Raw genomic sequence first — 53607 nt, forward strand, 5'->3', positions numbered from 1 at the left:
GCCCCCACTCCGCTTCGCTACGGGGCTATAGTACGCGGGCGAATTTCGCGTCCACGTAGGCAATTGTCCCGAATGCAATGAGGGATGGACGCCCGGCGGAACGCCCACCAAAGGCGATTTCAATCGCCCCTGTCGGTCGCCATGCTACACTATCCTAAACCGCGTTCACGTGTTTTCTGCTAGCATCAACACGACGCCATTCTGCGATGGATCGCGTACGAGTGAACCCGCGTGCGTTGCTTCTATCGCAATGCCAGCATGTTCCACGCGCCCCAGCACCGTGTCCAGTTCCGCGCGATTCGGCAGACGCACGATAAAATCGCGCAAGCCGATTGTGTCCGGCGGTGGCGGCGGCGCGCCCGCGCTCTCCCAGGTATTCATGCCGATGTGGTGATGATACCCGCCCGCGGAGACGAACGCGGCGGACGGTCCATAGTCCGCCACGAAATCGAAACCGAGCACGTCGCAGTAAAATTTTTTCGATTCCGCGATTTGGGCAACCTTGAGGTGCATGTGTCCCAGTTGCGTGCCGCGTTCCATGCCTTGCCAGCCCGCGCCATTGCCCTGCACTTCGCCGAGCAAGCCGCGCACGTCGAGCGGATCGGTCGCCATGGTGAGTTTGCCGTGCGCGTCGTACCACTCGTTGCGCGGACGGTCGCGATAGACCTCGATGCCGTTGCCGTCCGGGTCGGCGAGGTAAATCGCCTCGCTGACCAGGTGATCGGCAAAGCCGCCGAGCGGCGTTTTCGTCTCGATAAAATTCTTGAGCGATTGCGCGAGCGCGTGACGCGACGGCACGCGAATCGCGAAATGATACAAGCCGGTCGCGGGCGCGGGGAGTTGCGCGTTCGTCGCTTGCTCGAGCACGACGATGTCGTCCGCGCCCGCGCCAAGGTACGCGGTATTGCCCGCGCGTTCGCGCAATTGCAAGCCGAGCGCGTTCTGATAAAAGATGAGCGACTCGTCAACGTTGCTCACCGCCACACGCACGTATCCGAGTGTGGTATCGGGATGGATCGAACTCATGGTCTTTCTCCTAAAAAAGTAGGGCAAGCGGCAAGTTGGAAACTTGCCCTACAAAAACGAAACACCCTGCTCACGTATTTACGAAGCGAGCAGGGCGCTAGTTTCATTCATCAACGAATTTCTTATGCGGCGACCGGTTGTCTCTCCACCGGCGCAGTTTCGGGAACCTTGGTGAATTCAACTTCGATGTCAATCTTGACCTCGTCGCCGACGAGCCAGCCGCCGGTTTCGAGCGCCGCGTTCCAGTTTAGTCCCCAATCCTTGCGATTGAGTTTGGCGCTCGCCGTAAAGCCCGCGTTGATCGTGCCCCACGGACTCTTGGATTGCCCGGCGTACTCGACGTTCAACACGACCGGCTTGGTGATGCCCTTGATCGTCAGATCGCCGTATAGTTTGCCGTTGGCGTCATCTGATTTTTGAGTGCGCGTGCTCTTGAAAGTGATCGTCGGGAAATTCTCGACGTCCAAAAAGTCTGGCGATTTCAGATGACCATCGCGTTGTTCGTTCTTGGTGTTGACGCTTGCCGCATCAATGGCGACCTCTATTTGCGAACGTTCGGGATGATTGTCGTCAATTTGCGCGTTCACGGTAAACTTTTCAAAACGCCCGCGCACGTTCGAAATCATCATGTGGCGAACGGTCGCCTCGATTTGCGAATGTGCGTAATCTACTTGCCAACCCATTGTAATCCTCCTGTTTTCTCTTCACTGTCATTTCGAGCGGAGCGAGAAATCCCCTGGTTGCACGGGGATTTCTCGTCGCTTCGCTCCTCGAAATGACAAATGGTGGGTAAGGTGAATTCTTAATTCTGAAGAGATGATACAATGGGGTTGTCCCGTTCACCGTCCTTTGCCGCGTCCTTTTGCAAACGAGTTTGTTAAGCGTTTGTAAATAGAAAAATCCAGGTTTCCCCGAAGGGGAGAAACCTGGATTCTGGTTGTGGCTTACAACGATTTCGCCATGTACAATTCGCCGAGTTCAAACCCGTGCTTGCGATAGTACTCGCGCGTGCCGATGGCGGAAATCACCGCGAGCCGTTTGAATCCGGCATCACGCGCAATTTGTTCGGCGTGTTCGATCAGGCGCGCGCCCAGCCCGGTGTGTTGCGCCGCGCCCGCGCGTTCCACGCCGATTTCGAGCGCGGGTCCGTACACGTGTGCCTCGCGAATAATCGCGCAGTCGCGTAGTTCGTCGAGAATCTCATCGCGCGCGGCGTGGGGTGACGGTAGCGAGAGCCGCAAGAAACCGGCGAGCTTGTCGCGCGCAGAGACGTAACTCGAAAAATATTCGCGCGTCGTGTCTGTGTCGTACGTGAGTGTGTCGAGCCGCAATTCGTCCGGCGAAATTTTCTCGTGGCGCACTTCACGGCAACGAATGCACTCGCAATGCAAGCCGCGTTCTTTCAGTGCGCGTTGCGCGGCGAGACGCAGATCGGAACGTTTGCTTCCCGCCGCGATGTAACTCGCCGGAATATCGCGAATTACGCGATTCAAGCGACAATAGCGCGGGACGATGCGTTTGCAATCCACGAGCAATTCCGTCAATTCGTCGTCGGTGTACGGACGATACTCACCGCGTTCCCAAATCGGATACAGTTCCGTCCCCTCGATCAAACTACACGGATAAATTTTCAACTCGTCGGGGCGATATGCCGGATCGTTCCACAATCGCGCAAAATCGGCGCGGTCGGATTCGGGCGTCGCGCCGAGCAGGTTCGGCATCCAATGCAAATGGAGTTTGAACCCGGCGAGACGCAGTAAACGGATCGCGCGTTTTTGTTCGGTCGTCGTTTCGCCGCGTTGGTTTAGCGCGAGGATGTTGTCATCGAGCGATTGAATGCCGAGTTGCACCTTGGTCGCGCCGAGCCAGCGCAATCGCCGCACCTCGTCAAGTGTGATATAATCGGGTCGCGTTTCGAGCACGAGTCCCACGGCGCGATGCTCTGCGTTTTCGTTGCGCCGCTGTGCCTCTTCGAGAGTTGCGGATTCGACGCCATTCAACGCGTCGAACAATCGGCGCACGAATTTTTCTTGGTAGTGAGGCGGGTACGCCGACCACGTGCCGCCGAGCACGAGCAGTTCGATCTTGTCGGTCGCGTGTCCGTTCGTCTCGAACGATTCAAGACGCGATGTAACTTGGGTGAACGGATCGAATTTGTTTTGCGCCGCGCGTTGCACGCCCGGTTCGAGCGGCAAATAACTTTTTGGGAACCCTTTCACGTCGGGGCAAAAAATACATTTACCCGGACAAGGATACGCGGCGGTCAACACGGTGAGCGGCGCGACGCCCGACGATGTGCGAATCGGTTTGAGGCGCAGACGATTCAGGACGTGTTGATCGAACTCGATGATGCCGCGCGTGGTCATTTCGCGGTACGCGGTGATGATCTTGTCCTGGGTCACAGTCGTCGCGCCGTCGTGGATGAGGCGAATGATGAGCGCGTTCAACTGCGCGGGCGACAAGGCGCGCGCGCGTTGCACCGTGTCGAACAGTGTGGCAAGTGCGTGCTGGTGCTTGTCTATATCGAGCGGCGTGAGATGTTTCGCGCGCCACTTGGCAAGGCGAGTTCTATTTTCGTCCAACATTTTTTCAAAAGACCGCAAACGGCTGACGGCAGACTGCCGTCGGTGATCGGCGGTCGGCGGTCATTGTGGATTCACGACTGGTAAATCAACTACTCGACATCAATCGCAAATTCTATTCCGAATTCGCGCACGCGTTTTCCGAAACGCGTTCGAGCGGACAATCGCGATTGGAGCGAATTGTAGCGTACATCGGCGATGGTGTAAAGGCGCTGGATGTTGGCTGTGGCAACGGTCGGCTCGCGGAACGCTTGGAGCGCGAATCACGCCGCGTGCAGTACGTCGGCGTAGACGCGTCGCCGGAGTTGATCGCGATTGCGTCCGCGCATCAAGCGCGCTGGCATCACGTCGCCGCCGAGTTTCGCGTCGCCGACATTGCCGCGCCGGGCTGGGGCGCGCCGTTCGCGCGCGCGTCATTCGATCTTGCGATTGCGCTCGCCGTGTTGCATCACGTTCCCAGTTTCGAGTTGCGCGTCGCGGTTCTGCGCGAGATTCACGCGTTGCTCAAATCCGGCGCGCGTGTGATTCTGACGAATTGGCATTTCGAGCGCAACGAACGATTGCGAAAAAAAATCGTCGCATGGCAGATGATCGGCGTAGATGAACACGAACTCGAAGAAGGCGACGCATTGATGACATGGGAGCGCGGCGGCAAAGGATTTCGCTATTGTCATCTCGTGACGCAAAGCGAAATGAAAAAACTTGCGGCGCAAAGCGATTTTCAAATCGTCGAACAATTTTATGCGGACGCGGACTTGAATTTATACAGTATTCTTGTGAAAACCTAACGTCAAAAATTTTATTTGTTGTTTACATTGTTCTCATCTGTGGCTAATCTGCCGGAGCGATACTGTTCGCAGAGATGGGGATGCTGAAGCGGAGCAAGCGGTGAATTTCCTAGCCAGTGCCGTGAACCAACGCCGGGGCGTTCCCTGCTGGGAGGGTGCAAGCCCTGTCTCCATCTCAATCTAAATTGTGTTCTCCTCCTAATACAAGCCGTTTGCGAAAGGGCATCGCAAACGGTTTGTGTTTTTTTCGCGTTGACGTTGCGTGTGTTGCGCGTTATAATCGCATTCACCTTTTGCACAAGGAGAATTTAATGCCGAACCAATTGCCGATCATTGTGGATGCGCATCAAGATATTGCGTGGAACAAGCTCGCGCTCAATCGCGATTTTCTCGATAGCGTGGCGACCAAGCGCGCGAACGAAGGCGCGAATCCAGCGCATGGCGAAGGCAGCGCGATGCTGGGTTTGCCGGAATTACTCGCCGGCAATGTGCGCGTCGCGTTCGCGACGTTGTACGTGTCCAAGGCGCGTCCGAATCAGACCGGTCTGGGGAAACGATACCACACCGAGCAAGAGGCGCACGATCAAGCGCTGGAACAACTCGCGTACTATGCGATGCTCGCGATGGACTCGCGTATTTCGATCATCACGACGCGTGTAGATTTGGAACGTGTCATCAATTCACCTGAGCCGCGCGTCGGTTTGGTGATTTTGATGGAAGGCGCAGACCCGATTATCGCGCCCGATCAAGTGGGCGAGTGGTTCGACGCGGGCGTGCGGATTGTCGGTCCGGCGTGGAGTCAAACGCGGTACTCGGGTGGCACACGCGCACCCGGTCCGCTCACCGACCTGGGTCGCGCGTTGATGCCGAATCTCGAACGCGCGGGCATGTTGCTCGATGCCTCGCACATGGCGGAACAGAGTTTCTGGGACGCACTCGAACTGTATCACGGCACCGTCATCGCAAGCCATTCGAATTGCCGTGTGTTTGTGGACACGGATGTGGATCGCCAATTGAGTGACGACATGATCCGCGCGATCATCGCGCGCGATGGTGTGATCGGCGCGGTGTTCTACGGCGCATTCATCAAAGCGGGCTGGGACAAGTCGGCAAAGAAGGAAATGCTGACGCTCGCCGACGTGGTACGGCACACGCAACGCATTTGCGATTTTGCCGGCGACGCGATGCACGTCGGCATCGGCACCGATTTCGATGGCGGCTTTGGCATGGAATCTACTCCGCTCGGAATTGACACGGTGGCGGATTTGCAAAAAATGGGCGATGCGCTCTCCGCTGTGTCGTTCAGTGACACGGACATCGCGAACATCCTCGGCGGCAACTGGATTCGCGTGTTACGGCGCGTGTTGCCGGCGTGAATGGCGAATGGCGGATAGCGAATAGCGAATAGCGAATAGCAATCTGCTATTTGCCATCCGCCAATTGCCATCCGCTACAGGAGACATCATGGCATTCATCGAAATCAACGGCGCGCAGATTTACTACGCGACATTCGGCGAAGATCGTTCTGACCGCGCGCCCATCGTGCTGATTCACGGCTCGACCGGCACTGGGCAATCGAATTGGCAATTCGTCGCGCCACTCCTCGCGCGCGAGTATCGCGTGATCGTCCCCGATTGTCGCGGGCACGGACAGAGCGCCAATCCCCATCACTCGTACTCGTTCAAAGAAATGGCGGACGACACCGCTGCGCTCGTCCGCGCGCTCGGTTACGAACGCGCGCACATCATCGGGCACAGCAACGGCGGCAATGTCGCGCTCGTCACGCTTATTGAACATCCCGAAATCGTCCAGACCGCGATTCCGCAAGCCGCGAACGCGTACGTCAGTCCTGACCTCATTGAAAAAGAACCGGCGATTTTTGATCCCGACCGTGTCGCGCGCGAACGTCCCGAGTGGATGAACGAAATGATCGCGTTGCACGGCGCGGCACATGGCACAGAGTACTGGCGCGATTTGTTGCGGTTGACGCTGCACGCGATTATCACCGAGCCGAATTATACACCGGACGATTTGGCTCGCGTGCGGCGACCGACGCTCGTGATTCAAGGCGCGCAGGATCGCGTCAATGCGCCGATGCGCCACGCGCAATTCATCGCGCGACACATCCCTGATGCCGAGTACTGGATTCCAGCCGGAATCGGTCACAACGTCCACGACGAATTGCTGTTCGATTGGATCACGCGCGTGCTCGATTTTCTCGCGCGGCGCGGCGACGCGGGGAACGACGCGCTCTATCGTTTGCGACGCGCGCAGTACGACCCGCGTGTGGCTGTGTTCGATGTCAACGCGACGCGCCGCGATGAGAGCATCGTTCTTACCGGCGAGGTGTTGACGCGCGAACAACTGCAGGTCGCGCGGTCTGTCATTTCGACGAACGTTTTTCGCGAGGAGAAATCTCCGTCCGATGATGGCACGATTTCTCGCTGCGCTCCAAATGACAGTCAGGTTGATTCCTCCAATCTCAAAATCTTGCTCATTGAAGCAACTCCGTGCGCGATCGTTATTCGCGCCGTTGCCGATGTGCGGCGCGAGCCGCGTTCGTTGGCGGAGCGAATGACGCAAGCGCGCTTTGGCGAAATCGTCCGCATCCTGGAAGAGCGCGACGACTGGGTGCGCGTTCAACTCGAACGCGATGGGTACATCGGTTGGACGCAAGTAGTCACACTTCATCGCGCCGATGCAAAAATCTTGCGCGAGTACGCCGCGTCATGCAACGCGCTTGTGCAAGGCGAAATTGTTTCGGCGTACACGGATGCCGCGCGAACGATCCAGGTCGGTAAATTGCCGTTTGCGATTTCATTGCCGATGATCGAACAGCGCGATGATAACGCGGCAATCTGTTTACCCGATGGGCGCGTTTGGTGGGTCACACAAGATTCGCTTTTACCCGGCGCAGAACGACCGCGCGCGAACGCGGCGGGTATTGCGTTCACCCTGGGTCTTATTCGCCGATTCGTCGGCGTGCCGTACTTGTGGGGCGGGCGCACGCCGTTTGGTTTCGATTGTTCGGGGCTCGCGCAAACGTTTTACGAATTTATCGGCGTCGCGATTCCGCGCGATGCGGATCAACAATTTCGCGCGGGTACGCCGGTCGAAGGGACGCCCACGCCCGGCGATTTGCTTTTCTTTGGCGAAGCGAGCGAATTGAGTGAACGCTATGAACGAATCACGCACGTCGCGATTTCGCTCGGCGGCGATGAATTCGTTCATGCGAACGGAACAGCGCGCGGAACTTCGTACAACAGTTTCGATCCCGCCGCGCCGAATTATCGCGCGTGGTTGCGCGAGCATTTTGTTGGGGCGCGGAGATATTGACCGTCATTGCGAGGAGCGAAGCGACGAAGCAATCTCCTACAAACGACTTTGATTGCTTCGGGCAAAGTCCGCCCTCGCAATGACATTAGACTACGGAGATTTCGATGAAACTAACCTGGGAAGCATTGACGTTGGAATTACGCACGACGTTTCGCATCGCGCACGGTGCGGACGACCGGCGCTACAACGTGCTCGCGCATCTTGATGAAGGGCTGGGCGAAGCGGCGGCAGTCACGTATCACGGCGAAACGCAACAAGGAATCATGGAATACCTGGCGCGCGTCGCAGATGACCTCGGCAAGAGCGCCGATCCGTTTTTGATCGAAGACATTCTCAATCGTTTGCCGCCTGGGTCGCAAGCCGCGCGCGCGGCGATTGACCTCGCGTTGCACGATGTGTGGGGCAAGCGATTGGGTCAGCCGCTCTATCGTTTGTTCGGACTCGACCCGACGCGCGTGCCGTTGACTTCGTTTACGATTGCGATGGACGACCCCGAATTGATGGCGCAACGTGCGAAAGAATCCGGCTTGCCGATCATCAAGGTCAAGGTCGGCGGCGCGAACGACGAAGCGATGGTCGCGGCGATTCGCCGCGCGACGAACGCGAAATTGCGCGTGGATGCAAATGCCGGTTGGACGCGCGACCAAGCCGCCGCGATGATTCCGCGTCTCGCACAGTACGATTTGGAATTTATCGAACAGCCGTTGCCGGTCGGCGACATCGAAGGATTGAAGTGGTTACGCACACAGAAATTCGGTCTACCGATTTTTGCAGACGAGCCAGTCAAGACCGCGCGCGATGTCGCGGCGCACGCGGGCGCGGTGGATGGCGTCGTCGTCAAGTTGATGAAGACCGGCGGCATTCGCGAAGCGTTGCGCGCGATTCACACCGCGCGCGCGCTCGATATGCAAGTGATGCTCAGTTGCATGGTCGAGAGTTCGGTCGGCGTGACCGCCGCCGCGCATCTCGCGCCGCTGTGCGACTATGCCGATCTTGACGGTCCGTTGCTCATTCGCAATGATCGCTTCACAGGTGTGCGCTACGATGGCGCGCGGATGATTTTGCCGGACAAACCTGGGTTGGGTGTGATAGAGGTGGGGTAGATAGACAAACCCGAAGGGCTTCAAGCCCCTTCGGGTTTTTGATTCAGGTCGCCTGCCGATTGCGATGCTCGCCGTACTCGGGTAACAAGCGGTCGTATGTCTCATCCATCAGCGGGGATGAGATCATGAAATCGGCGGTCGCGCGATTGCAGGCAATCGGAATGTTCCACACGACTGCCATTCTCAACAACGCTTTGACATCGGGATCGTGTGGCATCGGTTCGAGCGGGTCCCAGAAAAAGATGAGAAAGTCAATCTCACCGTCAACGATTTTTGCGCCGATCTGTTGATCGCCGCCGAGCGGACCGCTTTCGAGTTTGTGAATTTCGAATCCCAGTTCTTTCTCCAACAGCGTCCCCGTTGTCCCCGTCGCGTAGATGATGTGGTGCGCCAAGAGATCGCGATTGAATTTTGCCCACTCGATCAAATCGCGCTTTTTGTTGTCGTGCGCCACGAGCGCGATTTTCTTGTCCGGTTCGATGGTGATTCTCTTTTGCGTCATTCAACCTCCTTTTCTCAACTTGCTTGCGTGTGCGCCGCGATGAAATTCAACGCGCGCGTCCACGCGTCTGCCGATGCATCTGCGAATTCCGTGTAACGCCGATCAAAGAAACTATGCGGCGCGTCGGGATACGTGACGATCTCGTGCGGTACGCCCGCGCGGTCGAGTTGCGCGTCGAGTTGTTGCACATCGCTCGCGGGAATGCCCTGGTCTGCGCCGCCGAACAATCCGAGCACCGGGTAGCGAATCTGGCTTGCCTGGTCAAGCGTCGCGCCGCGCGCGCCGGGAATCGGGCGGCTCATGCCGGCGTAGAACGCGATGATGCCGGACAAATCCAACGCTTCAGTCGCGGTGAGCAACGACAACGCGCCGCCGCGACAAAAGCCGACGACAAAGGTCGCGCGCACGGCGGGATTGTTCGCGCGCAAATACGCAAGCGCCGCCGTGACATCGGTGAGGAACGTCGGCATCGTCATCGCTTCGACATGCGAACGAAATTCGAACGTGTCGTCGCGGGGACCGATGCCGGCGGTGCGTCCGAAATAATCGAGCGCGAGCGCGGGGTAACCTTGTTCGGCAAAACGCAGAGCCAGTTCTTTGTAGAACTGATGCAAGCCGCGAACGTCCGGAAAAACGATCACCTGGGCGTTTTTCTTTTGCGTCGGATGCGCGAGGTATGCGGCAAAGCGAGTGCCATCCTGGGCGGTCAACACGATATCTTCCCCATTCGCCGAGCCGCCCGAAATCGGCGGGACGGGTGGTCGTGCATCGAGGTCGTAACACATTATCGGATTCTCCTTCTTTGCGATTCAAGCGAAGGCATCATAGTTGCATCGTCCAACACTGTCAAGCCCTGTGCGAAATTCTCGTTTGTCGTCGCACGCGTGTTGTGATAAAATCTTGTCTTGCGTATTCTCACCTTGAGGGATTCACTTGACACCAACTGCTTCGGTCGAAACACGCGATCTGGGTCGTCTCTACAAAATTCGTGACGGTAAAAAGAAAGAACCCAAGACGCTGACCGCGCTCGACAACGTATCGTTGCAGATCGCGCGCGGCGAATTGTTCGGCTTGCTCGGTCCGAACGGCGCGGGCAAGACGACACTTATCAAAATCCTGACGACACTTCTTGCGCCGACGAGCGGCGCGGCGTCCGTCGCCGGTTACGATGTCGTGCGCGAACCGCACTTGGTGCGCCCGCTCATCAACATGGTCTCCGGCGGCGAGTCGTCCGGTTATGGCTTGCTCACCGTGCGCGAAAATTTGTGGATGTTCGCGCAGTTCTACGGCATCCCCACGAATCAAGCGAACAAACGCATCCAGGAATTGCTCGCCATCGTCGGCATGACGGATCGGCTCAACACCAAATCATCCGACCTCTCGACCGGCTTGCGGCAAAAGATGAACATCGTGCGCGGATTTCTGACCGATCCGCAAGTGTTGTTTCTCGACGAACCGACCCTGGGTCTCGACGTTGGCGCGTCGCGCGATGTGCGTGCGTTCATCCGCCAATGGGTTACACAAGACAAATCGCGCACGTTGTTGTTGACGACGCATTACATGGTCGAAGCGGACGAGTTGTGCGACCGCGTCGCGATCATCAACCAGGGGCGTGTGCTCGCGTGCGATACGCCCGCGAACTTGAAACATCGTTTGCAACGCGAGGCGATCTTTCAAATCGAAACGACGCCGCTGGATGGAGTGGATGTGAAAATGATCGAGTCGCTCGCCGGCGTCCGCCAGGTTACGCATCGCGCAGGCGATGGACGCGCGACGCTCGAGTTGATGCTCGACGCGGACGACGCGGTGGGCGGTGTCATCAACACACTGACGATGAATCACGCGCGTCTGCTCAATCTCCGCAAGCGCGAGCCGACGCTCGAAGATGTATTCGTGGATTTGGTCGGGCGGAGCATGGCAGACGTGGAGAGCGTTCAGTAGCGGCATGGAGCAACTCAAGAAAAACAACGGCTGGCGATTATTTCTGCAAACCGTGATCGGGCGTGCGTACCCGCGCGTCATCGGCACGCAACGCGAACGGTCGTGGTTGTTCTTCGACGTGTGTTTGCCGATTCTCGCGATCTCGGCGTACGTGTTCGTTTATCGCGCGATGCGCGCGCCAGACGAGTACGTCGGTTTCGTCGTGTTCGGCGGCGCGATGACCGCGTTCTGGCTCAACGTGTTGTGGGCGATGTCGTCGCAGTTGTACTGGGAAAAAGAGCAGGGCAATCTCGCGCTTTACATCATGTCGCCGGCTTCGATGATGGCGGTCCTGTTAGGGATGGCGCTCGGCGGGTTGATCGCGACCGCGTTGCGCGCGACCGCGATTGTCGTTGTAGGCAGTTTTATTTTTGGTGTGCAGTACGCGGTCGTCAGTTTTCCGCATTTGCTCGCGGTATTTCTGCTCGCGATGATCGCGCTGTACGGGATGGGGATGATGATGGCGTCGCTGTTTTTGTTGTTGAGCCGCGAGGCGTGGCATCTTTCGAATCTCGCACAGGAACCGATCTACCTGTTGTCGGGTTTTTATTTTCCGATCAAACATCTCAACTTTTGGCTCGCCGCCGGTGCGTCGCTCGTGCCGCTAACCCTGGGTCTCGACGCGATGCGGCAACTCGCGTTTCCCTCCGGCGCGGCAATTGGTTTTCTCAGCGTCGAGATCGAAATTCTCGCGCTCATCGCGTTGAGCGCGATCTTTCTCGTCGCGGCGCGCGTGTTGCTCGCGCACATGGAACGCTTGGCGATTCGTGAAGGACGGTTGACGGAGAGTCGTAGATGAATGGGAATGACATGACACCGGCGGAACAGATTGCCTTGTGGGCGGATCGGATCCGCGACATGGCGGCGATGGGGTTGCTGTTCTCGCAGAACGTGTACGACCGAACCAACTACGAAAATTTGCGAACGATGGCGATGGCGATGAACGCGCTGGCGACCGGCGAATCGCTTGAACAGATGGAACCTTTGCGCGCGACGATCTTTGCGCGCCCCACCCCGTTCGCGGTTGGCGATGCGGCGGTGATTGACGATGCGGGACGCATCTTGTTGATTCGCCGCGCGGACAATCGTTTGTGGGCGATGCCGGGCGGCGCGCTTGAAGTGGGCGAAACTCCGGCAGAAGGCGTCGTGCGCGAAGCATTTGAAGAAGCCGGCGTGCGTTCGCGCGTGATCGCGCTCGTCGGCGTGTTCGATTCGCGTTTGTGTGGCACGGTCGCGCGGTTTCATTTATACCAGTTTATTTTTCTGTGTCGTCCGCTCGATACACAACTTGCGAAACCGTCGCACGCGCTCGAAGTGCTGGACGCGCAATGGTTCGCGGAAAACGCGTTGCCGCGCGATCTCGACCCAGGACACGCGACGCGCATCCCAGAGGCGTTTCGCGTGTGGCGCGGCGATCACCGCGCGTTCTTTGATCGCGAGGGAAGCGAATGAGGTCCGCACTGCGTTCATTCAGAATGGCGACCTGGCTCGGTTGGCAGATCGAATCGAACTGGACCGACCCGTTTCTGTTTGCGGTCTATTCCATCGTCAAGCCGGTCGCGAGCGCGATGATACTCGTCGTGATGTACAGCGTCGTCACCGGCAGCGATTTCGCCTCGCCGCTCTTTCCGTACATTTATCTTGGCAATGCGTTTTACATTTTCGTCGGCGCGGTGATGATTGGCGTGTCGTGGGCGGTGATTGACGACCGCGAACATTATCGCACGCTCAAGTACATTTACACCGCGCCGGTGCAGATTCCGTTTTACTTGATCGGGCGAGGCGTCGCGCGTTTTATCACAGGATCGGTCGCCGTGTTTATCACGATTGCGGTGGGCGTGTTGTTTTTGAACGTGCCGATCAATTTTGCCGCGATCAATGCGCCGCTGTTTCTTGTTTCGCTCGCGATTGGTGTGGTCATGCTCGCGATGCTGGGGCTAATTCTTGCGGGCGTCACGCTTTTGCTCGCGCATCACGCCGGGTATCTCGGCGAGGCAGTCGCGGGCGCGTTGTATTTGTTTAGCGGCGCGGTCTTTCCGCTCGATGTGTTGCCGGAATACTTGCGTCCCATCGGATACGCGATGCCGATCACGTACTGGCTCGAACTGTTGCGCCGTTCGCTCGTCGGCTCGGTCGCGCAGGCATTTCCCACGCTTGCGAATTTCAGCGACGCGCAACTGCTCGCGATTCTCGTCGCGCTCACGGTTGCGTTTGCATTCCTCGCGATGGTTGTGTTCCGTCGCTGTGATCGCCGCGCGCGCGAACGCGGGTTGATTGATCGGACGACGAATTATTGATCGAAAAAAAGACGCGACGGGTCAACTCACGGCTTTTCAAAAGTCGCTTGACTCACTTGCTGACCTAACCCCCAACCCCCTTCCCTCATAGGAAAGGGGGCAGGGGGTTAGGTCAGCAAATGACTTTTGAAAAGCCCTGGCGGTCAACTTGACCGGACTAGTGAGATGTGCTATAACCCAACCACCGCAGTGACAGAGTAGAGTAGATCGCGCCCTGGAATGTAGAGAGTCGTCTCGCGGCTGAAAAGACGACCCGCGCGCGGATTCGAACGACAGCTCTCGAGCGGTAAGGTTCGCTCCCTTTAGCGAGCGTCAAGGCGACAGCGATGTTGCAAAGAAAGGTGGCACCACGAGTTCCCCTCGTCCTTTCACAGGATGGGGGGATTTTTTATTTTCCGAAAGGGGTACGTGATGCAACGAATTCGGACGACTCAATTGCGCGAACATATCGGCGAGCGCGTGATGCTCGCGGGTTGGCTGCACCAACTGCGCGCGCTCGGCAAAATCAATTTCATCCTCGTGCGCGATGGCTTTGGCATCGCGCAGGCGACGACCCAGGATGCGAGCGCGTTGTCCGCGCTCCACGCGTTGCAGAACGAGACCGTGCTTCAAATCGCCGGCGTGGTCGCCGAAGAACCGCAAGCGCCGGGCGGCGTCGAACTGCGCGAATTAACGATCCAGGTGCTCACGCCGGTGACCGATGCGCCGCCGGTGCCGCTCAACAAACCCGTCCTGCACGCGTCGCTCGACGTGTTTCTCGATCACGCGACTGTCGCGTTGCGGCATCCCACACGCCGCGCGCGCTTTCGTCTCGCCGCCGGCGTGATGGCGGCGTTCCGTGAATTTTTGGATGGCGAAGGATTCACCGAGATTCAATCACCCAAACTCGTCGCGTCCGCGACTGAGAGCGGCGCGAACGTCTTTGCGGTGGATTACTTTGGACAAAAAGCGTACCTTGCGCAATCGCCCCAGTTTTACAAACAGATCATGGTCGGTGTCTTTGAACGCGTCTTTGAAGTCGCGCCGGTCTTTCGCGCCGAGCCGCACGACACGACGCGTCACGTCAACGAGTACGTCAGTCTTGACGTCGAGTTTGGATTTATCGAAAACCATTTTACGGTGATGCGTTTGCTCAACGCGTTGATTCGCCATATTCTCGCGCGGCTTGGCGAACGCGACGCGGCGGAGTTGCAGCTCCTCGAAGTGAAGATGCCGGACGCGCCGGAAGCTTTTCCGCACATTCATTTTCGCGACGCGCAACAATGGATTTTCGAACAACACGGTGAAGATTGTCGCGGCGAACCCGACCTCGCGCCGCAACACGAACGTTGGCTCGGCGAATGGGCGCGCGAAAAATTCAACTCGGATTTTCTGTTCGTCGTCGGTTATCCGATGGTCAAGCGACCGTTCTACACGCATCCCGATGCGAGCGATAACAAGTACTCGAACTCGTTCGATTTGTTGTTTCGCGGGACCGAACTCGTGACCGGCGGGCAACGCTTGCATCGTTACGACGATTATCTCGCCGCGCTCGCGCGCGCGAAATATCCGGTCGAGCCGTTCGCGTACTATCTCGAAACGATGAAACATGGCATGCCGCCGCACGGCGGATTCGCAATTGGTTTGGAACGCTTCATCATGCAGTTGTGCGGTTTGAGCAATCTGCGCGAAGCGACCTTGTTCCCGCGCGATTTGAAACGCTTGACGCCGTGATGACTTCGCCAATCGAAATTCGCGCGATCACTGCCGCGCAAGCGCGCGAACTGCGCCACGCGGTTTTGCGTCCGCATCAAAAACCGGACGAGTTGGTCTATCCCGGCGATGACGCGGCGGAAACGTTGCATGCGGGCGCGTTTCGCGCGGATGAACTGGTTGGCATCGCGACGGTGACGCGCGAAGCCGCGCCGGGCGAACACAATGCGCGCGCGTGGCGTTTGCGCGGTATGGCGACCACATCCACAGTCCGCCGGCAAGGTGTCGGGCGCGCGTTGATTGACCTGTGCGTCGCGCACATTCGCGCGTACAAAGGGGACGAGCTGTGGTGCAATGGGCGCACGTCGGCGCGCGAGTTTTACGAGGCATTGGGTTTTCGCTCAGTCGGTACCGAGTTCGATGTTCCAGTCACCGGTCCGCATTACGTGTTTCGTCGTCGGATCGAATGAGGCAAAAATAAAGCGTTCACTGGCAATATGCAAGTGAACGCTCATTGATTCGACCAGGTTTAGCGCGCGCGGTCTAGTAACTGCGACGTCTGCCGCCGCCGCCACCGCCGCGTTCCTCGCGCGGTCGCGCGATGGAGACGGTGATGCGCCGATTGTCGAGTTCGTGATCGTTGAACATCTCGATCGCTTTTTGCGCGTCGGCTTGCGTGGTCATTTCGACGAACCCAAAACCTTTGGAACGACGCGTGTCGCGGTCGAGAATAAGCGTGACTTGTTTGATTTCACCGGCTTGGCTGAACAGTTGGCGCAGATCATCTTCGGTTGTGTTGTAAGACAAATTGCCCACATACAATTTTGATTCCATTCTGGAATCTCCTTTGATTTGGATAGAATGCTGGGCACTCCATCCCAGAATTGATAGACGCGGCTGGGCGCGTTATCCAAACGACACGTTCTTTGTGTACGCTTACGTCATAAAATGTTGTTTCCCCTCCAGCAACAGCGCGTCAATTTCCGCGCTGGTCTCTATGGACGAGATGCCTGCCGCCGCCGCCCATTCCTGTTCGAGTTTCTCGCGGGCTTTGAGCAAGGTCGTCGTATCTACCTGGGTCAGTCGTTTATGCCATCCGCGCGCCGTCAAGTCGCGCACGAGTTGGCACACGATTTGCAGCGAACCTTCTTTCAACTGATTCGTCATCGCCACGCGCCGTTTGGTGTGATCATCGTCGAGCGTTGTCGGGCGGCTTTTCAGCACGCTCCGATAGCGCGCCAGATCGCGTTTGGAAGTAAGGTGGCGCAAGCCAATTGTTAGATGCGCTTCGACCGGCACCCACACCGTGCTGTGTTCCATTGTGATCTGATAATACATTCGCGCTTGGTGACCGATGAGTTCATTTTCTGCAATTGCCACAATATGCCCAACGCCGTGGACCGGATGAAAGACGGTGTCTCCTACTTGGAATTCCATACGCTACTCCTCGCGGATAAACAACAACACCGCCAGCCCATAAGAGGTCTGGCGGCATTAAACTCACCGCAATCCTATTACGTTACTGCGCTGATTATACCATAAATCGCGCTAATAAGCACATTCCTTATTTGCCATTCTGTCGCAAATTAGTAGAATAGACGCATTATGCTTTTCAACCGATCAAGAATTTTCGTTATCGCGTTCGCCGCGCTGTTCATCCTCGTCGCGTGCAACGCGCCCCAGCCCTCTGCCGACCCAGCCGATCCTCCTCCGCCGGCGATCACGCGCGTTGCGGTCGTGACCACAGCCACTCCCGCGGTGACGCCTACGCCATTTTCGACGACGATCATTGAACGATACGTCGTTCGGAATGGCGATACCTTGGGTGGCATCTCGTTACGTTACAATATCGCGGTTGAAGATTTGATGCGGCTCAACAATCTCACCGATCCGAATTCGCTCAAGATCGGTCAAGTGCTCAAGATCAAACTCGACGTGCCGCGCCTCGCGCCGAGTGAAAAATTACTACCCGATAGCGAAGTGGTCTACAGTCCGGCGTACGCGGGCTTTGATGTCGCCGCAACGGCAAATCAGTACGGGGGTTACCTCGCGGCGTACCGCGAAAAAGTCGAAGGCGATGTGCTGACCGGCGCGCAGATTATTCAACTCGTCGCAGAACGCTACAGTGTGGGACCGCGCGTGTTGCTCGCATTGCTCGAATTTCAAAGCGGCTGGGTCACCGGCTCGTCGCCCACGCAACAACAAATCACGTATCCGATGGGTCACGTGGACGCGATTCGGCAAGGTCTGTTCTTCCAAGCGAGTTGGGCGGCGAATCATCTGAACGAAGGGTACTACGGAGTCATTTCCGGACGACTGGCGGCGTACCGTTTCAAAGATCGCTCGCGTGCGCGCCTCGTGCCAACGCTCAACCCAGGAACCATCGCCGTGCAAAATCTTTTTGCGCTCGATTCGTCCTGGGAACAGTTTCAACCGCAAATCGGTCCCGATGGATTTATCGCGACGTATCGCAAACTGTTCGGCGATCCGTTCGCGCGCGCGATTGAACCGCTCGTTCCACCCGACTTGAAACAGCCGACCTGGCGTTTGCCGTGGAGCGATGGCGAACTGTGGTACTTTACCGGTGGATCGCACGGCGGCTGGGGCGATCAGTCCGCGTGGGCGGCGATTGATTTCGCGCCGCGCGACACCGCGAACAGTTGCATCGCTTCGCGGATGTGGGCGGTATCTGCCGCGCCGGGCAAGGTAGTTCGCGTCGAGAAAGGGCGCGTGATGATTTCGTTGAGCAACAATGATTTCCAAGGTGTCGGGTGGACGCTGCTGTATTTGCACATTGCGACGAATGGACGCGTGACGGCGGGCGCCACCGTCAACGCCGGCGACCGCATCGGGCATCCATCGTGTGAAGGCGGCGACTCGGAAGCGAGCCACGTTCATATGGCGCGACTCTACAACGGTCAGTGGATCGGCGTTGACGCGATGCCATTCGTGTTATCCGGTTGGAAAGCGATTGCGGGAGCACAAGAGTACGAAGGCACGATGACGCGCGGCAATGAAACGCGCGAGGCGTGCAATTGTCGCGATGATCCGAAGAATGGAATTATCGCGGACGGAAACAAATAAAGGATGAAAGATGAAGGATGAAGGATGATTGTTTCTTTTTCATTCTTCATCCTTCTGCCTTCATCCTTCGGGAGGAACGATGGAAACGACACTGGTCACAACGGCATTCGGTTTTGAAGGTTATCGTATCGCCAAACATCTCGGCGTCGTGCGCGGCATTACCGTGCGCTCGCGTAGCGTGCTTGGCAACATGGTCGGCGGAATTCAAGCGGTGTTTGGCGGCAACATTACGATCTACACCGAGTTGTGCGAACACGCGCGCGCCGAAGCGTTCGATCTGATGGTCAAGCATGCGCGCGAGATCGGCGCGAACGCGATCATCGGCATGCACTATGACGCGAACGAAGTGATGGAAGGCATCACCGAAGTGCTCGCGTACGGTACCGCCGTCGTCGTCGAGAAAAACTAGACGTGTTGCCGTTGCCACCCCTATTGCTCACATCCGAGCCGAACTCGTTCGCGCAACGCACGATGCAGCAACGCATCCCGCGCATCGTGGATGAAATCATCGCGTCGAACGACTATCCGGCGGAGATCGTCGCGCGTTTGCGCGCGTTGCGCGATGAAATCACGGATGGCGCGATTCAACTTTTGCGCGAGGACGCACCCGATATCGAATTCTGGAACGCCTCCGCGCGCGAGCACGCGGGCAAGACCTGGCTCGACGTGCCGTGGTTTTGGGCGGAAACGTTTTTCTATCGGCGCGTGCTTCAAGCCGTGAACTATTTCCAGCCCGGCGCGTTCGATCAGCGCGACCCGTTCGCCAATCAAAAGCAACGCGAACTCGATGCCGCGCTCGAACCCGTGCGCGTCGCGCTGAACCAACTGCCATCCCAGGATGCCGAGCGATTTCGTGCGTTGATGCACGCGGATTTGTGGGGCAATCGCGTAGACCTGAGTTTGTGGGGGTCGGCGGGTGTCGGCGCGGTGCGCGGGGTGCGCCAGGATGAGCGCGATAATTTGCTCGTGGACGACACGGCGCGCGTGCTCGAACATCTAACCCGCCCCCCGCTCCCTTTCAGGGAGAGGGACGGGGTGAGGGTAGATTTCATCTGCGACAATGCCGGCGCGGAATTGTTATTCGATCTCGTCTTCGCCGATTTTCTATTGACGGCGCGATTCGCGACGACGATCACGCTGCATCTCAAAGCGCAACCATTTTACGTATCGGACGCGATGATCAAGGATGTCGAGCACACGCGCGCGACGTTGGCGCAATCACCCGCGCCGGAACTGCGCGCTCTCGCGGCGCGACTCGAACAGGCGCGGGTTGAGACGCGGCTAAATTTGGCGGAGCATCCGTTCTGGACGACGTATCATTTCTTTCGCGATTTTCCCGCCGATGTACGCGCGATGCTGGGACATGCGCACCTGGTGATTTCAAAAGGCGACGCGAATTATCGGCGGCTCGTCGGCGACTATCACTGGGATCCGACAATGCCCTTTGCCGAGGCGGTAGAATACTTTCCCGCGCCGGTCGTCGCATTGCGAACACTCAAAGCCGCGTTGATCGTCGGCTTGCCACCGGGACGCGCGGAGGAATTGCGCGCGCAGGATGCCGAGTGGCTCGTCAATGGCAAACGCGGCGTGATTCAGTTCGCACCGCGCTGATCGTATCAAATAAACGAATCCAGGATTCTCCAAGGAACCTGGATTCTGGCGAAGGTTGTCAATGCAAGTGTCTCGATAAAATAACATTCTCGGAGGAGTCGTATGGCAAAAGCAAAAAGTCGCAAAGTACGCGTGGCAATCATCGGCGTGGGTAACTGCGCCAGTTCATTCGTGCAGGGCGTTCATTATTATCAAGACGCGCCGGTGGATACGCCAGTGCCCGGCTTGATGCACGTCAACCTGGCTGGGTATCACGTCGGCGATATTGAAATCGTCGCCGCGTTCGACATTGACAAGAACAAGGTCGGCAAAGACCTGGCGGACGCGATTTACACCAAGCCGAACAATACCCTCAAGTTCGCCGACGTGCCCAAGACGGGAGTCAGGGTGCATCGTGGAATGACGCACGATGGGCTGGGCAAATATCTGTCCCAGGTCATCGAAAAAGCGCCGGGTCCAACGGACGATGTGGTCGGTATTTTGAAAGCGACGAAAGCGGACGTCGTGATCAACTATTTGCCGGTCGGTTCGGAAGAAGCGACCAAGTGGTACGTCGAGCAGGTGCTCGAAGCGGGGTGCGCGTTCGTCAACTGCATTCCGGTTTTTATCGCGCGCGAAAAATATTGGCAGAAACGGTTTGAGGATCGCGGCTTGCCGGTAATCGGCGACGACATCAAATCCCAGGTCGGCGCGACGATCACGCACCGCGTGCTCACGCGCCTGTTCGCCGAGCGTGGCGTGCGCGTGGATCGCACGTTCCAACTCAATTTTGGCGGCAACACCGATTTCATGAACATGCTCGAACGCGAACGGCTCGAATCGAAAAAAATTTCCAAGACGAACGCGGTCACTTCGATGCTCGATTACCCACTCGATCCGGACAATGTGCACGTCGGTCCGAGCGATTACGTGCCCTGGCTCACCGATCGCAAGTGGGCGTACATTCGCATCGAAGGCACGACCTTTGGCGATGTGCCGCTGAACATCGAACTGAAACTTGAAGTCTGGGATTCGCCGAACAGCGCGGGCGTGGTGATTGACGCGGTGCGCTGCGCGAAAATCGCGCTCGAGCGCGGCATGAAAGGCGCGGTCGTCGCGCCGAGCGCGTACTTTATGAAGTCGCCGCCCAAGCAAATTCCCGACGACGAAGCGCACGCGTTGGTCGAGGAGTTCATTCGCAAATAGAGCGAGTAGACCTTCCAGGCGCTTGCGCGAAACCTGGAAGGTCTACGTTGAATGAGAACAAATGGTCTAGCAACACAGAGCAACGCATAGCAGGATGGGTTATCCCACAGTATCCCACACATATCCCACACGCGCTTGAGCATCGTAGAGCCACGCCGACCAACGCGTGGTTTTTTATTGCTTGAGCGTGTCCCAGCCCGGCGCGAGCGACACGAGCAACGTCAATCCCAGGATCGCGAGCGAAACAGGCAGAGTGAATTCGCTAAAAACCCAGGTTTCCCGAAGAAACCCGGATTTTTTCTTGACTTAACTTTTCTTGCGCCGCACAAGCCACGCGAAGAACGCGAACGCGCCGACGAGCGCCGGAATCCACGCCCAGCCACCTGGGTCGAACGCGCCTGAACCAACGCCGCTTGATCGAATGCGAATGACCGGTACATTCGCGGTTGAGGTTTGAATCTGCTCGTCGGTCGCGGTACGTGGATCGTAGCCGTACGCAAAGCCGGCGAATCCGCCGTTGATCAACACCTGTCGAATTACGCGTAGGCGTTGGCTATCGTCGTCCACCTGGGTCGCAACACCGCGAATCGTACCGCCCGGCATCAGTACTTCGATGTCTGGGTGCGCGAGGATGTTGCGATACCAATCGCTCACTTTTCCAAAGCCCGCGATGCAAAACACGTCGCCGTTTTCAATCGCGTAATTGACCGGCGCGTAACGTACCATGCCGGATTTTCTGCCGACCACTTTGAGCACCATGATGTATCCGCCGAACGGTGTGCCCATCCACGCGCCAAAACCCAGGCGGAACATCGGGACCATGAAGAATTTGTTGAGATACCAAAAAACTTTGCGAAGTTGATCTTCCATCGTCGCTTCCTTTTGAAAAGAGCAGGGGAGCAGGGGCGCGGTGGAGCAGTGGGGCTTGTTCTCCTCTGCACCCGCGCTCCTCTGCTCCCCTGACTTTATTCAGAGTATGCGTGTGTAAGCTAGCCCTTGTAGCACAACACCGGGTCGCGCGCGGCTTTCACATCATCCAAGCGCGTGACCGGCGCGGTGTGCGGCGCTTGCTTGACTAATTCTGGATTCGTGCGCGCTTCTTCCGCAATCTTGAGCAACGCATCCGCGAATTCGTCGAGACTCTCTTTCGATTGTGTTTCGGTTGGCTCGATCATAATGCACTCGGGCACAATCAGCGGAAAGTAGATTGTCGGCGGATAGTAGCCATAGTCTTCGATGCGCTTGGCGATGTCGAGTGTGTGGACACCGTACTGTTCGACGAATGGTGTGCCGGTGAGTACGAACTCGTGCTTGCATGGGCGATTGCCGAACGGCGCGCTGTACGTGTCCTTGAGTTTTGCCAGCAAGTAATTCGCGTTGAGCACCGCATTCTCCGCGATCTCGGCGATGTGCTCTTTGCCGAACGCGCGAATGTAGACATACGCGCGCACGAGCGCGAGGAAATTGCCGTAGAACGATTTCACGCGCCCAATAGATTTCTTCGGCATCGCGAATTCGTAGCGTTTGCCTTTCTTCACGACGATGGGACCGGGCAAGAATTGCGCGAGGTCTTGGCGAACCATCACCGCACCCGCCCCAGGTCCGCCGCCGCCGTGCGGTACGCTGAACGTCTTGTGCAAGTTACTGTGCATCACGTCAATACCCAGGTCGCCGGGACGCGCGACGCCGACAATCGCGTTCAGGTTCGCGCCATCGCCGTAGACCAAGCCGCCGGCGTCGTGCACGATCTGGCACGCCTCTTGAATGTTCTCCTCGAACAAGCCGAGCGTGTTCGGATTCGTAATCATCAAGCCGACGGTCTCGGCATCGGCAAGTTTGCGTAACTCGTCGAGATCAATATTGCCGCGCGAATCCGATTTGACGTGAACGATTTCAAACCCGGTCATTGAGCCGGTTGCCGGGTTCGTGCCGTGCGATGAATCGGGCACAAGCACCTTGCGGCGTTTCGTGTCTTTGCGCGCGAGGTGATACGCGCGGATGACGAGCACGCCGGTCAATTCTCCTTGCGCGCCGGCTGCCGGTTGCAGGGTCGCGCCGGGCAAACCGGAAATTTCGCCGAGCATTTGTTGCAGTTCATAAAGCAACTCGAGTGCGCCTTGCACATCGTCAACATTTTGATACGGATGCACCTGTGCGAACCCGCGCAGTTTGACCGCTTCCTCGTTGATCTTGGGATTGTACTTCATCGTGCACGAACCGAGCGGATAGATGCCCAGGTCAACGCAATAATTTTTCTGCGAGAGACGCGTAAAGTGGCGGACGACATCCACTTCGGACACTTCCGGCAATTTCAATTCGTCGCGAAGTAAGTGGCTGGGTAGTTCTGTGGTTGGAACATCGCATTCCGGTAGCGCAGTTCCTGTTCGACCGATCGCACCCAGTTCGTAAATGATGGGTTCGGGTTTATTGGCGACGATGCTCATTTCCGCGCTCCTTTTCGCTTGCCCTTGGCTTCGTTCAATGCCGCGACGAATTCGTCAATCTGTTCCTTCGTATTCATCTCGTTGACCGCGACGAGCATCGCGTTCCCCAGATGCGGATAATCCTTCGAGAGTTCGTATCCTCCGATAATTTTTCGCGCGCGGAGGTATTCGTTGATTTCCTTGACCGGGCGCGGGCACTCGACGACGAACTCGTTGAAGAATTCTTGCTTGAGATTGACGCGATAACCGACGAGGCGATTGATCTTGCGTGCGGCATAGTGGGCTTTGTGATAGCACAACTCGGCGACCTGGCGCAAGCCGGCTTTACCGAGCGTCGAGAGATACACGCACGCGGCGAGCGCGTTCAATGCCTGGTTCGAGCAAATATTCGACGTGGCTTTTTCGCGCCGAATGTGTTGCTCGCGCGCCTGCAGCGTCAGCACGAATCCGCGCCGACCTTTTGTGTCGGTGGTCTGTCCGACGAGACGCCCTGCCATCTTGCGTTGCAACTTTTCTTTCGTTGCGAACACGCCGAGGTAGGGTCCGCCGAACGCAATGGGATTGCCGAGCGATTGCCCTTCGGCGACGACGACATCCGCACCATACGCGGCGGGCGGTTGATACATGCCCAGCGAGATTGGATACGCGCTGACGATGAACAAGGCGCCAGCCGCGTGGACGCGCTCCGCCGCTGATTTCAGATCGCGCATCTGACCCAGGAAATCCGGATTCGCGACAATTACGCACGCGGTCTTGTCGTCGAGGTGTTGATCGAGCATTTGCTCGAACGACATGCTTGTGTCTTCATCGCCGACGATCTCGACGCCTTGCCCGGACAGGTAGGTACGAATCGTCGCGCGATATTCGGGATGCAAGGTTGGGCATACGAGGACTTTATCGCGATGCGTTTGATTGATCGCGAGAATCGCGCCTTCGGCGGCGGCGGTCGCGCCGTCATAGTGCGACGCGTTTGCCGCGTCCATGCCGGTCAACGCGCAAATCATGGACTGGTATTCGAAAATCGTTTGCAGTGTGCCTTGACTGATCTCGGCTTGGTACGGCGTGTACGCAGTGTAGAACTCGGTGCGGAAAATCAGATGCGGCACGGTCGCCGGAATAAAGTGGTTGTACGCACCCGCGCCGAGAAAGCACGCATTCTCGACGAGGTTCGCGTTCTTCAATGTGAGCCGCGCAATCTCGCGCGAGAGTTCAAGTTCCGAGAGTGCGCGCGGTAAATTCATTTTGGGATATTTGACCGATGCGGGGACGTCGCTGAACAACGCGTCAATCGAATCCACGCCAATCGTTTTGAGCATTGCCGCGCGGTCGGCATCGGTGTTCGGAATGTACTGATGAGCCATATATCCTCCATGTTTCTGAGATTAAACTGATAATTTTAGGTTCTCTGTTCTTATTGAATTTCCTCCTTGATTAGGTAAACTCGATTTCCCTTCATTGCAAGGTAGTGAAGAACGTTTGGCGTGTCGAAGTTGAGACCTCTTCCAGCGATTGGCCTGTCACATTCGCACTCTACGAATGCAATGCCGTCATAGATTGGACCTACTGTCCCATCTACCACTACGAATACCCTCTCGCCTTTTTGTGCTATGTATGCAATATGTTTGCTATCGGGACTAAAGATTAGTTCAACTACAAAATCGTATTTTCCTTCTTCAATTCTATCGATGATTGCTATCTGTTTTTTGTTATCTTCTGCCACGAATGCAATCCTTTGACTGTCGGGGCTAAAAACAAAAGAACCTACATGGTCGTACGGTCCCACTTCATCTCCATCGATGATAGCGAGTGACGAATGATTCAAACGGTTGACTGCGTACGCGAGATGATGGCTATCTGGGCTGAAAGTGATTTGACTGACACCGCGGTAATGTTTTTGTTCAATTGAATCAAGCACAACGAAATCCTGATAATTTGCTTCTGCCACATACGCAATGTGTTGACTATCGGCGCTAAAAACAATCGTGTCAACCCTATCGTAGATTTTAGTTTCCCGTCCATCTAGCACTACTGTCGACTTGAAGTTATCATCAATGTCAGCAACGTATGCTACATGTTGGCTATCAGAACTAAACCGAATACTCCCAAATTTAATAGAACGGTAAACTTTTCCTTGTTGACCATCAACGATTACGTACTCTCGACGATTTGGTGAACCGATGTCTCCTCCGATACTTTGGCGTATTGCTTTCCGTCTTCCATCTGCACTGATGACAATATCGGGATTGCTACTAATATTATCATTGGTCTCATAGGATTGTTTACCGATTACATGAGTAATGGTTCCGCTTTTGTTGTCTGACACATAGCTATAGATCACTTGCTGGCTATCAGCACTAAAACGATATATATCGTTAACAAAATCGTGAGATGGATCCTCTACCTCGTTTACAACCATCATCCATTTTTTGCCTCTGCTTGCTATGTAGGCAATGTGTTGACTGTCGGGACTAAATTTTATACTTTTGGGGAAGATGGAATCGTACGACCCGCCTTGTTTGCCTTTCCAGACTACTGCAACTTTACTGTCTACACTCACTTGGTACGCAATACTCAGATGGTCTGGAGCAACGGCGATTGCTGGACGAGAAGAACCAAAGTCAGCAAGCAACGTTTCTGTTACAAGTGATTGTCGTTGAGGAGCAGATAATTGTTCCTCACGAACAATAGGCGTGGGCGAAGCGGATATGGACGGATTGCATGCACAGAGAGAGAAGATGGCAAGAATTAGCGAGACAAAATTTCTATGGGGTAGGTACGCCATCATTTCCTCACGATATTTCGACCCAGCATGGCTCGTGCTATTGATTGTTCGCCCGATATGGGATCGCGTAACCCCTCAATCATCTAGCACGAGCCTTAGGTTTTCTCTCCGTTAGTGAATTTCTCCCGCCTCAATCTTCTTCTGATACGTCGCCGCGTCGAGCAATTTGTCCATCTCCGCGGCATTGCTGGGACGAATCTTGACGAACCAGCCCGCGCCGAGCGCGTCCTTGTTCACCGTCTCTGGCGAATCTTTGAGTGCGTCGTTGATCGCTTCCACTTTGCCACTGATGGGCGCGAATACATCGCTCGCGGCTTTGACGGACTCGACGACACCCAGGTTTTTGCCGGCAGTGAGCATCGCGCCGACCGAGGGCAATTCGACGAAGACGACATCGCCGAGTTGATCTTGCGCGTAATCCGAAATGCCGATCACGGCGAGGTCGCCTTCCAGTTTGACCCACTCGTGCGATTCAGCGTACTTGCGATCCGCCGCGTAGTTGATTTGTTTGTCGCTCATTTCGATCTCCTTGTCTAATTTCAGATTTCAGATTTCAGATTGCAGATTGGAGAATTTGCAATCTGCAATCTGAAATTCGCTATTTTGTTTTCGCCCGATTGGCATAGAACGGCGTCTTGACGACCTTGGCATGAAGCGGATTGCCGCGCACGACCACCTGCAATTCGGTGCCGATGGCGGCGAGTTCCGGCGTCACATAACCGAGCGCGAGATTTTTCTCGAATGTGGGCGAGAACATCCCGCTCGTGATATTACCAACCGTTTCGCCGTCTTTGACGATCTCGTACCCTTGCCGCGCGATGCCGCGCGCCATCATCTCGATGCCGACGAGTTTGCGGTACACGCCTTCGAGTTTGCGCTTGAGGATGCAATCGCGCCCGATGAAATCTTTGTTGAGATCGCACGCCCACGCCAACCCCGCCTCAATCGGATTCGTGTGCGAGCTGATCTCGTGCCCGTACAAAACCATCTTAGCTTCAAAGCGGAGCGAATCGCGCGCGCCCAAGCCGATCGGTTTCACGCCTTCGTCCTTGCCCGCTTCGAGAATCGCATCCCAAACATGTTTGCCGTGACTCGTCGGGACGAACAACTCGAAACCATCTTCGCCGGTGTAACCCGTGCGCGCGACGATGCCGCGCTCTTTGCCGATTCCGAATTGCCGCGCGTGATGGTACTTGATCTTCGACAGATCGAACGATTCGAGTTTTTGCAAAACCTGTTCGGCTTTCGGTCCCTGGAATGCAAGCATGTAGAATAAATCGGAAACATCGCGCAGTTGGACTTTGAATCTGGTGCGTTGAGCGGTCATCCACGCAAAATCCTTTTCCTTGTTCGACGCGTTGACGACAACCATGTACTTGGATGGCTGACTGCGTTTGTTGCTGGGCAGGTGGTAGACAAACGTGTCATCCACAATCGTGCCATCGGCGTAACACATGACGGCGTACTTGGCTTGATTCAAATCCAGTTGTGAAATGTCCGAGCTAAGTAGGTGTTGCGCGAACGCGAGCGCATCGCGCCCGGTCACTTCGATCTGTCCCATGTGATCAATGTCGAACAAACCGGCGGCGGTACGCACCGCGCGATGTTCGTCGAGAATACCGGTGTACTGCACCGGCATTTCCCAGCCGCCGAACTCGACCATGCGCGCGCCGAGCGCAACGTGCGTGTCGAATAAAGGCGTACGTTTTAGGGTCATGGATTTCTCCTTTCGTGGTACTTTAGCCACGCCCTTAAGGGCGTGGCTAAGTGGCTAAAGGTCATTCGATTGTATCCTCTGCATCAATTTTCAACGTCCCAGCTTCGCGCGTATTGATTTGCAACGTCAACCGATGCGCCTCGCGCGAGAGCGGTTGGTCTTGTACGCGAATCGTGACGGTGCTGTGGAGTGGAAAGGCGACTGGCGCGTCGAGCGAGACCTGGTCGGCGCGCCGTTGCGGCGCATCGTTTATGCTGAAGAACACGCGATCGAGCGGGACTGGGTGTCCATCAATTTCGAGTGGGCTGAACCCGAGTAACGTCCCAGGGGCAAGTGCATTTTGAAGCTTGAGTTCAAAACCGGTGGGGGTATTTTTGAAACTGCCCTTGACGTACAATTTCTTGAGCAAGAATGTAGGAATCATCGTTGGCATCAGCGCCTCCTTGAGTTCGCAAATTGGAAATTTGCGTTACGGAAAATAAAAAAGGACACGCGAAAAACTTTCGCATGTCCTCTGTTGGATTGCCTGAGAGATTCGTCACCCTAGACTTGCCCCTTCGGCGTTGAGAAACGATCCTCAACTTTCCAGAGATTTGATTGGTTTGGGGTTCTTTGACCTGAGAGATTCGTCAACCGATTTGCGGTCGGTAGATTTGCCCCTTCGGTGTTCGCGTCGCGATAATGTGCGCGCCGCGAAACTCTCCCCCGCGTACCGTGCGATTCAGTTGTCTGACAACTGCATTATAACGAAGCCGGAAAGATTGTCAATGTTGAGGCGAGGCATTCGCAAGGAGGCAATTGGTGGCGAATGATTCCAAACTGCAGTCGCGGTGCTCTGATCTGCAACTTGGGCGAATGCCTCGCTCTTACCCCGCGCAACATTTGCGCGCTGATGCTTGTCACGCGTTGAATCTTGAGTACAATGAGCGTCACTTGAGGAAAACGAATGGCATATCAACCACCCGCACATGGTTTTCGCACGTTCTTGATCGTATGGATCACCCAATCCGTTTCCGTGTTTGGCAGCGCGCTGACGTTTTTCGCCGTCACGATTTGGCTGACGCAAACGATGTATCCGCGCGCGGAACAAAAAGCGGAACTCGCGTTCGCGTTGTCGGCGGTGAGTCTGGCGTTCGCGTTGCCGACGGTGTTCGGCGCGCCGATTGCCGGCGCGTGGGCGGATCGTCACGACCGCAAACGAACGATGATGCTCGCGGATTTTATCAGCGGGTTGATTAGTTTGGCGTTGGCGCTGTTGATGCTGACGCAATCGTTGAACCTACCGTTGCTCATCGCGATTGTGGTCGTGCACGCGGCGGTCAGCGCGTTTCATCAATCCGCGTTCGACACGTCGTACGCGATGCTCGTGCCAGAAAAACAACTGCCGCGCGCGAACGGAATGATGCAAACGATCTGGTCGCTCTCCGGGATTCTCTCGCCGATGCTTGCCGCAACGTTGATCGCGTTGCCGTCGCTCGCGCGTCAAGGCGCGCTCCCCGGTGCGATTGGCGCGTTCCTCGCGTCGTTCGCCGATGGCGCGCCGCTCGCGATCGCGCTTGATGCGATCACGTTCTTCTTTGCGGCGAGTGTGTTGATCTTTTTGTTCATCCCCTCGCCGCAACGCACCGATTTGCACGACGCGACCGGCGCGAAGAAATCCATCTGGGCGGACGTGAAAATCGGCGCGGTCTACATTTGGCGACGGCGTCCGTTGTTGTGGTTGCTCGGTACGTTCACGGTCGCGAATTTTGTCGGCTCGCCGCTGGGTGTGTTCATGCCGCTCATCGTCAAGTTCAATCTCGCCGACGATTGGAGCGCGCGCGGTTTTACGTTCGAGACCGCGCTCGCGTTCCTCAGTTCGGTCGCCAGCGTCGGCGGTATTGCCGGCGGCTTGCTGATGAGCGCGTGGGGCGGTTTGAAAGCGCGTCGCGTGTACGGTGTTGTGCTTGGACTCATCGGGCAGGGCATCGCGATGATCGCGCTGGGTCTCTCGCCGGTGTTGTATCTCACGAGCGCGATGGCGATGCTCGCGCACGCGATGCTCCCGATAACCAACGCGCACTCACAGGCGATTTGGCAAACACAAACCCCGCGCGAGTTGCAAGGACGTGTGTTCGCAGTGCGGCGACTCATCGCGCAGTTCACCTGGCCCCTCAGCACCGCGCTCGCCGGTCTGCTCGGCGGCTGGTTCAATCCCGGCGCGGTGATCGCCGTGCTCGGCGCAATCCTCGTCGTGTTCTGCATCGCGCAAATGTTCAATCCGTACCTGGTGCGCGTCGAGGACAAGGCGTGGCTCGATCGGCTCGCCGCGCAAGCCGAGGCAGCGGAATAATTGCGCGTTCGTCCAAGTTGAATTATAATTGCGTTTGAAAGGAAGTTCTCTTGGAATCCTCAAACGAAACACAGTCCAGTTTTGTCAATTTCGATTCACTGCCTCCGCCGGAGCAACTCCCGCCGCCCGAACAACTGCTCCCGCCGGCGAAACCCTCCGCGTGGGCAGGCATCCGCTCGGCGGTGCGCGAGTTGGTCGAAACGTTGGTTTTGACGCTCGTTATTTTTTTGCTGATTCGATTCGCGGTGCAGAACTTTCGCATCGAAGGATTCAGCATGGAGCCGAATTTTCACGATGGGCAATTCATCCTCGTGAACAAAGTCGAGTACATGATCAAGTTGCCCGAGCGCGGCGACGTGGTCGTGCTGATCCCGCCGACGAGCGCGAATCGCGATTTCATCAAACGCGTCATTGGCTTGCCGGGCGATCAAGTGCAAATCACCGACGGTAAAGTGTACATCAACGGCAAGCAATTGGATGAACCGTATCCGCTCAATCCTGGGTCGTACACGACCGGCGCGCAGACGATTGCGCCCGAAGAATATTTCGTGCTCGGCGACAACCGCAACAATTCGAGCGACTCGCACGCGTGGGGCACCGTGTCTGCCAAGAAAATTGTGGGCAAGGTCTGGGCGACGTACTGGCCCCCCCAGATGATGGGTTTTGTGCCGGATTATTCTTACGCCTCAAAATAAATCCCCGTGAAACCAAACGATGACGAAATCCGCCTGATGGTGCAACAAGTGGTCGAGCGCGTGCTGGCTGAAAAACGCGCGACCACACCGAGCGCGTCCGCTTTATCAAAAACGGTCGCGCTCGGCGCAGACCATGGCGGATTCGCGATGAAGCAAGACCTGAGCAAGTACCTCGTCGAACTCGGGTACGCGGTCAACGACTGCGGTGCGTTTTCGACCGACCCCGTGGATTATCCTGACATTGCGTACGCGGTCGCAAAACTCGTGAGCGATGGCGCGGCGGCGCGCGGCATCATTATTGACGGCGCGGGCATTGGCTCCGCAATGGTCGCGAACAAGGTGCCGGGCGTGCGCGCCGCGTTATGCTACGATCTTTCGACGGCGCGCAACGCGCGCGAGCACAATGACGCGAATGTATTGACGCTCGGCGCGCGCTTGATCGGGGCAGGACTCGCGCGCGATATTGTAAAAGCGTTTCTCGAAACCGAGTGTACGGAAGAGCGGCACAAGAAACGCGTCGCGAAGATTATGGATGTGGAGCGACGGTACTTGAAGAAATGACGGAGGACGGAAGACGAATGACGGATGAGATTCCGTCCTCCGTCTTCCGTCTTCCATCAAAGGGTTTGCTATGCCAACCAACGAATCCCAAGTTCAAGAAATCACGCGCGCGATTGTCGACGCGCTGACCAAGTATGCGGTGCCGCTGTCGGGCATTGCCGAGGGACACGCGTGCTCTGATTGCCAGACGTGCGCGCAGAAATGCCCGGAGCGCGTGCGCGAAATGATGAACGCGGGCGCGACGCGTATTACCGCGCGGATGGGAGTGACGGCTGTGCCGAAGGACATTACGAAATTCATTGATCACACATTGTTGAAACCCGAAGCGACGCCGAGCGAGATTGACAAGCTGTGCAAGGAAGCGGCGGAGTATCACTTTGCCGCCGTGTGCGTCAATCCGCCGTTCGTCAAACAGTGCGCGCAAATTCTGCGCGGCGCCGATGTCGCGGTCGCGGCGGTCGTCGGCTTTCCGCTCGGCGCGCACACGACCGAGACCAAGGTGTTCGAGACCAAGCAAGCCGTCGCGGACGGCGCGAGCGAAATTGATATGGTCATCAACATCGGCGCGCTCAAAGCCAAGCAGTACGACTTGGTGCGCGACGATATTCGCGGCATCGCCGAGGCGGCGCACGCTGGGAACGCGATTCTCAAAGTCATCATCGAAGCCGCGCTGTTGACCGACGACGAAAAAGTGCGCTCATGCGAACTCGCGAAAGAGGCGGGCGCGGATTTCGTCAAGACTTCGACCGGGTTTGGTCCGGGCGGCGCGACCGCGCACGATGTCGCGCTCATGTCGCGCACGGTCGCGGGCGAACTCGGAGTGAAAGCGGCGGGCGGCATTCGGAATCTCGAACAGGCGCAAGCGATGATCCAAGCCGGCGCGACGCGCATCGGCGCAAGCGCGGGCGTCGCGATTGTCAAACAGTCGCGCGGCGAAAAGGTCGAAGCCAAGACCAAGTATTGAGTGGGCAGTAGATCGCGGTCGGCAGGCAGTGGGACAGTGAGACAGTAGCGAACGGACGCAGTTCCGTTCGTTTTGACATAGAGACAGGGAGACACGGCGAGAATGAATCGCATTCAAATCATGGCAGGCGACGTGACCGCGTTCGCTGAGTTGAATGACTCGCCGACCGCGCGCGCGATTTGGGACGCATTGCCGATCCAGGCGCGCGCGAACGCCTGGGGCGATGAAATCTATTTTGCGATTCCGGTGAAACGCGGACAAGAAGCGGATGCGCGTGACGTGGTGGCGATGGGCGAACTGGGATACTGGGTGCCGGGTCACGCGTTTTGCATTTTCTTTGGGCGCACGCCGGCAAGTCGCGGCGACGAGATCCGCGCGGCAAGCCCGGTGAACATCATCGGTCAAGTCGTGGGCGATGCGCGCGTCTTCAAGAAAGTAAAGGATGGCGCGGCGATCATGTTGAGTGCGGTGGAAGGATAGCCATTCTGTTTTTGTCATTTCGACGAGCGCTTTTTGCGAGGAGAAATCTCGCGCGATAATGAGGAGAGATTTCTCGCTGCGCTCGAAATGACAGTTCCTCGTCGTTGTCATTTCGACGAACGTTTCTTGTGAGGAGAAATCTCGCGTGATGCTGGGAGAGCGATTTCTCGCTGTGCGCGAAATGACAGTTTTTTGTCGTTGTCATTTCGACGAGCGCATTTTGCGAGGAGAAATCTCGCGTGATGCTGGGAGAGCGATTTCTCGCTGCGCTCAAAATGACAAAGAGTATTTGGTTCGTTTGAGGGAATGTTTGCCGTGATGAGAAATTACTATGTCTACATCATGACCAACAAGTCGCGGACGCTCTACGTTGGAATGACCAACAATTTGGAACGCCGTGTTTACGAGTACAAACACAAACTGATTGAAGGTTTTACCAGTCGTTACAATATCACGCAATTGGTTTACCATGAAGTTTACTCTGATGTGCGTGAAACGATTGCGCGTGAAAAGCAAGTAAAGGACTGGCGGCGCGAGAAAAAGATTGCGTTGGTTGAATCACTGAATCCAACTTGGCGTGACCTGTCTGAAGACTGGGCAAGGTGAGATTTCTCGCTGCGCTCGAAATGACAGTGGTTGGGTTTTGTCATTTCGAGGGAGCGGAGCGACTGAGAAATCGCGCGTGATAGTGGGGAGCGATTTCTCGCTGTGCGCGAGATGACAGTTTTTCGTCGTTGTCATTTCGACGAGCGCATTTCGCGAGGAGAAATCTCGCGCGATGCTGGGAGAGCGATTTCTCGCTGTGCGCGAAATGAAAGTTGGGCAACTTGTACCAAACCCTGTGAATAGGAAAAACCGAGATGACCGACACCACACCCGCACGAAAAAAATTCGAAAGCGAACTAGCGGTGCTGGTCGAACGTTTTGACAAGCAATCTGCCGATTACAAGCGCACCGATTACCTCGAATCGCAAGCGCGGATTGATTTCATTGATCCGTTCTTTGAAGCGTTGGGCTGGGATGTGCGCAACACCCAGGGTTTGTCTGTGCGCGAGCGCGATGTCATCGTCGAGAGTGGACAAACGAGCGGTCGTCCCGATTACAATTTCCGGATGAACGGGTTGACCCAGTTTTTTGTCGAAGCCAAAGCGCCGCGCGTGCCGCTTGAAGCGAGCCGTGTGGTTCTCCAAGCCAAGAAATACGCGTTCAACGAAACCAGCCAATTGGTTCTACTTGCCGCGACAACGGACTTTGAAGAGTTCCGTTTGTACGAGGTGCGCGATATTTCTTATCTCCGGCGCGTGAACAAGGGTTTGATTTTTGCGTATCGTTATGACGAGTACCTAACGTCCAAGGCGTTGGATGATTTGTGGAAACTGTCGCGCGAATCTGTCGCCGCGGGCAGTCTCAATGTGCTGATTGCGCCGACCACGCGCCGTTCCCAACGCATTCCACTCGACCAACAATTTTTGGCTGATCTAGTGGGCTGGCGCGAAAAATTGGCGAAAGCTATTTACAAAGCGCATCCGGATTTAGAGGCGGACGACCTCAACAGTGTTGTGCAAGTGTTCCTCGACCGTTTGATTTTTATTCGCGTCGCCGAAGATCGCGGCGTGCTTCCTCAGGGTCAACTCCTCGATATTGCACGGCATTGGTCGCAGGCGGAACAGTCCAAGCCCATCGTCGCCGAACTCATCCCCTTGTTTCGCGTTGTCAATCAACAACTGAATGGCGAAATTTTCAAACCGCACAAATGCGAAGACCTCAAATGGGATTCGGCGATTGTCGCGGAAATCATTGACGAAGGTTTGGAGCCATACAACTTTGCTCAAATCGGCGTCGAATTGCTCGGCTCGATTTACGAACGCTATCTCGGCAAGACGATTCGTGTGACCGAGACACGCGCGATGATCGAGGACAAGCCCGCCGTGCGGAAAGCGGGCGGCGTTTACTACACGCCCAAGTACATTGTGGATTACATCGTCGCGCAAACGGTAGGCAAACTGATCGAAGGCAAGACGCCGAAGCAAATCGAGAAATTGAGAATACTCGATCCCGCGTGTGGTTCGGGTTCGTTCTTGCTCGGCGCGTACCAAACCCTGCTCGATTATCACACACGCTATTTCGCCGAACGCGCGGAACGACGCGGCGGCGGATCGCCGCATCAAGCGCGTTTGCTGCGCGAGCCGCGCGCCGAGTACGGCGAGTTTCGGTTATCGCTCGAACAGAAATCTCAAATTCTAAGCGACCATATCTTTGGCGTGGACATTGACCCGCAAGCCGTCGAGATTACGATGATGAGTTTGTACATCAAAATGTTGGAGGGCGAACGCGGCGCGATTACCGGGCAAGGTGTTTTGCCCCGTTTGCGCGACAACATCAAGTGTGGCAACTCGTTGATTGGGTACGACATTGGCGACCTGGACGCCAAAGAAAAACGACGCATCAACCCGTTCGATTGGCGCAGCCAGAGCGAGGGCTTTGGCGCGATTATGGACGCGGGCGGATTTGACGCGGTGATTGGTAATCCGCCGTATGGGGCGTATTTGTACGAGACGGAAAAAGAATATCTGAATTCCGCGTATCAATGTCAAAGCTACCAACTCGATAGTTACCTTTTGTTCTTGGAAAAATCGGTCAGAGATTTGGTCAAGCGCGGCGGATTTTGGGGGATGATTGTTCCCAATCCTTGGCTTACGAATGTGTTACAAGGGAACATCCGGAAATTTGTAATCGAAAACACGCGCATCGTAGAAATTGTTCACTTTCGATTTCCCGTGTTCCATCAGGTCACGGTAGACACGGAAATCGTCGTACTGCAGACCGGCAATCCGAAGGGCTGGCAATCTGTTGCGACGATTGTTGAATCGCTAGACGCGTTTGAGGCGGGCTTGAGCCGGGATGGGATCCAGCATATCCGCCACAATCAAGACGGGTGGCGCGAATCAGCGGAACAAGTCATCAATATTTTTCTTGGATCGGCAGAGAAATCACTCGCCCGCAAATGCGCGCGCCTTGGCACTGTGCTAGATACGCTTTGTGAAATCAACGTGGGCATCAAGCCGTACCAAGTGGGCAAGGGCAATCCACCATAAACACGTCAGGTTGTCGAAGAAAGAATTTACGATAGCAATCGTCAGGTGAGTAGATTGTATCGCCGGTATCTCAGAGGCAGTGACATTGGGCGATACAAGATTGAGCCGCTTGAGCCGCGCTTTTTGAAATATGGAGCGTGGTTGGCTGAACCACGCCCCTCCGCGAACTTCGACGCGCCTGAAAAAATCGTGATGCGCCAGACGGGCGATAGCATCGTTGCAACTTTGGACACAGCGCAGAATTTGTGTTTGAACAACATGCACGTTCTGGTCCCCATCCAAGAAGAGCCGCCTCTCCGCTACATTCTCGGCGTGTTGAATTCGCGGCTGACGAATTGGTATTACCACACGCTGAACCCTGAAGTTGGAGAAGCGCTTGCCGAAGTTAAAAAGACCAATGTTGCGCGTTTGCCCATTTTCATTCCCGCCGACCAATCGCGCCACGATAAAATGGTCGCGCTCGTGGACAAGCTGCTCGACCTGCACAAGCAAAAGCAATCTGCCAAAAGCGACACGATGCGCGAACGCATCGAACGCGAAATCAATGTGACGGATGAACAGATTGACGCGTTAGTGTATGAGTTGTACGGACTGACGAAAGAGGAGATCAAAATCATCGAAGCGGACAAGGAGATGAGGTGATGCCAAGCAAGGGAGCAGAGGAGCAGAGGGGCAAGGGTGAAGAACTGCGTCGCAACAATGCTCCCCTGCGCCCACGCACCCTTGCTCCCCTGCTCCCGTACCTCGCGCTCGTCCTCGGCGTCACCGCGATGGGCATGTCCGGCATTTTCGTTCGTTGGGCAAACGCGCCGGGCGCGGTCACCGGTTTTTATCGAATGCTAATCGCGATTGCCGTGTTCGCGCTGCCGGTCGGTCTGCGCTGGAAACGCGAGTCGCCCTTGTCGGCGCGTCATTTGTGGTTCGCCGTGCTCGGCGGTATTTTCTTCGCGTTCGATCTCGCGATCTGGAACACGTCGGTGATGATGACCTCGGCGGCGAACGCGACCTTGTTCGGCAACACGTCCGTCATCTGGGTCGCGCTCGGCGCGCTGATTCTGTTCAAAGAAAAGTTGCGCCCGATTTTTTGGGGCGGCTTGATCCTCGCGTGCATCGGCATCCTGGTCGTCCTGGGTCAAGATTTTCTCACGCATCCGACGCTCGGCTGGGGCGATACGCTCGCGATGGTCGCAGGTGTGTGGTACGGTTTTTTCTTTCTCGTCGCCGAGCGTGCGCGCGACAAACTCAGTTCGCTCGTCGCGTGGTGGGTGTCCTCCGCCGCGAGCACGGTTGGGCTGTTCGCGATTTGCCTCGCGCTTGGTTATCCCTTGCTCGGCTATCCGCCCGAAACGTACTGGAGCATCCTGGGTCTCGCGATTGTCGTCCAGGTGATCAGTTTGCTCTCGGTGAATTACGCGCTTGGACATTTGCCCGCGTCTATTGTCGCGCCAACGTCGCTCGGTCAGCCGGTCGTCACCGCGATTCTCGCGATCCCCCTCCTGGGTCAATCGCTCGATGGGCTGCAAATTGTCGGCGGGTTGTTGGTGATGGCGGGTATCATCATCGTGCATCGGTCGAAAGCGCGATGAAATCACGTGGGTTGCCGATGCTCGTGCTCGCGTTCGGCATCCTCGCGGTGAGCATGTCCGCGATTCTCGTCCGCTGGGCGAACGCGCCGCCGACGGTGATCGGCTTTTGGCGAATGCTGTTCGCCGCGCTCGTGATGACGATTCCGGCGGGCAACGCGCTGCGCCGCGCGCCACGCGCCACGCGGCACACCTTGTTTGCCGCGCTCGCCGGTTTTTTCTTCGCGATCAACCTCGCCGTGTGGAACACGGGTGCGCTCATCACAACCGCGGCGAATGTGACCTTGCTCGGCAACTTGTCAATCATCTGGGTCCCGCTCGCGGCGATGTTTGTGTTCAAGACTCGTTTGCGCCGCGCATTTTGGGGCGGGCTGGCGCTGGCGGCGGTCGGCGTGATGCTGATCCTGGGTCAGGATTTGCTCGCGCATCCGGCGCTCGGCGTCGGCGACGCGTATGGCATCGGCGCGAGTTTTCTGTACACCGTCTATTTGCTTGCGATGGAACGCGCGCGCGCGGGGTTGAGCGCGCTCATCGCATGGTGGCTTTCGACCGTGGTCGGCGCGGTGACGTTGCTCGCGTTGAGCATCGCGCTTGGCGCGCCGCTCGCCGGTTATCCGCTCACAAGTTTCGCGATCTTTGCGACGATGGCGTTCGTCGTCCAGATCGGCGGATTCTTGTCGCTCAATTACGCGCTCGGTCATTTGCCCGCGCCGCTCGTCTCGACGTCGCTTCTCGCGCAAATGGTCATCACCGCGTTGCTGGCGGTACCGTTGCTGGGTCAGTCGCTCGCGCTCGTCCAAGCGATTGGCGGTTTACTTGTGCTGCTTGGAATTTTTGTCGTGCATCGTTCAAAAACCAAAGGATGAAGGCAGAAGGATGAAGGATGAAAACTGAAATCCATCTTTCAACCCTCATCTTTCATCCTTCGAACGCAAGATCAATAATGGAGCAAAAAACATGACACAACCAACTTACATTGGCGCAGTTGACCAGGGTACGACCGGCACGCGCTTTATGATTTTCGATCACGCGGGCAAGGTCGTCGCGTCGCATTACGAAGAGCATCATCAAATCTATCCGCAGCCGGGCTGGGTGGAGCACGACGCCGGCGAAATCTGGGATCGCACGCGCACGACGATTGGCGGCGCGATGGCAAAGGCGCAGATTCACGCGACCGACCTCGCCGCGATTGGCATCACGAATCAACGCGAGACGACCGTCGTGTGGAATCCGCAAACCGGCGAACCGTACTACAACGCGATTGTCTGGCAAGACACGCGCACGCAGAGCATCTGTCAAAAATTAATAGACGAGGGTCACGCGGAAAAGATTCGCGCGAAAACCGGCTTGCCGATTGCGACGTACTTTTCCGGGACGAAAATCAAATGGCTGCTCGATAACGTCCCAGATTTGCGCGCGCACGCAGAACGCGGTGAAGCAATTTTCGGCAACATTGACACGTGGCTGATTTGGAATCTGACCGGCGGACCGCGCGGCGGCGTTCACATCACCGATTATACGAACGCCTCGCGCACGATGCTGCTCAACTTGCAAACGCTCGACTGGGACGACGAACTCCTCGCGCTATTCGGCATTCCGCGCGCGATACTGCCGCGCGTCCGTCCTTCATCCGATCCCAGCATCTACGGATTCACCGAAGCGCTTGGCGCGGTGGGTGGACGTGTCCCCGTGTGCGGCGATCTCGGCGATCAACAAGCCGCGTTGTTCGGTCAAGTGGGGTTCGAGCCGGGCGAAGCGAAAAACACGTACGGCACCGGTTGCTTTTTGTTGTTGAACACCGGCAAAGAGATCGTGCCGTCAAACGCCGGTCTGCTCACGACGGTCGCCTCGAACGGCGCGACGTGTTACGCGCTCGAAGGTTCGATTGCAATTGCCGGCGCGGCGGTGCAGTGGTTGCGCGATAATCTCAAACTCATTTCGAACGCGGGAGAGACCGAAGCGATCGCGCAATCGGTGGCGGACACCGGCGGCGTGTATTTCGTGCCGGCGTTCAACGGCTTGTTCGCGCCGCATTGGGATATGTACGCGCGCGGCACGCTCGTCGGCATGACGCGCTATACCAAACGCGAGCACATCGTCCGCGCGACGCTCGAAGCGATTTGCTATCAGACGCGTGAAGTGATCGAAGCGATGGAAAAGGATTCTGGTGTGCCGCTCAAAACACTAAAAGTGGACGGCGGCGCGGTCAAGAATAATTTTCTGATGCAACTGCAAGCCGATATTCTCGGCGCGCGTGTCGTGCGTCCCATCGTCAACGAAACGACCGCGCTCGGCGCGGCGTACGCGGCAGGACTCGCGGTCGGCTTTTGGAAATCACTCGACGAACTGCGCCAGAACTGGGGCGTGGACCGCGTGTTCGAACCGCAATGGGACGCGACGCGACGCGAGCACGGGTACGGCGAATGGAAGCGCGCGGTCGAGCGGTCCAAGGGCTGGCTGAAATAGAATTAACCTTGCGAAGGTTTTAAACCTTCGCAAGGTTAATTTGCTCATTCGTTTGTTCCCATTCGCTTTTGATGCTATAATCTGTCGAACGTATCGCCGCAGGAGGAACGATGAATCTGGAGCAAGTTACTCAACGCGTCACCTGGCTTGACGAAGAACATCGCAAAGACAAAGCGCAAATCGCCGAAGTAGGCAATCAACTGACTTCGCAGTATTCTCAAATTGCGGGGTTGGTCAAGACCACCCAAGACCTGGAAGAACGCATCGCGCGCTTGCAGAGCCAGTCGTTGCGTTATTCGCAAATCGAGCAAGCGACCGGGCAGGTCAAGACCGAGGTGCAGATCATCCTCGAGCAAGCGGACAAACGCCGGCTGGCGGCGGAAGAAGAACAGTTCAAGATCCGCCAAGCCGAACGCGAACGGATGGACCAGATTCTTTCCGCGCTCCAGATGCAAATCGAAGCCCTGCAACAATTTCAACGCGGCATCATCGGTGATCACGATGTGCTCAACCGGCTCGACCTCGCGTTCGGCACGCTCCAGCGCGAAGTCGAAGACGCGATTCGCCGCGATGAGGCGCTCAACCAACGCATCTCGGTCGTCGAAGAATGGGTGCCGCGCACCGGGCAGTTGATGACCGAAGTGCATCAACTCGGCGACCGCTTGCGCCAGGAACGCGCGGATGCCGCCGAAGCCGCGCGCCGCGCCGAGCAATCGCGCGCGCGCCACATGGCGGAATGGGCGGAGCAGATGAAGACGAGCCGCCGCGAGATCGAAGAGTGGCTCGCGCAGATGCGCGGCATTCAGGAAAAGTACAAAGAAGATCGCAAAATTTTTGCGCCGCTGCAAGAAATGGAAGAACGTTTGAAGCAGACCGAAGCGCGTCTCTTGCAATGGCAACGTCTGGTCGAGGAGACGCGGCGCAAGGAACGCGAGCAGATCATCGCCGATATCGAAAAGCGTTGGCAACAACAACTCGGCGAATGGCAATTCATGCGCGACGAGTGGAACAAGCGCATCGCGGTCGTGTCCGACCGCATTACCAAACTCGAAGATTGGCGACCCGAGGTCGCGACGCAATTGCACGAACTCGTCGAGCGCATCGAAAAAGAACGCCGCGAACGCATGGTGTTGTTGTCGAACATTCTGCGCGCGCTCATCGAAGCGGAACGCAAGCGGTACGTCAGCCAGGATCGAATGCTCGAAGACATCCTCAATCGCGTCGAAGGCGAAAAGCCAGTGACGAAAAGTCGCAAAGTCGCCAACCCGGCGGGAGATTGACGCGTGCGTGTGATTGGTACGGCGGGTCATGTGGATCACGGCAAGTCCACGCTCGTCAAGGCATTGACCGGCATTGACCCCGACCGGTTGAAAGAAGAAAAAGAACGCGAGATGACGATTGACCTGGGTTTCGCCTGGCTCACTTTGCCGAGCGGCGAAATGGTCAGCGTCGTAGATGTGCCGGGACACGAAGCGTTCATCAAAAACATGCTCGCGGGCGTCGGCGGGATTGACGCGGCGATGCTCGTCATCGCGGCGGACGAAGGCGTGATGCCGCAAACGCGCGAGCACCTCGCGATTTTGGATTTGCTGCAGATCAAGGGCGGCGTCGTTGCGTTGACCAAAAGCGATACGGTGGATCGCGATTGGATCGAGATGGTGACAGCGGACGTACGCCAAGAACTTGCCAACACGGTGCTCGCGAACGTACCCATTATTCCCGTCTCTTCGAAAACACGCGACGGGTTGAAAAACCTGCTCGCCGAATTGGATCGTCTCCTCAAGGTTGTCGCCCCGAAAAATGATCTTGGCAAACCGCGTCTGCCGATTGATCGCGTCTTTTCGATTGCCGGCTTTGGCACGGTCGTCACCGGCACGTTGAGCGACGGCAGTTTCGCGGTCGGTCAAGAAATCGAAATCGCGCCGAGCGGGAAACGCGGACGCATTCGCGGTTTGCAAACGCACAAGTCCAAGGTCGAACACGCGCAACCCGGCAGTCGTGTGGCGATCAACGTATCCGGTCTCGCGGTCGAAGATTTGCAGCGCGGTCAGGTCGTTGCCTTGCCCGGCACGCTGAACGGCACGACCTTGCTCGATGCGCGGCTCGATTATCTCGCGTCCGCGCCCAAACCGCTCGCGCACAATAATGAGGTAGATTTTTTCACTGGCGCGGCGCAAGTGCCGGCGCGCGTGCGTTTGTTGGAACGCGACGAGTTCAAGCCGGGCGACGCGGGTTGGATTCAACTGCATCTCGCGCAACCAGTCGCGGTCGCGAAGAATGATCGCTACATCATTCGCTTTCCGTCGCCGAGCATCACGATTGGCGGCGGCTCGGTCGTTGACCCGCACGCGACCACGCGGCATCGGCGTTTCAAGCCAGAGGTCATCGCGCGATTGGAAACGCTCGCGCGCGGCACGCCGGATGAAATCGTCGCGCAGTTTCTCGCGTCGCGCGGCGCAAACCCCGCCGAGGCGAAAGAGATCGCGAGCGCGACCGGCTTGAGCGTTGAGGTGGTTGCCGCGGCGTTGAACGCGCAGGTCGAATCGGGTGGGGCGATGGCGCTGGGCGCGGCGTTCATCTCCGCGCCAAACTGGCGCGCGCTCGTCGCTAAAATCCGCGCCGCGGTGGACGATTTTCACAAACAATTTCCGTTGCGCGCCGGTCTGCCGCGCGAAGAATTGAAAAGCCGCCTGGGTCTGCCGCCGCGCGTATTTGATCGCGTCGTCGAGCGCGCGAGCGCGGAAACTGTTTTGGTCGCGCGCGAGGATGTGGTGTGCCGTCCGGATTTCACGATCACGTTTTCGCCGGAACTGCAACGCAAGGTTAGCGCGTTGCTCGCGCAATTCGACCGCGCGCCGTACGCGCCGCCGAGCGGCGGGGATGCCGAGTCCGCGCTGGGCGTGGAAGCGGTGAATGTGCTGGTTACACAAGACAAACTCGTGCGCTTGAACGAATCGGTGTTGCTCGCGCCGACCGCGTACCGCGCGATGCGCGAGTGGGTCGTCGCGACGATTCAAGCGCAAGGGCAGGTGACGGCGGCGCAGGTGCGCGACCGGTTCGATACCAGTCGCAAGTACGCGGTCGCGTTGCTCGAGCATCTCGATAGCGCGCGCGTGACCAAGCGCGTCGGCGACGCGCGCGTACTCTGGTAAACGTCACGAATGCTATTCGTTTATTCGTTTTTTAGAACTCGCTGTGAAAACGCAAGATATTGAAAAAGATTCGTTGATGATTCGTCGCGGTGCGCTGGAAAATCTCTCGCGCTTGTCGCTCGTCGCCGCGTTCTGCGCGCTCGTCGCGACGGTGTGCACCGCTGGCGCGATCGCGCAGCGACCGCCGCCGGTGATGACCGCGGTGGCGTTCGTCGCCACGTCGCTGCCGCTACCGACCGCGACACTCACACTCACGCCCACACCCATGCCGCCGCCGATCGCGCTTCTTGCCGGACATTCCGGCGGCGCGGACACGGGCGCGATCTGTCCCGATGGGTTGCGCGAGGTGGACATCAACGTGGATATCGCGAATCGGACCAAGTTGTTTCTCGAAGCGCGCGGGTATCAGGTCGAAGTGCTCGCCGAGTTTGATCGGCGATTGAACGCGACGAAACGCGATTACACGCCGCGCGTCTTTCTCGCGATTCACGCGGACTCGTGCATCATGTACGCGTCCGGCTACAAAGTTGCGCGCGCCGAGTTCAGCGCGATTTCGCAAGAGGATGATCGCTTGGTGCGCTGTGTCAGTAGCGCGTACGCGGCGGCAACCCAGTTGGCGTTTCACGAAGGTAGCATCACGCGCGATATGACGCACTATCACGCTTTGAACGAAATCAACTCGAATACACCCGGTGCGATCATCGAGCTGGGTTTCCTGGGTGCGGACAAGAAAATTCTTAAAGAGCGCCGCGATGCGCTCGCGCTCGGCATCGCCGATGGACTGGATCGGTTCGCGCAAGGCGGGCAGTGTCAGTGAAGTAGTGAACAGTGAACAGTAAACAGTGGGCAGTTTTATCGGGCTGACGTTGTGACCGAGGGAAGCATCTCTCGGTTTTTTTCTTAACGATGAATAATTCACATGGACATCTGGAATTAAGAACGCGCTTGCTTCCGCCGCTCGTCATCTTGCTGATGATTCTGCAACTGACGACGCCGTTTCGCGGCTGGATGATTTTGCTCGTGGGGCTGGGTGGCGCATGGTTGATCGCGTTCGTTTGGGCGCGATCACTCGCGCGGCATCTCACACTCACACGGCAAGTGCGCTTTGGTTGGGCGCAGGTCGGCGACCACATCGAGGAACGATTCACGCTCATCAATCGCGGTGTGCTCCCAGCACTCTGGGTCGAAGTGTCCGATCATTCGACGTTGCCGGATTATAACGCGAGTCAAGCGACTGGCATTGGCGGCGACACGGAAACGCGTTGGCTGCTGCGTACGCGATGCGCGCGACGCGGCGCGTACACACTCGGTCCGACGACGATTCGCGCGGGCGACCCATTCGGCATTTATCAAGTCACGCTCGATTTATGCGCGACGCAAAGTATGTTGGTCTTGCCCCCGGTCGTGCCGTTGCCGGGAATTCAAATCGCGCCGGGCGGACGCATCGGCGAAGGACACTTGCGCCGCACCGCGATCGAGCGCGCGGTCAACGCAGCAGCCGTGCGCGAGTACCAGCCCGGCGATAGCGTGAACGCGATTCACTGGCGCACCTCCGCGCGACGCGATGATTTGTTCGTGCGTCAATTCGACCACACGCCGAGCGGCGATTGGTGGGTCGTGCTCGATCTCAATGAGCGCGTCCAGGCAGGGCAGGGCGCGGATTCGACGACGGAGCACGGCGTCATTCTCGCCGCGTCGCTCGCCGATGCCGGGTTGCGCGCGCGCCGCGCGGTCGGTCTCGTCGCGAGCGCGCGCGATTCGATATGGCTTGCGCCGCGCGATGACGCCGCGCAACGCTGGGACATTCTCGGCGCGCTCGCGCTCGCGCAACCCGGCGATCTCGCCTTGCGCGATGTGCTCACACGCGCGCGAACATCGCTCCGCCAATCGTCGAGTCTCATCATTATCACCTCGGATGCGACCAATGCCTGGGTGGACGCGCTGCCGCTTTTGTTATGGCGCGGCATCGTGCCAACCGTTATTCTGCTCGACCCGCGCTCGTTCGGCGGCGCGGTGGATGCGCGCGGCGTGGCGAACATGCTCGCGCGCATCGGCATCGCGCGGCATATCGTCACGCGCGATATGTTGGCGCGCCGCGCCGCGATGCCAGGTCAAGCCGGCGCATTCGATTGGCGCGTGACGCCGCACGGACGCGCGGTCCTCGCGCGTTCGCCGCGCGACGCGGCGTGGAAGACACTTGTATGATCGCGCTAGTACGTTGGTGCGTGCGCACGCTTGGCGCGAATACGCTCGTCATCCTCGTGTTGTTGTGGTGCGCGTTCGCAACGACCGCGTACGCGCTGCGCCAAGTGGTGCGCGGATTTGACGAGGTCTCCGCAATCGCGTTGATGACGCTCGCATTACTCGTCGGCGGTGCGCTCGCGCGTTTCCCAGGTTGGCTTGCCGCGTTGATCGCGATGTTGCTCGGCGGCGAAGTGGTCTTGGTACGCGTCGGGCAACTGGGCGATAAACTCGGCGCGCTCGCGCGAACGCTCGCCATCGTCGCGCGCGAAACCTGGGATGTGCCGCGCGGCAAAGCGATAGACGTTGCGCCGACGTTGCGCGCGCTCGGCGAGTTGTGGAACGCGATCGCGATTTTACTAGCGCGTTTGCGCGATTGGCTCGGCGCGATGGCGAGCGGTGTGCCCGCGTTCGACCCGGTCGCCGCTGCGCTCGCGTGGGGCTTGGTCGCGTGGGCAATCGCGTCCTGGGCGAGTTGGCACGCGTTGCGTCGCCATAGCCCGCTCGTCGCACTCGCGCCGTGCCTGGCGTTGCTCGCGGCGGTGTTGGCGTACGCCGGCGGCAATCCGGATTATCTCTTGGTGATGCTCGCGGTCATCCTGGTGTTGTTCGTCGTGTGCGCGCAGAGCGAGCGCGAACACCGCTGGCGTGTGAATCACATTCCTGCCGCCGAAGACCTGCCGTTCGATCTGGCGATCACCGGAGTTTCGTTTTCGCTAATCTTGATGATCCTCGCGGCAAGCATCCCGTCCTTTTCGCTCGACGACGTGATTCGATGGACACAGGAGTTGACGCGCGAGCGAGTTGAAGTGAATCGCGTGACGGAATCGTTTGGATTGCAGCCGCAACCCGCGCCAAGCCAGCCGACGATTTTCGATGTGATGCGCGCGCCGGGTCTGCCGACGAAACACCTGCTTGGTACAGGCGCGGAACTATCGCGTCTGGTCGTGATGACGATTCAGACGGACGACACGCACGTTGAATCGCCGGAAGAGTATGTTGCGCCGCCGCATTATTGGCGCGGCAGCACGTACGATCGTTACACCGGGCGCGGCTGGGTGACGAGCGATACTGAAATCACCGCGTATCAAGCCGGCGAATCGGCAGACGGCGGATTGACGTTGACCCAGCGCACCGTGCAACAGGAATTCCACCGCGTGCGCGAGACGAGCGGTTTACTGTTTGCGACCGGCACACTTGTCACTGCCGATCACGATTTTCGCATCGCGCGGCGCGCGAACGGCGACGTGTTCAGCGCCGAATTGCGCGCCACAAATTATCGCGCCGAGTCGCGCGTGTTGTCGCTTGATGTGGAACAACTGCGCCAGGCGGGGACGCTTTATCCGGCGGAGATTCGTGCGCATTATTTGGATTTGCCGGACGATGTGCCGCTGCGCGTGTTGACGCTCGCGCGCGACTTGACCGCGACCCAGCCGACGCCGTATGAGCGCGCGCGCGCCATCGAAAATTATTTGCGCGAATTTCCATACACGCTCGATCTGCCCGCGCCGCCGCCGAATCGCGATGTGATGGATTATTTTCTGTTCGATCTGCAGAAAGGGTACTGCGATTATTTCGCGTCCGCGATGGTCGTGCTCGCGCGCGCGGCGGGGATGCCGGCGCGGCTCGTCGTGGGGTACGCGCCCGGCGTGTTCGATCCGATCAACGCGCGTTACATCGTCACCGAGGCGGACGCGCACGCGTGGGCAGAGTTGTATTTTCCCGACGCGGGCTGGGTTGAGTTCGAAGCGACGAGCAATCGTCCGGCGCGACAGTACTCGGCGCAAAACACATCGGACGAAACGCAAAAGTTACCCAAGGCAAACAAAACGCTGACGAACTTGACCACGACCGAAATGGATTGGGGCTGGATTCTGTTCGCGGTGGTCGCACTCGTGCTGGGTGGAATCGGCGCGGTGTTCGCGTCCGACGAGTTGCGCTTGCGGCGGCGTCCGCCGATCGCAACGGTGCGCGAAATTTATCGGCGGCTCGCGTGGTACGCCGCGCGGTTCGGTGTGCGCGCCCACGCGTCCGACACGCCGAGCGAGTTCGCGGAAAAATTGACGCGTCAGGTAAACGCGCGCGCGATGATCGCGCGAGACTTGGACGCGCTAATTGACGCGTACGTGCTTTGTCAGTATAGTCCACGTAAACCGGACAAGGCAACGCAAACGCGCGCGTTACGAACGTGGCAACATGTCCGCGCCGAGTTGTGGAAACTGTGGGCGCGACGGTCAGTAGGCAGATAGCAAATTGCAATTCGCCATTCGCGATATGCCATTCGCCATACGTTATACGCCATTCGCAATTCAAAATTCGAAAGAGGTGATTCGTGAACGAATTTGAAATCAAACAACAACGGATTCAAGCACTGCTCGACAAACACAATCTGGACGCGCTCTTGCTTCAACGCGTCAGCAGTTTTGCGTGGGCAACGTGCGGCGCGGCGGGGTACGTCGGCACCGCGACGACATTCGGCGCGTCATCGCTGCTCGTCACGCGCGCGGCGCGCTATGTCATCACGAACAACATCGAGGCGACGCGCTTGACGCAGGAAGAGCGCCTCGACGCGCAGGGCTGGGAATTGCGCGCGACGCCGTGGCACGCGGCGAACGCGATGGCGGAACTGACGCGCGGAATGAAACTCGGCGCGGACTGGGGCTTTCCGAAAGCGCTTGATTTGACCGCGGACCTCGCACGCGTGCGCGCGAATCTGTTACCCGAAGAAGGCGAACGCTTTCGCGCGCTCGGCAAAGCGTGTGCGGACGCGCTGGACGCGGCGATTCGCGCGGTGAAACCGGGGATGACCGAGTTCGAAATCGCGGCGCAACTCGCGCTGCAGGCACAGCGTCGCGGCGTGCAAGCCATCGTCAACTTGATCGCGACGGATGAACGCATCTTCAAGTTTCGCCATCCGCTGCCGACTGCGAAAAAATTGGAGCGCTACGCGATGCTCGTACTCGGCGGGCGACAACACGGGTTGGTCTGCTCGATCACGCGATTCGTCCATTTCGGCAAATTGCCGGACGAGGTGCAACGCAAGATGGAAGCGACCGCGCGCGTGGATGCGGCGTTCATCGCGGCGACGCGCCCGGGTAAAACGCTCGGCGAGATTTTTCAGCGCGCGCAACGGGTTTACGCGGAAGCCGGGTTTGCGGACGAGTGGCAATTGCATCATCAAGGCGGCGTTGCTGGATACGAGGGGCGCGAGTACCTGGGTTCGCCAACGGCGACGGATGTGGTTGCGTTGGGGCAGGCATTCGCCTGGAATCCGTCCATCACCGGCGCGAAATCGGAGGACACGATTCTCGTCGGCGCGAACGGCAATGAGGTGCTTACACGTACGGATAGCTTGCCGACGATGGATGTGAATGTGGACGGTATCACCTTCGCGCGACCGGCGATTCTCATCGTGTAATTTGCGGGTCTCGAAAATAATTCTTTTGCCCACGAAGAGCACCAAGGACACGAATTTTTGTTTACCCAATGTGCAATATCACAATTGTCATTTCGAGGAGCGGGTTTTGCGACGACGCGAAGCGTCTCGTCCTTGTCCGAGGCGTGAGATTTCTCGCTGCGCTCGAAATGACAAACAAGTTGCACATTGGGTTTGTTTGTATCCTTGGTGTTCTTTGTGTCCTTCGTGGAAAAAACTTTTCTGGCTACACGGATGGATATGCGCCGCGCACAAAGTTCGCCAGATCGGTTTTGAGTTGCGCGAGCGAGGGCAGGTGAATGTACATCATGTGTCCGGCTTCATAGTACGTCATCGCGACGTTGTTCTGCAAACTCGGTTCGAGACCGAGATGATTGAAGGTGTAGCGCGTCGCCAGGTACGGCGTCGCAAAATCGTAATAGCCGTTCGCGACGATAACTTTGAGGTACGGATTCGTCGTCATCGCCTCGCGCAATGTTTCCGCGACGTTGACGTAGCGATTCTCGTCCTCGGCGTAACTCCAGGGTTGCACTCGCGGCGTGAGAAGTTCGTACGGCAGATCGGTCTCGAATTTCAACTCACCGCGCACGTAATCGTTGAAGGTCGCGGTGTACGGTCCGATAATGTTCGTGAGACTGGGATCGTAATCGTGAATCTCGCCGGCGGCGTCGCGGTCAATGCCTTTGAAACGCGAATCGAGACGCCCGACCGTGCGGCGTTCATCGCGCAACAGCTCTTTGCAAAAGCGGTGGATGTCCACGCGCAAATTGGTGCGCTCGATGTACTCGCGCGACAAACCGGTGTAGCGCGCGAGTTTTGCCACAATCGTTTGGCGCGCGTCGTCGCCGAGCGATGCCCCTTGCGCGAGCGCGAGCGTGTACTCGCCGAACGCAAACTGCTCGACCTCGCGCAGCGTCGCGTGCAGGTCGCTTTGCAATTCCGGCGCGAGCCGTTTGTGGTACCACGCGGTCGCGGTGTACGTCGGCAGAAACAAAATGTGCGGCAGGTCATTCCCAGGATTGAATCGCGCGGTCGCAAAATTCAGGATGGACGACACAAGCATGATGCCGTTCAAGTACATGCCGTGCCGTTCTTGCAAGTAACCCGATAATCCTGCCGCGCGTGTCGTGCCGTAACTCTCGCCGATCAAAAACTTGGGACTCGTCCAGCGTTGATAGCGCGTCGTGTAGAGTCGAATGAAATCGCCGACGGATTGGATGTCTTTTTTGAAACCGTGAAACTCTTTGGCTTTTTCGCCGACGACCGGACGACTAAAGCCGGTGCTGACCGGATCAATGAATACCAGGTCGGTCACGTCGAGCATCGAGTACTCGTTGTCCACGAGTTGGTACGGCGGCGGCGGCAAATCGCCGATGTCGGTCATCACGACGCGGCGCGGACCGAGCAAGCCGAGGTGCAACCACACGGACGACGACCCAGGTCCGCCGTTGAACGAAAAGGTCAGCGGGCGTTTCGTTTTGTCGGCAACATCATCGCGCGTGTACGCGATAAAAAAGACGGACGCCTTTGGTTTTTCGCCCTCGGATTCGCCGTCCTTGTCGCCTTTCTTCTCGGCTTCCTCTTTCAGCACAATCGTGCCAGTCGTCGCCGTGTAGCTGATCGTTTGACCGCCAAGCGTGATGGTGTGCTTGGTCTCGACGATTTGATCCTTGGGTTCCGGCTTCTTTTCTTCATCGTGTTTTGATTTTGCCTTGTCGTTGTCGGACATGCGTTGCTCCTTGATGCGACCGCCGAGCGTCGCGAAATGGTGTTGGCACGATTCTATGTGGAACGTGCGGTGGCGTCAAGCGTGTGTGGACGCGCAAACCCGACCGGCTGGAAAACCGGTCGGGTTATGAACGCCACAGTACCCCGATGTTCGACGGGAGTCAACTTACATTTGTAAAGCGATTTCCTTTTGCCGCCTATTCGGGGCGCGTGTGTTCGGCGGCGTTCATCGTTTTGTGATATAATCTGTCTCGGAGGTGAGTACTATGGAACTCGAAGAATATTTCAACTTCCTTGCGCCGGATGACATTCGCGTTAAAGGGACGCGCGTTGGAATCGAAACCATTCTCTACGATTTCATTTATCGCAGTCGTTCCCCCGAAGACATTGTGGCACAATATCCATCGCTGACCCTTGAACAAGTTCACGCGACGATTACCTACTATTTGCATAACAAAGAGCAAGTCACGGCTTATCTTGCCAACTGGCTTGAGACCACAAATCGTCGGTGGGAAGAACAGAATCGCAATCCATCGCCGGCGATACAGAGGTTGCGCCGCATTGCTGCCGAGCGTCAAGCCGCGTCCATTCAAAAACCATGACCAGAGGTCACCTCGGTGAGAAAATATCTTCTGGACGAGAATGTAGGCGAGAACCTACGCAAGGGCTTGCACACGCGCCATACTGATATTGTTGTATGGCGAATGGGTGAGCCAAGTGTTCCGCCGATAGGAACGCTTGACCCTGACATACTCTTGTGGTGCGAAGCAAATGGTTTCATGTTGGTTACGAATAATCGTGGCTCAATGCCGAATCACTTACGCGACCATCTTGCCATGGGGCATCACTTTCCAGGTATGATAACTCTCAACCCGAAGATGTCATTGAGCGAAACCATTGAGGAGTTGGCTCTCATCTGGGGCGCATCGAATCCTGACGAGTACGCCGACCAAATAACCTACCTTCCACTCCGTTGATAGAATTTTTGACCTGTTACCACTACCGTCGCCTTTGAGCGGCGGTTTTTGTTTTTCAGATGCTGGTGTGGTGCGTTGCACTCGGATTGAAAAGAAATGTCGCCAAAACGCTACAGCACTCCGACAACGGCGGACTTGGGCAAGCCACCTTTGCGCGCCAAGTGTATTGCTGGAAAAAGTTACTTCGCTGGCAGCCGATACCGCCGTTGTCGGTGTGCGAGTGTTTCGCGTTCGTGCAGTTTTGGTGTATAATCCAGTCGTGGACATTGACCGCGAACTCAAAGACGAACTGCAACAGATTTTGGAATTGTGCCGCGAGTTTGACGTTCATCCGCGTCTCATCGGTGGTTTGGCGGTGCGTGGATTTGCGCGGCGTAAACGATTCACACATGATATTGACCTTGCTATCAGTCGCAACGACAAGCCGAACTTCATCATGGTTCTCAAGCGATTGGGTTTTGAATATCAAGACCTAACCAAGTTTGAAGGCGTGAAAGCGATCAAGCGTGTTGGCAATACGACGGTTGAAATTCATATCTCGGTTGAACGACTGTGGGATATGACTTCCAATCAGACGTACACACTCTCACCAGATTCGGCGCAAGTAGCGGTGGATGATGCGGGTAATCTGCTTGCGCCGACTGTTTCCGCCGAAGATTTGCTGATACTCAAACTGATGCCACTACGAGACCGCGACTTGGGCGATGTGATTGCCTTGTTGCTCGACTTGCCCGCGATTGATGCTAAAAAATTGTGGGAGAACTGCGAACGCACCAACAACACGCGCCACATTATCGCGCAACTCGGCAAACTAGAAAACGCGTTGCGAAGCGGCGATTTCCGCGAAGCGTGGTCAGAGTTTTACGGTGCGCCACTTGCCGCGCGTGATGTTCTGACCGTAATTGAAAAGATACGTTCGCTCCAAAAGGCAAAACCATGAACGCGCAAATTGCTTGTCCGAATTGTCGTTCGACAATATCATTCCGCATCAACGGCAATGTGATTGATACTCCGCTGACCTGTTCGGTTTGTGGACAATCGTTCGCGCCGCATTTCTATTGCCCTGATGCGCGTTCGTCGTCGCGTCATATCTTCGCGGCGTCGTCCTTGTGCGTTGATAACCTGGGCGCGGTCTATACTTTTTGCCCCGAACACACTTTCACGACGTATGCGCTCGCTGCGGATAGCAAGCCGCGCCCGAAACAAACTCCTCTGCGTTTCCTCGCGCGTTTCCTCGATTCGCTCGTCTATCGCCTGACGCTGAACATCGAAGCGTTGCGGATGCAAGCGTTCTCGCGGCGATAGCAAAGAAAAGTGGGTGAGTTTTTCGCGTTCGTGCGTGTTCTCTTGTTCCGCTACACCGTCCTTTGATTCTGTTAGCGTGTTTCTGGAATTACGCGTTTGAATACACTGACCTCTCCATTTTCAACTTGAATTGGTTCCCATCCCTCTGCTAAAAGTCTCCCGATTATTTTTGAACGCTCCTCGCGTTCTCTTGTATAACCGTCTTTACTCCAATCATAGACGGATTCAGATTCCCATTTTGGCATGGCTATCTCCCCAAGTCCGTCACGATTCCGAATTGCTTGGCGGATGAGTACCTATTCGACTGGAAAGGCATGGCGCGAAACGCTTGTATACTGAGACTTGAACATTAACAGTCGAATAGCGATTTCGCACGAACGAGAGTACACTGATCGTGTGGGAGGGTAGGAGTGGCTCGCGAACAAACGCTGGGGAGCTTTGCTGCCCCTGGCGGTAGAATGCC

At 57.1% G+C, this 53607-nt stretch carries 51 protein-coding genes and 1 riboswitch; of the genes, 35 read left to right on the forward strand and 16 right to left on the reverse strand.

From position 1 onward, the window contains the following. Nucleotides 1-165: 165 nt before the first annotated feature. The 3 genes from HY868_21165 to HY868_21175 all read right to left on the reverse strand — a co-directional run bounded on the left by HY868_21165 (nt 166) and on the right by HY868_21175 (nt 3608). Entirely contained in the window at nt 166-1026 is an 861-nt protein-coding gene (locus tag HY868_21165; protein MBI5304657.1) for a VOC family protein, read from the reverse strand. A 122-nt stretch (nt 1027-1148) separates the two neighbouring features. Next, the gene (locus HY868_21170) at nt 1149-1709 is read right to left on the reverse strand and encodes a YceI family protein (GenBank protein ID MBI5304658.1); all 561 of its coding nucleotides are present in this window, start codon (nt 1707-1709) and stop codon (nt 1149-1151) included. Between the two features lie 261 nt (nt 1710-1970). Next, on the reverse strand, nt 1971-3608 hold the full coding sequence (locus HY868_21175) for a tRNA uridine(34) 5-carboxymethylaminomethyl modification radical SAM/GNAT enzyme Elp3 (GenBank protein MBI5304659.1): 1638 nt from the start codon (nt 3606-3608) through the stop codon (nt 1971-1973). 68 nt (nt 3609-3676) lie between these two features. Between HY868_21175 and HY868_21180 the strand changes: the two genes are divergently transcribed. The 4 genes from HY868_21180 (at nt 3677) to HY868_21195 (ending at nt 8835) form a co-directional block, all read left to right on the forward strand. Further along, complete coding sequence (locus HY868_21180) at nt 3677-4396, forward strand: class I SAM-dependent methyltransferase (protein ID MBI5304660.1); 720 nt, start codon at nt 3677-3679, stop codon at nt 4394-4396. Nucleotides 4397-4707: 311 nt separating this feature from the next. After that, nucleotides 4708-5772, forward strand: a complete 1065-nt coding sequence (locus HY868_21185; GenBank protein ID MBI5304661.1) for a membrane dipeptidase — start codon at nt 4708-4710, stop codon at nt 5770-5772. Between the two features lie 88 nt (nt 5773-5860). Beyond that, nucleotides 5861-7732 carry an alpha/beta fold hydrolase gene (locus HY868_21190; GenBank protein MBI5304662.1) on the forward strand — a complete coding sequence of 624 codons (1872 nt, stop codon included), beginning with the start codon at nt 5861-5863 and terminating at the stop codon, nt 7730-7732. Between the two features lie 104 nt (nt 7733-7836). Beyond that, entirely contained in the window at nt 7837-8835 is a 999-nt protein-coding gene (locus HY868_21195; GenBank protein ID MBI5304663.1) for a dipeptide epimerase, read from the forward strand. A 43-nt stretch (nt 8836-8878) separates the two neighbouring features. Here the strand turns inward: HY868_21195 and HY868_21200 are convergent, their stop codons facing one another. Next, the gene (locus tag HY868_21200) at nt 8879-9337 is read right to left on the reverse strand and encodes a methylglyoxal synthase (GenBank protein MBI5304664.1); all 459 of its coding nucleotides are present in this window, start codon (nt 9335-9337) and stop codon (nt 8879-8881) included. 14 nt (nt 9338-9351) lie between these two features. Then, the gene (locus HY868_21205) at nt 9352-10122 is read right to left on the reverse strand and encodes a dienelactone hydrolase family protein (GenBank protein ID MBI5304665.1); all 771 of its coding nucleotides are present in this window, start codon (nt 10120-10122) and stop codon (nt 9352-9354) included. 148 nt (nt 10123-10270) lie between these two features. Between HY868_21205 and HY868_21210 the strand changes: the two genes are divergently transcribed. The 6 genes from HY868_21210 (at nt 10271) to HY868_21235 (ending at nt 15776) form a co-directional block, all read left to right on the forward strand. After that, on the forward strand, nt 10271-11278 hold the full coding sequence (locus HY868_21210; protein MBI5304666.1) for an ATP-binding cassette domain-containing protein: 1008 nt from the start codon (nt 10271-10273) through the stop codon (nt 11276-11278). A 4-nt stretch (nt 11279-11282) separates the two neighbouring features. Further along, nucleotides 11283-12116 (forward strand): ABC transporter permease, encoded by an 834-nt coding sequence (locus HY868_21215; GenBank protein ID MBI5304667.1) that lies wholly within the window; start codon nt 11283-11285, stop codon nt 12114-12116. Beyond that, nucleotides 12113-12769, forward strand: coding sequence for an NUDIX hydrolase N-terminal domain-containing protein (locus HY868_21220; protein ID MBI5304668.1), 657 nt, complete (start codon nt 12113-12115; stop codon nt 12767-12769). Before HY868_21215 ends, HY868_21220 begins: the two co-directional genes overlap by 4 nt. Next, on the forward strand, nt 12766-13614 hold the full coding sequence (locus HY868_21225) for an ABC transporter permease (GenBank protein MBI5304669.1): 849 nt from the start codon (nt 12766-12768) through the stop codon (nt 13612-13614). Before HY868_21220 ends, HY868_21225 begins: the two co-directional genes overlap by 4 nt. Before the next feature lie 411 nt (nt 13615-14025). Next, nucleotides 14026-15327 carry an aspartate--tRNA(Asn) ligase gene (gene aspS, locus HY868_21230; GenBank protein MBI5304670.1) on the forward strand — a complete coding sequence of 434 codons (1302 nt, stop codon included), beginning with the start codon at nt 14026-14028 and terminating at the stop codon, nt 15325-15327. Then, the gene (locus HY868_21235; protein MBI5304671.1) at nt 15327-15776 is read left to right on the forward strand and encodes a GNAT family N-acetyltransferase; all 450 of its coding nucleotides are present in this window, start codon (nt 15327-15329) and stop codon (nt 15774-15776) included. The genes aspS and HY868_21235 overlap by 1 nt, the downstream gene beginning before the upstream one ends. A gap of 73 nt (nt 15777-15849) precedes the next feature. Here HY868_21235 and HY868_21240 read toward each other — a convergent pair whose 3' ends face one another. Next, on the reverse strand, nt 15850-16140 hold the full coding sequence (locus tag HY868_21240) for an RNA-binding protein (GenBank protein ID MBI5304672.1): 291 nt from the start codon (nt 16138-16140) through the stop codon (nt 15850-15852). 102 nt (nt 16141-16242) lie between these two features. Continuing rightward, a complete protein-coding gene (locus tag HY868_21245) occupies nt 16243-16743 on the reverse strand; it encodes a hypothetical protein (protein ID MBI5304673.1) in 501 nt (166 codons plus the stop codon). A gap of 168 nt (nt 16744-16911) precedes the next feature. Between HY868_21245 and HY868_21250 the strand changes: the two genes are divergently transcribed. The 4 genes from HY868_21250 (at nt 16912) to HY868_21265 (ending at nt 21186) form a co-directional block, all read left to right on the forward strand. Further along, nucleotides 16912-18390, forward strand: coding sequence for a LysM peptidoglycan-binding domain-containing protein (locus tag HY868_21250; GenBank protein ID MBI5304674.1), 1479 nt, complete (start codon nt 16912-16914; stop codon nt 18388-18390). 79 nt (nt 18391-18469) lie between these two features. Next, nucleotides 18470-18799 carry a YbjQ family protein gene (locus HY868_21255; GenBank protein ID MBI5304675.1) on the forward strand — a complete coding sequence of 110 codons (330 nt, stop codon included), beginning with the start codon at nt 18470-18472 and terminating at the stop codon, nt 18797-18799. Nucleotides 18800-18810: 11 nt separating this feature from the next. After that, complete coding sequence (locus HY868_21260) at nt 18811-20001, forward strand: protein-glutamate O-methyltransferase family protein (GenBank protein MBI5304676.1); 1191 nt, start codon at nt 18811-18813, stop codon at nt 19999-20001. 102 nt (nt 20002-20103) lie between these two features. Further along, on the forward strand, nt 20104-21186 hold the full coding sequence (locus HY868_21265; GenBank protein ID MBI5304677.1) for an inositol-3-phosphate synthase: 1083 nt from the start codon (nt 20104-20106) through the stop codon (nt 21184-21186). 306 nt (nt 21187-21492) lie between these two features. On the opposite strand, the gene HY868_21270 is transcribed toward HY868_21265, so the two are convergent. From HY868_21270 to HY868_21300, 7 genes are all read right to left on the reverse strand, one after another. Next, the gene (locus HY868_21270; GenBank protein ID MBI5304678.1) at nt 21493-22056 is read right to left on the reverse strand and encodes a nitroreductase family deazaflavin-dependent oxidoreductase; all 564 of its coding nucleotides are present in this window, start codon (nt 22054-22056) and stop codon (nt 21493-21495) included. A 119-nt stretch (nt 22057-22175) separates the two neighbouring features. Then, the gene (gene gcvPB, locus HY868_21275; GenBank protein MBI5304679.1) at nt 22176-23630 is read right to left on the reverse strand and encodes an aminomethyl-transferring glycine dehydrogenase subunit GcvPB; all 1455 of its coding nucleotides are present in this window, start codon (nt 23628-23630) and stop codon (nt 22176-22178) included. Then, entirely contained in the window at nt 23627-24991 is a 1365-nt protein-coding gene (gene gcvPA, locus HY868_21280) for an aminomethyl-transferring glycine dehydrogenase subunit GcvPA (protein MBI5304680.1), read from the reverse strand. The genes gcvPB and gcvPA overlap by 4 nt, the downstream gene beginning before the upstream one ends. Before the next feature lie 50 nt (nt 24992-25041). After that, a complete protein-coding gene (locus tag HY868_21285; GenBank protein ID MBI5304681.1) occupies nt 25042-26412 on the reverse strand; it encodes a PD40 domain-containing protein in 1371 nt (456 codons plus the stop codon). A 111-nt stretch (nt 26413-26523) separates the two neighbouring features. Then, nucleotides 26524-26931 carry a glycine cleavage system protein GcvH gene (gene gcvH, locus HY868_21290; GenBank protein MBI5304682.1) on the reverse strand — a complete coding sequence of 136 codons (408 nt, stop codon included), beginning with the start codon at nt 26929-26931 and terminating at the stop codon, nt 26524-26526. 79 nt (nt 26932-27010) lie between these two features. Then, the gene (gene gcvT / locus HY868_21295; GenBank protein ID MBI5304683.1) at nt 27011-28129 is read right to left on the reverse strand and encodes a glycine cleavage system aminomethyltransferase GcvT; all 1119 of its coding nucleotides are present in this window, start codon (nt 28127-28129) and stop codon (nt 27011-27013) included. Nucleotides 28130-28190: 61 nt separating this feature from the next. Continuing rightward, nucleotides 28191-28562, reverse strand: a complete 372-nt coding sequence (locus HY868_21300) for a hypothetical protein (GenBank protein MBI5304684.1) — start codon at nt 28560-28562, stop codon at nt 28191-28193. Nucleotides 28563-28633: 71 nt separating this feature from the next. Beyond that, nucleotides 28634-28728, reverse strand: a riboswitch (glycine riboswitch). Nucleotides 28729-29075: 347 nt separating this feature from the next. Here HY868_21300 and HY868_21305 point away from each other — a divergent pair. The 17 genes from HY868_21305 (at nt 29076) to HY868_21385 (ending at nt 49116) form a co-directional block, all read left to right on the forward strand. Further along, on the forward strand, nt 29076-30461 hold the full coding sequence (locus tag HY868_21305; GenBank protein MBI5304685.1) for an MFS transporter: 1386 nt from the start codon (nt 29076-29078) through the stop codon (nt 30459-30461). Nucleotides 30462-30511: 50 nt separating this feature from the next. Further along, the gene (gene lepB / locus HY868_21310; protein MBI5304686.1) at nt 30512-31156 is read left to right on the forward strand and encodes a signal peptidase I; all 645 of its coding nucleotides are present in this window, start codon (nt 30512-30514) and stop codon (nt 31154-31156) included. A 36-nt stretch (nt 31157-31192) separates the two neighbouring features. Then, nucleotides 31193-31717, forward strand: a complete 525-nt coding sequence (rpiB, locus tag HY868_21315; GenBank protein MBI5304687.1) for a ribose 5-phosphate isomerase B — start codon at nt 31193-31195, stop codon at nt 31715-31717. A 274-nt stretch (nt 31718-31991) separates the two neighbouring features. After that, the gene (gene deoC, locus HY868_21320) at nt 31992-32681 is read left to right on the forward strand and encodes a deoxyribose-phosphate aldolase (protein MBI5304688.1); all 690 of its coding nucleotides are present in this window, start codon (nt 31992-31994) and stop codon (nt 32679-32681) included. Between the two features lie 102 nt (nt 32682-32783). Beyond that, entirely contained in the window at nt 32784-33161 is a 378-nt protein-coding gene (locus HY868_21325; protein ID MBI5304689.1) for a hypothetical protein, read from the forward strand. A gap of 318 nt (nt 33162-33479) precedes the next feature. Next, the gene (locus HY868_21330) at nt 33480-33767 is read left to right on the forward strand and encodes a GIY-YIG nuclease family protein (GenBank protein ID MBI5304690.1); all 288 of its coding nucleotides are present in this window, start codon (nt 33480-33482) and stop codon (nt 33765-33767) included. A 254-nt stretch (nt 33768-34021) separates the two neighbouring features. After that, nucleotides 34022-36256, forward strand: a complete 2235-nt coding sequence (locus HY868_21335; GenBank protein ID MBI5304691.1) for an N-6 DNA methylase — start codon at nt 34022-34024, stop codon at nt 36254-36256. A 45-nt stretch (nt 36257-36301) separates the two neighbouring features. Next, nucleotides 36302-36898 (forward strand): hypothetical protein, encoded by a 597-nt coding sequence (locus HY868_21340; GenBank protein MBI5304692.1) that lies wholly within the window; start codon nt 36302-36304, stop codon nt 36896-36898. Beyond that, on the forward strand, nt 36898-37842 hold the full coding sequence (locus HY868_21345; GenBank protein ID MBI5304693.1) for a DMT family transporter: 945 nt from the start codon (nt 36898-36900) through the stop codon (nt 37840-37842). Before HY868_21340 ends, HY868_21345 begins: the two co-directional genes overlap by 1 nt. Next, entirely contained in the window at nt 37839-38705 is an 867-nt protein-coding gene (locus HY868_21350; protein MBI5304694.1) for a DMT family transporter, read from the forward strand. Before HY868_21345 ends, HY868_21350 begins: the two co-directional genes overlap by 4 nt. A 91-nt stretch (nt 38706-38796) precedes the next feature. Next, the gene (glpK, locus tag HY868_21355) at nt 38797-40305 is read left to right on the forward strand and encodes a glycerol kinase GlpK (protein ID MBI5304695.1); all 1509 of its coding nucleotides are present in this window, start codon (nt 38797-38799) and stop codon (nt 40303-40305) included. 110 nt (nt 40306-40415) lie between these two features. After that, the gene (locus tag HY868_21360; protein MBI5304696.1) at nt 40416-41585 is read left to right on the forward strand and encodes a hypothetical protein; all 1170 of its coding nucleotides are present in this window, start codon (nt 40416-40418) and stop codon (nt 41583-41585) included. A gap of 3 nt (nt 41586-41588) precedes the next feature. After that, nucleotides 41589-43457 carry a selenocysteine-specific translation elongation factor gene (gene selB / locus HY868_21365; GenBank protein MBI5304697.1) on the forward strand — a complete coding sequence of 623 codons (1869 nt, stop codon included), beginning with the start codon at nt 41589-41591 and terminating at the stop codon, nt 43455-43457. 76 nt (nt 43458-43533) lie between these two features. Then, nucleotides 43534-44274: an N-acetylmuramoyl-L-alanine amidase gene (locus HY868_21370; protein ID MBI5304698.1), complete on the forward strand. Its 741-nt coding sequence runs from the start codon at nt 43534-43536 to the stop codon at nt 44272-44274. Nucleotides 44275-44363: 89 nt separating this feature from the next. After that, the gene (locus HY868_21375; GenBank protein ID MBI5304699.1) at nt 44364-45662 is read left to right on the forward strand and encodes a DUF58 domain-containing protein; all 1299 of its coding nucleotides are present in this window, start codon (nt 44364-44366) and stop codon (nt 45660-45662) included. Further along, complete coding sequence (locus tag HY868_21380) at nt 45659-47947, forward strand: transglutaminase domain-containing protein (GenBank protein MBI5304700.1); 2289 nt, start codon at nt 45659-45661, stop codon at nt 47945-47947. Before HY868_21375 ends, HY868_21380 begins: the two co-directional genes overlap by 4 nt. Nucleotides 47948-48030: 83 nt before the next feature. Beyond that, complete coding sequence (locus HY868_21385; GenBank protein MBI5304701.1) at nt 48031-49116, forward strand: aminopeptidase P family protein; 1086 nt, start codon at nt 48031-48033, stop codon at nt 49114-49116. Nucleotides 49117-49360: 244 nt separating this feature from the next. Here HY868_21385 and HY868_21390 read toward each other — a convergent pair whose 3' ends face one another. Then, the gene (locus HY868_21390) at nt 49361-50863 is read right to left on the reverse strand and encodes a peptidase S10 (GenBank protein ID MBI5304702.1); all 1503 of its coding nucleotides are present in this window, start codon (nt 50861-50863) and stop codon (nt 49361-49363) included. Between the two features lie 265 nt (nt 50864-51128). Between HY868_21390 and HY868_21395 the strand changes: the two genes are divergently transcribed. The 4 genes from HY868_21395 (at nt 51129) to HY868_21410 (ending at nt 53144) form a co-directional block, all read left to right on the forward strand. After that, nucleotides 51129-51464 carry a DUF433 domain-containing protein gene (locus tag HY868_21395; GenBank protein MBI5304703.1) on the forward strand — a complete coding sequence of 112 codons (336 nt, stop codon included), beginning with the start codon at nt 51129-51131 and terminating at the stop codon, nt 51462-51464. 15 nt (nt 51465-51479) lie between these two features. Then, complete coding sequence (locus HY868_21400; protein ID MBI5304704.1) at nt 51480-51839, forward strand: DUF5615 family PIN-like protein; 360 nt, start codon at nt 51480-51482, stop codon at nt 51837-51839. 220 nt (nt 51840-52059) lie between these two features. After that, the gene (locus HY868_21405) at nt 52060-52779 is read left to right on the forward strand and encodes a nucleotidyltransferase (protein MBI5304705.1); all 720 of its coding nucleotides are present in this window, start codon (nt 52060-52062) and stop codon (nt 52777-52779) included. Further along, nucleotides 52776-53144, forward strand: coding sequence for a hypothetical protein (locus HY868_21410; protein ID MBI5304706.1), 369 nt, complete (start codon nt 52776-52778; stop codon nt 53142-53144). The genes HY868_21405 and HY868_21410 overlap by 4 nt, the downstream gene beginning before the upstream one ends. 71 nt (nt 53145-53215) lie before the next feature. Here HY868_21410 and HY868_21415 read toward each other — a convergent pair whose 3' ends face one another. Next, nucleotides 53216-53389 (reverse strand): hypothetical protein, encoded by a 174-nt coding sequence (locus HY868_21415; protein MBI5304707.1) that lies wholly within the window; start codon nt 53387-53389, stop codon nt 53216-53218. Nucleotides 53390-53607 lie beyond the last annotated feature (218 nt).

This window comes from Chloroflexota bacterium, assembly GCA_016219275.1.
Classification (GTDB): Bacteria; Chloroflexota; Anaerolineae; order UBA4142; family UBA4142; genus JACRBM01.

What these genes read in the sequence shown, in the direction of transcription:
- HY868_21345 (MBI5304693.1), top strand. Translation starts at nt 36,898, where the DNA reads ATGCCAAGCAAGGGAGCAGAGGAGCAGAGGGGCAAGGGTGAAGAACTG.
- HY868_21410 (MBI5304706.1), top strand. Translation starts at nt 52,776, where the DNA reads ATGAACGCGCAAATTGCTTGTCCGAATTGTCGTTCGACAATATCATTC.
- aspS (MBI5304670.1), top strand. Translation starts at nt 14,026, where the DNA reads ATGCAACGAATTCGGACGACTCAATTGCGCGAACATATCGGCGAGCGC.
- HY868_21375 (MBI5304699.1), top strand. Translation starts at nt 44,364, where the DNA reads ATGAATAATTCACATGGACATCTGGAATTAAGAACGCGCTTGCTTCCG.
- gcvPA (MBI5304680.1), bottom strand. Translation starts at nt 24,991, where the DNA reads ATGGCTCATCAGTACATTCCGAACACCGATGCCGACCGCGCGGCAATG.
- HY868_21285 (MBI5304681.1), bottom strand. Translation starts at nt 26,412, where the DNA reads ATGGCGTACCTACCCCATAGAAATTTTGTCTCGCTAATTCTTGCCATC.
- HY868_21265 (MBI5304677.1), top strand. Translation starts at nt 20,104, where the DNA reads ATGGCAAAAGCAAAAAGTCGCAAAGTACGCGTGGCAATCATCGGCGTG.
- gcvH (MBI5304682.1), bottom strand. Translation starts at nt 26,931, where the DNA reads ATGAGCGACAAACAAATCAACTACGCGGCGGATCGCAAGTACGCTGAA.
- HY868_21200 (MBI5304664.1), bottom strand. Translation starts at nt 9,337, where the DNA reads ATGACGCAAAAGAGAATCACCATCGAACCGGACAAGAAAATCGCGCTC.
- HY868_21205 (MBI5304665.1), bottom strand. Translation starts at nt 10,122, where the DNA reads ATGTGTTACGACCTCGATGCACGACCACCCGTCCCGCCGATTTCGGGC.
- HY868_21225 (MBI5304669.1), top strand. Translation starts at nt 12,766, where the DNA reads ATGAGGTCCGCACTGCGTTCATTCAGAATGGCGACCTGGCTCGGTTGG.
- HY868_21350 (MBI5304694.1), top strand. Translation starts at nt 37,839, where the DNA reads ATGAAATCACGTGGGTTGCCGATGCTCGTGCTCGCGTTCGGCATCCTC.
- HY868_21395 (MBI5304703.1), top strand. Translation starts at nt 51,129, where the DNA reads ATGGAACTCGAAGAATATTTCAACTTCCTTGCGCCGGATGACATTCGC.
- gcvPB (MBI5304679.1), bottom strand. Translation starts at nt 23,630, where the DNA reads ATGAGCATCGTCGCCAATAAACCCGAACCCATCATTTACGAACTGGGT.
- HY868_21240 (MBI5304672.1), bottom strand. Translation starts at nt 16,140, where the DNA reads ATGGAATCAAAATTGTATGTGGGCAATTTGTCTTACAACACAACCGAA.
- HY868_21335 (MBI5304691.1), top strand. Translation starts at nt 34,022, where the DNA reads ATGACCGACACCACACCCGCACGAAAAAAATTCGAAAGCGAACTAGCG.
- HY868_21415 (MBI5304707.1), bottom strand. Translation starts at nt 53,389, where the DNA reads ATGCCAAAATGGGAATCTGAATCCGTCTATGATTGGAGTAAAGACGGT.
- HY868_21165 (MBI5304657.1), bottom strand. Translation starts at nt 1,026, where the DNA reads ATGAGTTCGATCCATCCCGATACCACACTCGGATACGTGCGTGTGGCG.
- rpiB (MBI5304687.1), top strand. Translation starts at nt 31,193, where the DNA reads ATGGTGCAACAAGTGGTCGAGCGCGTGCTGGCTGAAAAACGCGCGACC.
- HY868_21185 (MBI5304661.1), top strand. Translation starts at nt 4,708, where the DNA reads ATGCCGAACCAATTGCCGATCATTGTGGATGCGCATCAAGATATTGCG.
- HY868_21235 (MBI5304671.1), top strand. Translation starts at nt 15,327, where the DNA reads ATGACTTCGCCAATCGAAATTCGCGCGATCACTGCCGCGCAAGCGCGC.
- gcvT (MBI5304683.1), bottom strand. Translation starts at nt 28,129, where the DNA reads ATGACCCTAAAACGTACGCCTTTATTCGACACGCACGTTGCGCTCGGC.
- HY868_21330 (MBI5304690.1), top strand. Translation starts at nt 33,480, where the DNA reads ATGAGAAATTACTATGTCTACATCATGACCAACAAGTCGCGGACGCTC.
- glpK (MBI5304695.1), top strand. Translation starts at nt 38,797, where the DNA reads ATGACACAACCAACTTACATTGGCGCAGTTGACCAGGGTACGACCGGC.
- HY868_21190 (MBI5304662.1), top strand. Translation starts at nt 5,861, where the DNA reads ATGGCATTCATCGAAATCAACGGCGCGCAGATTTACTACGCGACATTC.
- HY868_21215 (MBI5304667.1), top strand. Translation starts at nt 11,283, where the DNA reads ATGGAGCAACTCAAGAAAAACAACGGCTGGCGATTATTTCTGCAAACC.
- HY868_21305 (MBI5304685.1), top strand. Translation starts at nt 29,076, where the DNA reads ATGGCATATCAACCACCCGCACATGGTTTTCGCACGTTCTTGATCGTA.
- HY868_21170 (MBI5304658.1), bottom strand. Translation starts at nt 1,709, where the DNA reads ATGGGTTGGCAAGTAGATTACGCACATTCGCAAATCGAGGCGACCGTT.
- HY868_21245 (MBI5304673.1), bottom strand. Translation starts at nt 16,743, where the DNA reads ATGGAATTCCAAGTAGGAGACACCGTCTTTCATCCGGTCCACGGCGTT.
- HY868_21325 (MBI5304689.1), top strand. Translation starts at nt 32,784, where the DNA reads ATGAATCGCATTCAAATCATGGCAGGCGACGTGACCGCGTTCGCTGAG.
- HY868_21380 (MBI5304700.1), top strand. Translation starts at nt 45,659, where the DNA reads ATGATCGCGCTAGTACGTTGGTGCGTGCGCACGCTTGGCGCGAATACG.
- HY868_21250 (MBI5304674.1), top strand. Translation starts at nt 16,912, where the DNA reads ATGCTTTTCAACCGATCAAGAATTTTCGTTATCGCGTTCGCCGCGCTG.
- HY868_21390 (MBI5304702.1), bottom strand. Translation starts at nt 50,863, where the DNA reads ATGTCCGACAACGACAAGGCAAAATCAAAACACGATGAAGAAAAGAAG.
- HY868_21300 (MBI5304684.1), bottom strand. Translation starts at nt 28,562, where the DNA reads ATGCCAACGATGATTCCTACATTCTTGCTCAAGAAATTGTACGTCAAG.
- HY868_21220 (MBI5304668.1), top strand. Translation starts at nt 12,113, where the DNA reads ATGAATGGGAATGACATGACACCGGCGGAACAGATTGCCTTGTGGGCG.
- HY868_21270 (MBI5304678.1), bottom strand. Translation starts at nt 22,056, where the DNA reads ATGGAAGATCAACTTCGCAAAGTTTTTTGGTATCTCAACAAATTCTTC.
- HY868_21195 (MBI5304663.1), top strand. Translation starts at nt 7,837, where the DNA reads ATGAAACTAACCTGGGAAGCATTGACGTTGGAATTACGCACGACGTTT.
- HY868_21255 (MBI5304675.1), top strand. Translation starts at nt 18,470, where the DNA reads ATGGAAACGACACTGGTCACAACGGCATTCGGTTTTGAAGGTTATCGT.
- HY868_21370 (MBI5304698.1), top strand. Translation starts at nt 43,534, where the DNA reads ATGATTCGTCGCGGTGCGCTGGAAAATCTCTCGCGCTTGTCGCTCGTC.
- HY868_21360 (MBI5304696.1), top strand. Translation starts at nt 40,416, where the DNA reads ATGAATCTGGAGCAAGTTACTCAACGCGTCACCTGGCTTGACGAAGAA.